This window comes from Pseudorhodoferax soli (genome assembly GCF_003337555.1).
Lineage (GTDB): Bacteria > Pseudomonadota > Gammaproteobacteria > Burkholderiales > Burkholderiaceae_C > Pseudorhodoferax > Pseudorhodoferax soli.
Map to the genome: position 1 here is coordinate 1 of NZ_QPJK01000011.1, position 56,037 is coordinate 56,037.

General features: G+C 65.7%; 53 protein-coding genes and 1 pseudogene (1 of these 54 only partly in view). 16 read left to right on the forward strand and 38 right to left on the reverse strand.

The window, feature by feature from the left end; all coding sequences use genetic code 11:
• Positions 1-95: 95 nt before the first annotated feature.
• Positions 96-961 (reverse strand): annotated as a pseudogene (locus tag DES41_RS30620) (IS3 family transposase); the annotation flags it as partial.
• Positions 962-1,137: 176 nt separating this feature from the next.
• Complete coding sequence (locus tag DES41_RS30625; protein ID WP_342769696.1) at positions 1,138-2,400, reverse strand: MFS transporter; 1,263 nt, start codon at positions 2,398-2,400, stop codon at positions 1,138-1,140.
• Between the two features lie 35 nt (positions 2,401-2,435).
• On the opposite strand from DES41_RS30625, the gene DES41_RS30630 reads away from it, so the two are divergent.
• Positions 2,436-3,104, forward strand: a complete 669-nt coding sequence (locus tag DES41_RS30630) for an ArsR/SmtB family transcription factor (RefSeq protein WP_245965959.1) — start codon at positions 2,436-2,438, stop codon at positions 3,102-3,104.
• A 435-nt stretch (positions 3,105-3,539) separates the two neighbouring features.
• On the opposite strand, the gene DES41_RS30635 is transcribed toward DES41_RS30630, so the two are convergent.
• The 6 genes from DES41_RS30635 to DES41_RS30660 form a co-directional block, all read right to left on the reverse strand.
• Complete coding sequence (locus DES41_RS30635) at positions 3,540-3,914, reverse strand: copper-binding protein (protein WP_114471639.1); 375 nt, start codon at positions 3,912-3,914, stop codon at positions 3,540-3,542.
• Between the two features lie 72 nt (positions 3,915-3,986).
• Positions 3,987-4,478: a cupredoxin domain-containing protein gene (locus DES41_RS30640; RefSeq protein ID WP_114471424.1), complete on the reverse strand. Its 492-nt coding sequence runs from the start codon at positions 4,476-4,478 to the stop codon at positions 3,987-3,989.
• Positions 4,479-4,516: 38 nt separating this feature from the next.
• Positions 4,517-5,932 (reverse strand): multicopper oxidase family protein, encoded by a 1,416-nt coding sequence (locus DES41_RS30645; protein ID WP_114471425.1) that lies wholly within the window; start codon positions 5,930-5,932, stop codon positions 4,517-4,519.
• Between the two features lie 22 nt (positions 5,933-5,954).
• Positions 5,955-7,379 (reverse strand): TolC family protein, encoded by a 1,425-nt coding sequence (locus DES41_RS30650; RefSeq protein WP_114471426.1) that lies wholly within the window; start codon positions 7,377-7,379, stop codon positions 5,955-5,957.
• The gene (locus tag DES41_RS30655) at positions 7,376-7,609 is read right to left on the reverse strand and encodes a hypothetical protein (RefSeq protein WP_245965936.1); all 234 of its coding nucleotides are present in this window, start codon (positions 7,607-7,609) and stop codon (positions 7,376-7,378) included. The genes DES41_RS30650 and DES41_RS30655 overlap by 4 nt, the downstream gene beginning before the upstream one ends.
• A gap of 236 nt (positions 7,610-7,845) precedes the next feature.
• Entirely contained in the window at positions 7,846-8,271 is a 426-nt protein-coding gene (locus tag DES41_RS30660; RefSeq protein WP_245965937.1) for a hypothetical protein, read from the reverse strand.
• A 339-nt stretch (positions 8,272-8,610) separates the two neighbouring features.
• Here DES41_RS30660 and DES41_RS30665 point away from each other — a divergent pair, with 339 nt between their 5' ends.
• The 6 genes from DES41_RS30665 to DES41_RS30690 all read left to right on the forward strand — a co-directional run bounded on the left by DES41_RS30665 (position 8,611) and on the right by DES41_RS30690 (position 16,116).
• Positions 8,611-9,054, forward strand: a complete 444-nt coding sequence (locus tag DES41_RS30665; protein WP_147282990.1) for a hypothetical protein — start codon at positions 8,611-8,613, stop codon at positions 9,052-9,054.
• 136 nt (positions 9,055-9,190) lie between these two features.
• Complete coding sequence (locus DES41_RS30670; protein WP_114471430.1) at positions 9,191-10,546, forward strand: TolC family protein; 1,356 nt, start codon at positions 9,191-9,193, stop codon at positions 10,544-10,546.
• Complete coding sequence (locus DES41_RS30675; RefSeq protein WP_114471431.1) at positions 10,543-12,222, forward strand: efflux RND transporter periplasmic adaptor subunit; 1,680 nt, start codon at positions 10,543-10,545, stop codon at positions 12,220-12,222. The genes DES41_RS30670 and DES41_RS30675 overlap by 4 nt, the downstream gene beginning before the upstream one ends.
• Positions 12,219-15,389 (forward strand): efflux RND transporter permease subunit, encoded by a 3,171-nt coding sequence (locus DES41_RS30680; protein WP_114471432.1) that lies wholly within the window; start codon positions 12,219-12,221, stop codon positions 15,387-15,389. Before DES41_RS30675 ends, DES41_RS30680 begins: the two co-directional genes overlap by 4 nt.
• The gene (locus tag DES41_RS38545; protein ID WP_170168329.1) at positions 15,376-15,759 is read left to right on the forward strand and encodes a hypothetical protein; all 384 of its coding nucleotides are present in this window, start codon (positions 15,376-15,378) and stop codon (positions 15,757-15,759) included. Before DES41_RS30680 ends, DES41_RS38545 begins: the two co-directional genes overlap by 14 nt.
• Positions 15,760-15,810: 51 nt before the next feature.
• Positions 15,811-16,116, forward strand: coding sequence for a hypothetical protein (locus DES41_RS30690; protein WP_114471434.1), 306 nt, complete (start codon positions 15,811-15,813; stop codon positions 16,114-16,116).
• A gap of 81 nt (positions 16,117-16,197) precedes the next feature.
• Here DES41_RS30690 and DES41_RS30695 read toward each other — a convergent pair whose 3' ends face one another.
• From DES41_RS30695 to DES41_RS30715, 5 genes are read right to left on the reverse strand one after another with little or no spacing between them, the layout of a single operon-like run.
• Entirely contained in the window at positions 16,198-17,460 is a 1,263-nt protein-coding gene (locus DES41_RS30695; protein WP_114471435.1) for a TolC family protein, read from the reverse strand.
• The gene (locus tag DES41_RS30700) at positions 17,461-17,760 is read right to left on the reverse strand and encodes a DUF3240 family protein (RefSeq protein ID WP_114471436.1); all 300 of its coding nucleotides are present in this window, start codon (positions 17,758-17,760) and stop codon (positions 17,461-17,463) included.
• The gene (locus DES41_RS30705; protein ID WP_114471437.1) at positions 17,753-20,857 is read right to left on the reverse strand and encodes an efflux RND transporter permease subunit; all 3,105 of its coding nucleotides are present in this window, start codon (positions 20,855-20,857) and stop codon (positions 17,753-17,755) included. Before DES41_RS30705 ends, DES41_RS30700 begins: the two co-directional genes overlap by 8 nt.
• Positions 20,857-21,972 carry an efflux RND transporter periplasmic adaptor subunit gene (locus tag DES41_RS30710; RefSeq protein ID WP_114471438.1) on the reverse strand — a complete coding sequence of 372 codons (1,116 nt, stop codon included), beginning with the start codon at positions 21,970-21,972 and terminating at the stop codon, positions 20,857-20,859. The genes DES41_RS30705 and DES41_RS30710 overlap by 1 nt, the downstream gene beginning before the upstream one ends.
• A 57-nt stretch (positions 21,973-22,029) precedes the next feature.
• Positions 22,030-22,482 carry a hypothetical protein gene (locus DES41_RS30715; RefSeq protein WP_114471439.1) on the reverse strand — a complete coding sequence of 151 codons (453 nt, stop codon included), beginning with the start codon at positions 22,480-22,482 and terminating at the stop codon, positions 22,030-22,032.
• Positions 22,483-22,826: 344 nt separating this feature from the next.
• On the opposite strand from DES41_RS30715, the gene DES41_RS30720 reads away from it, so the two are divergent.
• From DES41_RS30720 to DES41_RS30735, 5 genes are all read left to right on the forward strand, one after another.
• Positions 22,827-23,105 carry a metal-sensing transcriptional repressor gene (locus DES41_RS30720; RefSeq protein ID WP_147282991.1) on the forward strand — a complete coding sequence of 93 codons (279 nt, stop codon included), beginning with the start codon at positions 22,827-22,829 and terminating at the stop codon, positions 23,103-23,105.
• A 9-nt stretch (positions 23,106-23,114) separates the two neighbouring features.
• The gene (locus DES41_RS30725; protein WP_114471441.1) at positions 23,115-24,431 is read left to right on the forward strand and encodes an MFS transporter; all 1,317 of its coding nucleotides are present in this window, start codon (positions 23,115-23,117) and stop codon (positions 24,429-24,431) included.
• A 349-nt stretch (positions 24,432-24,780) separates the two neighbouring features.
• Positions 24,781-24,999 carry a disulfide oxidoreductase gene (locus DES41_RS39390; RefSeq protein ID WP_245965938.1) on the forward strand — a complete coding sequence of 73 codons (219 nt, stop codon included), beginning with the start codon at positions 24,781-24,783 and terminating at the stop codon, positions 24,997-24,999.
• A complete protein-coding gene (locus tag DES41_RS30730) occupies positions 24,996-25,655 on the forward strand; it encodes a DsbA family protein (protein ID WP_245965939.1) in 660 nt (219 codons plus the stop codon). The genes DES41_RS39390 and DES41_RS30730 overlap by 4 nt, the downstream gene beginning before the upstream one ends.
• 70 nt (positions 25,656-25,725) lie before the next feature.
• Positions 25,726-26,283 (forward strand): SCO family protein, encoded by a 558-nt coding sequence (locus DES41_RS30735; protein WP_114471443.1) that lies wholly within the window; start codon positions 25,726-25,728, stop codon positions 26,281-26,283.
• A 12-nt stretch (positions 26,284-26,295) separates the two neighbouring features.
• On the opposite strand, the gene cadR is transcribed toward DES41_RS30735, so the two are convergent.
• Complete coding sequence (gene cadR, locus DES41_RS30740) at positions 26,296-26,748, reverse strand: Cd(II)/Pb(II)-responsive transcriptional regulator (protein WP_114471444.1); 453 nt, start codon at positions 26,746-26,748, stop codon at positions 26,296-26,298.
• Positions 26,749-26,867: 119 nt separating this feature from the next.
• A complete protein-coding gene (locus tag DES41_RS38550; protein ID WP_170168331.1) occupies positions 26,868-27,011 on the reverse strand; it encodes a hypothetical protein in 144 nt (47 codons plus the stop codon).
• Positions 27,012-27,228: 217 nt separating this feature from the next.
• Between DES41_RS38550 and DES41_RS30745 the strand changes: the two genes are divergently transcribed.
• Entirely contained in the window at positions 27,229-29,418 is a 2,190-nt protein-coding gene (locus DES41_RS30745) for a heavy metal translocating P-type ATPase (protein WP_245965940.1), read from the forward strand.
• Positions 29,419-29,585: 167 nt separating this feature from the next.
• Here DES41_RS30745 and DES41_RS30750 read toward each other — a convergent pair whose 3' ends face one another.
• The 9 genes from DES41_RS30750 to DES41_RS30790 all read right to left on the reverse strand — a co-directional run bounded on the left by DES41_RS30750 (position 29,586) and on the right by DES41_RS30790 (position 40,784).
• Positions 29,586-30,998, reverse strand: a complete 1,413-nt coding sequence (locus DES41_RS30750) for a YncE family protein (RefSeq protein ID WP_114471445.1) — start codon at positions 30,996-30,998, stop codon at positions 29,586-29,588.
• A gap of 364 nt (positions 30,999-31,362) precedes the next feature.
• On the reverse strand, positions 31,363-31,698 hold the full coding sequence (locus tag DES41_RS30755; RefSeq protein ID WP_170168332.1) for a copper-binding protein: 336 nt from the start codon (positions 31,696-31,698) through the stop codon (positions 31,363-31,365).
• Between the two features lie 32 nt (positions 31,699-31,730).
• Positions 31,731-34,904 (reverse strand): efflux RND transporter permease subunit, encoded by a 3,174-nt coding sequence (locus DES41_RS30760; RefSeq protein ID WP_114471446.1) that lies wholly within the window; start codon positions 34,902-34,904, stop codon positions 31,731-31,733.
• On the reverse strand, positions 34,901-36,397 hold the full coding sequence (locus DES41_RS30765) for an efflux RND transporter periplasmic adaptor subunit (protein ID WP_114471447.1): 1,497 nt from the start codon (positions 36,395-36,397) through the stop codon (positions 34,901-34,903). The genes DES41_RS30760 and DES41_RS30765 overlap by 4 nt, the downstream gene beginning before the upstream one ends.
• Positions 36,394-37,626: a TolC family protein gene (locus DES41_RS30770; protein ID WP_114471448.1), complete on the reverse strand. Its 1,233-nt coding sequence runs from the start codon at positions 37,624-37,626 to the stop codon at positions 36,394-36,396. Before DES41_RS30770 ends, DES41_RS30765 begins: the two co-directional genes overlap by 4 nt.
• 77 nt (positions 37,627-37,703) lie before the next feature.
• On the reverse strand, positions 37,704-38,087 hold the full coding sequence (locus DES41_RS30775; protein ID WP_114471449.1) for a hypothetical protein: 384 nt from the start codon (positions 38,085-38,087) through the stop codon (positions 37,704-37,706).
• A 388-nt stretch (positions 38,088-38,475) separates the two neighbouring features.
• Positions 38,476-39,423: a succinylglutamate desuccinylase/aspartoacylase family protein gene (locus DES41_RS30780; RefSeq protein ID WP_114471450.1), complete on the reverse strand. Its 948-nt coding sequence runs from the start codon at positions 39,421-39,423 to the stop codon at positions 38,476-38,478.
• A 63-nt stretch (positions 39,424-39,486) separates the two neighbouring features.
• Positions 39,487-40,467, reverse strand: coding sequence for an arsenic resistance protein (locus DES41_RS30785; protein WP_114471451.1), 981 nt, complete (start codon positions 40,465-40,467; stop codon positions 39,487-39,489).
• Between the two features lie 14 nt (positions 40,468-40,481).
• Positions 40,482-40,784, reverse strand: coding sequence for a hypothetical protein (locus DES41_RS30790; protein WP_114471452.1), 303 nt, complete (start codon positions 40,782-40,784; stop codon positions 40,482-40,484).
• A gap of 64 nt (positions 40,785-40,848) precedes the next feature.
• Between DES41_RS30790 and DES41_RS30795 the strand changes: the two genes are divergently transcribed.
• Complete coding sequence (locus tag DES41_RS30795; protein ID WP_114471453.1) at positions 40,849-41,313, forward strand: MerR family transcriptional regulator; 465 nt, start codon at positions 40,849-40,851, stop codon at positions 41,311-41,313.
• Positions 41,314-41,333: 20 nt separating this feature from the next.
• Here DES41_RS30795 and DES41_RS30800 read toward each other — a convergent pair whose 3' ends face one another.
• From DES41_RS30800 to DES41_RS30835, 8 genes are all read right to left on the reverse strand, one after another.
• On the reverse strand, positions 41,334-42,506 hold the full coding sequence (locus DES41_RS30800; protein ID WP_114471454.1) for an MFS transporter: 1,173 nt from the start codon (positions 42,504-42,506) through the stop codon (positions 41,334-41,336).
• Between the two features lie 14 nt (positions 42,507-42,520).
• Entirely contained in the window at positions 42,521-43,237 is a 717-nt protein-coding gene (gene arsH / locus DES41_RS30805) for an arsenical resistance protein ArsH (protein WP_114471455.1), read from the reverse strand.
• On the reverse strand, positions 43,224-43,655 hold the full coding sequence (gene arsC, locus DES41_RS30810; RefSeq protein ID WP_114471456.1) for an arsenate reductase (glutaredoxin): 432 nt from the start codon (positions 43,653-43,655) through the stop codon (positions 43,224-43,226). Before arsC ends, arsH begins: the two co-directional genes overlap by 14 nt.
• 29 nt (positions 43,656-43,684) lie before the next feature.
• Entirely contained in the window at positions 43,685-44,971 is a 1,287-nt protein-coding gene (locus tag DES41_RS30815; RefSeq protein ID WP_114471457.1) for an arsenic transporter, read from the reverse strand.
• Positions 44,972-45,043: 72 nt separating this feature from the next.
• Complete coding sequence (locus DES41_RS30820; RefSeq protein ID WP_114471458.1) at positions 45,044-45,550, reverse strand: arsenate reductase ArsC; 507 nt, start codon at positions 45,548-45,550, stop codon at positions 45,044-45,046.
• A 29-nt stretch (positions 45,551-45,579) separates the two neighbouring features.
• Positions 45,580-46,050: an ArsI/CadI family heavy metal resistance metalloenzyme gene (locus tag DES41_RS30825; protein WP_114471459.1), complete on the reverse strand. Its 471-nt coding sequence runs from the start codon at positions 46,048-46,050 to the stop codon at positions 45,580-45,582.
• 10 nt (positions 46,051-46,060) lie between these two features.
• A complete protein-coding gene (locus DES41_RS30830; RefSeq protein WP_114471460.1) occupies positions 46,061-46,387 on the reverse strand; it encodes an ArsR/SmtB family transcription factor in 327 nt (108 codons plus the stop codon).
• Between the two features lie 185 nt (positions 46,388-46,572).
• Entirely contained in the window at positions 46,573-47,730 is a 1,158-nt protein-coding gene (locus tag DES41_RS30835; protein WP_245965941.1) for a hypothetical protein, read from the reverse strand.
• Positions 47,731-48,096: 366 nt separating this feature from the next.
• On the opposite strand from DES41_RS30835, the gene DES41_RS30840 reads away from it, so the two are divergent.
• Together DES41_RS30840 and DES41_RS30845 are read left to right on the forward strand one after the other, a co-directional pair.
• A complete protein-coding gene (locus DES41_RS30840; RefSeq protein WP_114471462.1) occupies positions 48,097-48,468 on the forward strand; it encodes an H-NS histone family protein in 372 nt (123 codons plus the stop codon).
• Positions 48,469-48,564: 96 nt separating this feature from the next.
• Positions 48,565-49,140: an RrF2 family transcriptional regulator gene (locus tag DES41_RS30845; RefSeq protein ID WP_114471463.1), complete on the forward strand. Its 576-nt coding sequence runs from the start codon at positions 48,565-48,567 to the stop codon at positions 49,138-49,140.
• A gap of 365 nt (positions 49,141-49,505) precedes the next feature.
• Here DES41_RS30845 and DES41_RS30850 read toward each other — a convergent pair whose 3' ends face one another.
• The 6 genes from DES41_RS30850 to DES41_RS30875 all read right to left on the reverse strand — a co-directional run.
• Positions 49,506-49,823 (reverse strand): hypothetical protein, encoded by a 318-nt coding sequence (locus DES41_RS30850; protein WP_114471464.1) that lies wholly within the window; start codon positions 49,821-49,823, stop codon positions 49,506-49,508.
• Between the two features lie 212 nt (positions 49,824-50,035).
• Positions 50,036-50,545 (reverse strand): RrF2 family transcriptional regulator, encoded by a 510-nt coding sequence (locus tag DES41_RS30855; protein ID WP_170168333.1) that lies wholly within the window; start codon positions 50,543-50,545, stop codon positions 50,036-50,038.
• Between the two features lie 76 nt (positions 50,546-50,621).
• Entirely contained in the window at positions 50,622-51,191 is a 570-nt protein-coding gene (locus tag DES41_RS30860; protein WP_114471466.1) for a TMEM165/GDT1 family protein, read from the reverse strand.
• A gap of 7 nt (positions 51,192-51,198) precedes the next feature.
• Positions 51,199-52,653, reverse strand: coding sequence for an ArnT family glycosyltransferase (locus tag DES41_RS30865; protein ID WP_114471467.1), 1,455 nt, complete (start codon positions 52,651-52,653; stop codon positions 51,199-51,201).
• Positions 52,637-53,668, reverse strand: coding sequence for a glycosyltransferase family 2 protein (locus DES41_RS30870; RefSeq protein WP_114471468.1), 1,032 nt, complete (start codon positions 53,666-53,668; stop codon positions 52,637-52,639). The genes DES41_RS30865 and DES41_RS30870 overlap by 17 nt, the downstream gene beginning before the upstream one ends.
• Before the next feature lie 57 nt (positions 53,669-53,725).
• Positions 53,726-56,037, reverse strand: the 3' portion of a protein-coding gene (locus tag DES41_RS30875) for an efflux RND transporter permease subunit (protein WP_114471469.1). Its footprint extends 889 nt past the window's final position; 2,312 of the gene's 3,201 nt are visible here — the last part of the coding sequence; the start codon falls outside the window, past its right edge — the gene reads right to left on this strand; it ends in the stop codon at positions 53,726-53,728.

The window sequence follows — 56,037 nt, forward strand, 5'->3', positions numbered from 1 at the left end:
CGCGCCACGCCCCGTCAACCTCTGCATCCAACCCGCCGGTCGGCCCATAGACACCTCCTTGATTGAAGGTGTTGCGTCGACCGGTTGAATCCACCCTGGCAGCCCTGGTCCGAGTGCACCGTGACGGGATCTTCAGGCCTGCGGCGCCACAACGCCATCAGCAGTGCGTCCAGGACCAAGCTGGTGTCGATGCGGCTGCCCATCGACCAGCCCACCACTTGGCGTGAGAACAGGTCGACCACGACCGCCAAATACAGCCAGCCTTCGTGTGTACGGATGTAGGTAATGTCGGTCACCCAGGATCGATTGGGCTGGGCCACCGTGAACTCGCGCTGCAGGTGGTTGGGTGCGACCACCGCAGGTTTGCCGCCGCGCACGCCAGGGCGGCGGTAACCTGTCTGCGAGCGCAGTCCTTGGAGCTTGAGCAACCGCGCCACGCGGTGCTTGCCGCAGCGCTCGCCCAGGTCGCGCATGTCCAGCGTCAGCTTGCGGTACCCATACACGCCGCCGCTCTCCAGCCAGGCTTGCTTGAGCAGGCTGGTCAGCCGTTGGTCGTCCTTGGCCCTGGCACTCTGTGGCTCGGCCTTCCAGGCGTAGTAGCCACTGGGGTGCACCTGCATGACCCGGCACATGCGCCGCACGCTGTGCTGCTCCTCGTGCGCCTTGATGAACGCGTACCTCACCCGGACTGCTTGGCAAAGTACGCCGCGGCCTTTTTTAGGATGTCGCGCTCCTCTGTCACGCGCCGCAGCTCTGCCTTCAGGCGCCGCAGTTCTTCCGTCTGCGATAGCTGCGCCTGCCGTTCGGCCGCCGGCGCTGAGTACGCCTTGATCCACTTGTACAGGCTGTGCTGGCTCACGCCGATCCTGGCGGACACATCGGCCACTCGATGGTGTCGCTCGGTGATCTGCTTGACCGCTTCGATCTTGAATTCTTCAGGGTAGGGTTGCTTGCTCGTCATGGCACCTCCTATTGGGCCTCAGGTTTGAGGCTCGAAGGTGTCTACTGAAACCGGGTCGATTCACGCCCGTTCGGCGGATCAATTCAGCGGAGCGTTTCGCGTGCTGCTGGTACCAGCTCACGCGCAACGGCCCCTTGCTTTGGTAGACGCTCTCCCAATAGTCCCGGTTGGACATGCTATGCAACCTCACCCACTGCGGCCGACCGGTTGCGAGCAGAAAGCCAGAGCAAAGCACCGGCGGCCAGCACGAGCCAGGGAATCAACGCCAGATTCAGTGTTTGCCACCCCAAAGACTCCAACAGAGCGCCGGCACTGAATGAGCAAGTCAGGCCTACGGCGAAAATCGTCATGTCGTTGATGGCCTGAGCGCGCGATTTTTCAGCAGCCGCGTACGTCGTCGTGAGCAACGTTGTCCCACCGATGTACATGAAGTTCCAGCCCACGCCCAGCAGAACCAGAGCGCTTGCGAAGGAGGAAAAACCAGTTCCGGTCAACGTCGCCAGGATGTGGCCAATGAACAGCACCACACCGGTCAGCATGATGCGCAGTACGCCGAACCGGGCGATCAGCGACCCTGTGAAAAAAGATGGCAAAAACATGCCAAGCACGTGCAACTGGATCACGGTTGCGGCCGTGCCCAGTTCGTGGTGGTGGTGCACCATGGCGATGGGTGTCGCCGTCATTGCCAGGATCATGATGCCGTAGCCGGTGGCAGCGCCGAACAGTGCCACCAGGTAGGACGGCTGCGCGACGATTTGCTGCCACGGCCGGCCTGTTGCCGAAGCGCCGGCCGGTATCGGCGTTGTGGGCACCCGCAAGTTGATCAACACGCCGGCTGCCACCATCGACACAACCGCCAAGATCAGGAAGGAGCCCAGGTATTCTGGCGACATCAACGGCCCCCCCAGGCGCGCGAGCATGGGGCCAGCGAGCGCGGCGACGACACCACCCGCCATGACCAGCGAAATCGCACGCGGCCGGAAAGCGTCATCCGCTACCTCGCTGGCAGCAAACCGATAAAACTGCGCAAAGGCCTGGTAACAGCCTACCAGATACGTGCCCCCGGCGAGCAGTGCAAGCGATGACTCGTGGACCCCGTAAGCAGCAACCAGGCCACCCGCCATGCCCAGCGCCGTGCCACTGATAAAGCCAATCCGGCGACCGACGCGGGCCATCCACATCGAGGCCGGGAACATCATCGTCGCGGTGCCCAGGAACATGGTGGCTATGGGCAACGTGGCCCACCGAGGCGAAGGAGCGATCTGGCCACCCGCAAGTCCCCCCACAGTCATCACCATCACAGACACAATCTGGAAAAGCGCCTGTGCGCTGGCAAGGACCAACACCTGTCGGTGCATATTGCTTTTGAGCATGAAACCCTTTTGATCGCCTGCTTGAAATGCGTGAGGCTTGCACGCCGATCGCCAACGCGGCATCATTCAATCAATACATTGATTGTGTAACTATGAAATCCATGCTGTCAACTGACAGCCCCAAGCAGGTTGTCTTCGAGAACTTGGCCGTGGTCGGTCAGGCACTAGGCCATGTACATCGTCTGGAGCTGTTGGAGGGAATGGCTCAAGGTGCTCGCAGCGTCGAGGAGCTGGCCCGCTGTGTCAGCTTGACGATGGCCAATGCATCGCGCCATCTCCAACTGCTGCGCCAAGCAGGCCTTGTGGAGGCGGAACGCCAGGGCAAGCGTGTGTTCTATCGGCTGGCCGGTGATGTCGAGGTGGTCGCATTGCTCAAGGCGTTGGGCCGCGTAGGTGAGCGCAACATTGCGGAGATACGTGGCGTCATGCGCGACTTCTTCGATGACCGGGATGCGTTGGAAGCGGTGTCCCGGGAAGACCTTGTCGCCCGACTGGCCTCAGGTCAGGTCACGGTGCTGGATGTTCGGCCGCAAGAAGAGTTCGCGCTCGGCCATGTGGCCGGCGCGATCAACATTCCTGCAAAGGAACTGGAACTGCGCTTGGCGGATTTGCCAAAAGGCCGCGAGATCATTGCGTACTGCCGTGGTCCGTACTGCGTCATGTCTTTCGAGGCCGTCGCCGCGTTACGCGCTAAGGGCTTCAACGTGCGGCGTCTCGAAGACGGGTTTCCAGAGTGGAAGGCCGCCGGTTTGGCGGTGGAAGCCGCGTAGCAAAACACCTATCGACCATGCAAGCCATCCAGGATCACTACTCACCTGAGTTCGCCACTCCAAGTCTTGATTCAGGACTTCACCACTTCTCCGTCCCTCCCTCAGATCCAGCCGATCAGCTGCTTTGCTGAGCAACGTAAGCCGTCAGCAAACACTTTCTTCGTGCGAACGTTCATGTACTCGGCCGCCAGGGCTGCGTGATCGAATTCCGGATTGGCACGACGCCAATCCCGTGTTTCGCCAAAGTGTCCTTGTTGCCGCCGAAGTGCCCGGCAAAACCAGCCTCGGAGACAAACTGGCGACGTCGCCAGGGCAGCAGCGTTGGCCGGGTGACTGGTCCCTCAAGGATTTGTCGAACGACTTGCGAAGCACTGGAGTGCGCCACGCTTTCCTCCATCCTCTTGGGGCCTGCTGCCTGCGAAGTTCTTGTCGGGATCAGCGGGCCGCTTCGATCTTGGTGACCACGATCTTCCCGTCGATCTTTTCTGCCAGGAAGCGGACCTTGGCTCCCGTCTCGACCTTGTCGAGCATGGCGTCGTCCTTGACGCCGAACACCATGGTCATGCCGGGCATGTCCAGGTTCCTCAGCGGACCGTGCTTGATCGTGAGTTTCTTGTTGTCCTTGTCCACCTTGCGGACCTCGCCTTCGGCTAGCTCCGAGGCCGCGGCGGCATCCGAGCCGCTGGCTGCCGGCGCCTTATCGGGCATGCCTGGCATGTCCGACATCGATTTGGAGGATTGCGCGCTGGCCGCGCCAGCAAACGAGAAAGCGGCAACGAATGCCAGTAGTGCGATGCGAATGTTCGACATGAAAATCTCCTTGGACATAATGAATGTGAAGTCCCGCCGCCCCGGTGAAGGCCTGCAGCGGGAGCAGCTCCCTTATTTCCCAGTCTTGGTCACCTTCACCGCGCCCTTCATCCCGGCGTCGTAATGGCCTGGTTGCAGGCAGCCGAAGTCAACCTTGCCGGCCTTTGTGAACTGCCAGACGATCTCGCCGGTCTTGCCGCCGGCCAAGGTCACCATGTTTGGATCGGCATGCTCCATCTCGGGGTTCTTCTTCATGACCTCGTAATGCTCCTTGAGCTCCTTCTCGGTGCCGAGCACGAGTTCGTGCTTGATCTGCCCCGAGTTCTTGATCACGAAGCGCACGGTCTCGCCCTGCTTGACTGTGATGTCGGCAGGCGTGAAGCGCATGCTGTCCGTCATGTCCACGTTGATGGTACGCGTGGCCTTGGCAGCGACGCCGGGCTTGCCGATCGCCTCGTCGGCATCGTGACCATGGCCGCCGGCATGCGTGCCCGATGCGAAAGCGCCTGCTGCAGCCAGTGCCATCAAGGCAGCGAGTGCGGTGTTGCGGAGAGTGTGTTGCATGTGTTTCCTTTGAGAGTTGGACGGGAACGGAGAAAAGATCAGTGGTTGGAGTGACCACCGGTGGGTTTGCGAATCTGGACTTCAATGTTTCTGGCGGGCATGTTCTGGGCGGGCATCGCAGCTGCGCCCGCGCCGCCGTGGCGCGAGGTCTCGGGCGCCGCGCCATCGAACTCGTAGGCCACAGTGCCAGCGGGATGCTTGAACCAGCCGGGATTGGAGTAGTCACCGGCCTTCTGGCCTTTGCGCACCTTGACGACGCTGAACATGCCGCCCATCTCGACCGAACCGAACGGACCTTCGCCGGTCATCATTCGCGCGGTGTTGTCTGGAATCGGCATTTCCATTTCGGCCATGTCAGCCATTCCACGCTCGCCCATGACCATGTAGTCGGGCACCAGTTTTTTGATCTGGTTGGCCACGTCCTTGTGGTCCAGTCCGATCATGGTGGGTACGTCGTGACCCATGGCGTTCATCGTGTGATGGCTCTTGTGGCAGTGGAAGGCCCAGTCTCCTTCCTCATCGGCGAGGAATTCAATCTGGCGCATTTGGCCAACCGCCACGTCGGCGGTCACCTCGTACTGACGCGAAGACTTGGGCGTCGGCCCACCGTCGGTCCCTGTGACGAGAAACTCGTGTCCGTGCAGGTGCATCGGATGGTTCGTCATCGTCAGGTTGCCGATGCGAATGCGCACCTTGTCGTTGAGCCCGACGTTGAGCGAATCGATGCCGGGGAAGATCCGGCTGTTCCAGGACCACAGGTTGAAGTCCAGCATCGTCATGATCTTGGGCGTGGCGCTGCCGGGCTCTACGTCGTAGGCGTTCAGCAGGAACACGAAGTCGCGGTCGACCGTCGCGATCAGCGGATGCTCGGCTTTGGGATGGGTCACCCAGAAGCCCATCATGCCCATGGCCATCTGTGTCATCTCGTCTGCATGCGGGTGGTACATGAAGGTGCCGGGCCGGCGCGCGACGAACTCGTAGACGAAGGTCTTGCCGGGCCGGATGGGCGGCTGGTTCAGGCCCACCACCCCGTCCATGCCGTTGGGCAGCCGCTGCCCATGCCAGTGGACGCTGGTGTGCTCGGGCAACTTGTTGGTCACGAAGATCCGAACCCGATCGCCTTCCACCACTTCGATGGTGGGTCCAGGCGACTGGCCGTTGTAGCCCCACAGGTTGGCCTTGAAGCCGGGCGCCATCTCACGCACCACGGGTTCGGCCACGAGATGGAATTCCTTGACGCCATCACGCATGCGCCAAGGCAAGGTCCAGCCGTTGAGCGTGACCACGGGGTTGTAGGGGCGCCCGCTCGCGGGCATCAGCGGCGGCATGGTGTTGGGCGTGGTCTGAAGCACGGGCTCGGGCAGCGCGGCCATCGCCACCTTGCTCACGCTCGCGGCCGCGAGGGCGCCCGTGATGGCACCGGCGCCACTCAGAAAATTGCGTCTGTTTGTCATGTTGATTAAATCGGTTGTGAGCTCAGTGGGCTGCGCCAGCGGAGGCGCCTGCGCCACCTGAACCGGCCATCGAGGCACCCACGGACGTGGGCTTGCCCATCACAGAAGCCGCCAACGCAGCGTCGGCCAGCCAGAACTGTTGCTGGGCATTGATGGCGTTCGTCACGCTGGAGATCTGGTCGCGCGCTTCAGCAAGCAGTTCGAAGACGCCGATCAGCATGCCGTTGTAGCGAAGCACGTTCTCGTCGGCCATGGACTGGCGTAGCGGCACGATCTCGTCGCGGTAGTGCCGCGCGATGTCATAGGCCGTGCGGTAGGCCGAGTAGCCTTCGCGCAACTGCGAAGAGGCGCCGCGCACGGTGGCGTCGTAGCGGTTAGCCGCGGCCAGAGACTGCGCATTCAACATATCGCGCTGCGCCGATCCCCAGTCGAACAGCGGCAACCGGATGTCGAGTTCAAAGCCGCGCCGCGCGCTCTTGGTGCCCTGCGCGTTGTCGAACACCGTGTCGCGACGACCACCCACTTCGACGTCGGTGAAGGTCGACAGCAGGTTGATGCCTTGTGATTTGCCAGCCACGTCCAGCTGGGCGCGCGCGATCTGGACATCGAGACGCTGCTCGGTCGCGGTGGCTGCGACTTCATTTCCTTCGCGCGGTGCCTTCGGCAGGTCGGGCAGGCGTTCAGGCAAGGTCAGCTTGGCGGCCTGGGCATCGTCCAGGCCCAGGACACGCACCAATTCCTCGCGCGCGGCCGTGGTGGCGTGCTGCGCCGAAGCCAACTGCGTCGTTGCATCGGCATAGAAGACCTGCTGGCGTGCGCGCTGGAGCTTGCTGAAGTTGCCGATCATTTGCATCCTGCGTGCGAGTTCGGCACTGGCCTGGGCCGACTTGTTGACCTGCTCCGCGTACTGCAGCGATTGCTGTGCGGCGACGGCACGCACCCAGGACTGTCGGACCTGCGTGACCTGATCGACCACGGCACCGGTGAGCTGCACCTTGGCCTGATGCGCCTGGCTTCGCGAGATGGACAGGCGCTGCGGCAGCAGGATGAGGTCCACGAGCCCGAAGGACAGCAGCCGACCAAGCTCGAGTTCGCTGTTCAGGCGCATGCGCTCGAAGGTGAAGATCGGGTTGGGCAGCCGGCTGGTCTGGTTCGACGCAGCAATGTCGCCCCAGCTTTGAGCGATCAGGGCCTGGACCGATGGGCTGTTGGTCAACGCGAGCTGCACTGCGTCGTTCTGCGACAGCGGCTTGGCCAGCAGTTCCTGCGCCAGCGCGGCGCGGCGGTCACGCTGCTCCTGGGTGCGGCTGAGTTCGAGCTTGCCGCCAGTGAACTGCTGCCCACTGGTGTTCGTGTCCTTCAAGGCGTCGTCGATACCGACCGACGCGCAGCCCACCAGGAAAGCGGCAGCAGCGGCAATGGCCGTCAAACGCAAAGCGCGCTTCATGGCTTCTCCTTCTTGGCAGGCATAGGCATCGAGTGGCCTGACTGTGCAGGCGGTGCAGCGGCTGCGCCCTTGGGCGATTCGGCTCGTGCCGCGCCCGTTCCCTCCGATGCCTCCTTGGCGTAGGCCTGCCAGCCACCGCGGCGGTGGACCGTCTCGTTGGCTTCTTTCCAGGGAATGGGCTTTTCGTCCGCAAAGGGGCGATAGCCCTCAAGCGCGGATTTGTAGATCAAGGTTGGCGGCGGTGCCGTCGCAGCTACGGGGCCCGGCGCGGGCGCAGGCTGGGCCACGGCAGCCAGCGCTGCAATGCCAGGAAAAACAGCCAGCCAACGGGCCAGCGATGAATGGAACATGGAGTCCTCGCAAGTTCATGAACGAAATGCGTCAGAGCTGCCTTCAGAGGCATGACGCAGGCGATACATGAGCGTTCGCTGCGACCCGTGACGTAGGTCACAGGCGCACGAACGCGTTACGCGCGAGGAGGTTTGTCGAGAACGCGGGGCGCGAGCGTGACCATCGTGATGGCGGGCTCCGCCAGGTCGGCGCGGGGAAGATCGCAGAAGACGGACAGTTCCAACGTACCGATCAACGCAGTAGCATGGCACGCGCCGCAAATGCCGCACTTGTGCATCGCGTCAGGTTCCGCGCTTGCACCCGTGGCGGTGCTGTCATTGACAGGTTGCTTGGCGTCCTGTTCGATCTCGTGGTGCTGGTCCGCATGCCCGTCCAGATGTGGATGTTGGACAACGTCGCGCGCCGCGGGCAGCTCGGCGGACATTTCTGCACTTGCACCAGCGTGTCCGGGTCCGCAAAAAACCATGGCTGCCGCTGCGTACCCCTGGAAGGGCACGGCAACCATCATGATCCAAAGGACGAACAGGCGAACCCGGTGCATTTCGCGAATTCTAAATGGAACGGTGCGTCAGGCGGCCTAGTCTTCGTTCAACGGTCTGCACCACACGACAGGGCGCGCGGTCGGTTCCAACCATCAGCCGTTGATGGGGTTGTGCGCAGCCCAGTAGCGCGCAATGTCAAAAGTCCCGCATATTGCCGCCATCTGCGGCCGTTCTTCAACGACTAGAACTAGAATTCGTACATTCACCCCACACGCACCGAATCCGTCAAGGCGTTTTACGCATCTTTTCATGGCCCCTACAGCCATCCATGCCAAGCACGGTCGTAGCGCCCCTCGCGCTACCGATGTGCTTTGGGCGGCATTGTCCAGGATCTGGTCATGACACGCCGCCTGGTGCACTTGATCGCCCGAGGCGTGATCGGTGTGCTGCTGTTCGCGCAATTGGCGATTGGCGCCTACGCGTGCCCGGCGCTGTCCCTGGGCGCCATCGGCTCGGGCTCTGCTTCCATGGAGATGGCCGCCAGCACGGTCCCATTTGTCGATGCAAGCGTTGACACCGCCACGCAGGCCCCCCCTTGCGGCGACATGGCCGGCATGGCAGATGCAGGGTCTGCCAACCTATGCGCCGAGCACTGCAAGTTCGGCCAGCAAAGCGACCATGCATCCACGCTGACCATCCCCGTCGCGTTGCTGGCGCCGCTTCTCCTGACCCCCTGGGCACCCGAGGCGACACAGTCCCCACGCCCTGCGGCGACTTCCTTGAGTGCACTGGTTGCGGCATCGCCCCCGCACGCCATCCTGCACTGCGTTTACCGAACTTGATCCACTGATCGACGTTGCGCTGACGGCTCCTTCGAGCCGGACGGCGCTTCGGTCGTGGCTTGCTGTTCTCACCGGTTCTCCTGGTGGCGCGCAGCGGCCCGACATCGCCCCCCGGGGTTTGTCGTCAGGAGATCTCATGTTCATCGTTTCCTTCCCGGCCAAGTCGACCGCACGACGCTGGCCCCGCCACTGGGCCGTGGCAATGGCGCTGTGCGCCAGCACCCTCAGTCTCGGCGCCCAAGCGCAACTGACCCCGCAGGCGCTCACCCTCGATGCGGCCTTGCGGCTTGCCGAAGAGCGTTCGCGCCAACTCGTCGCCCAGGATGCGGCCGCCAGCGGCGCGCGCGACATGGCCGTTGCCGCCGGGCAACTGCCCGATCCGGTGCTGAAGGCGGGCATCAGCAACCTGCCGGTCAACGGTAGCGACCGTTTCAGCTTCACACGCGATTTCATGACGATGCGCTCGATCGGCGTGATGCAGGAGTTCACCCGCGCGGACAAGCGCCAGGCGCGCTCGGCGCGCTTCAACCGGGAGGCCGAAGCGGCCGAAGCCGCCCGCGTGGTGGCCTTGGCCAATTTGCGGCGTGACACCGCCATGGCCTGGCTCGAGCGTTCCTTCCAGACGCGCATGCGCGACCTGCTGCAGTCGCAGCGCGCGGAATTGACGCTGCAGGCCGAAGGCGCGGACGCGGCCTACCGGGGTAGCCGGGGCACGCAGGCCGACGTCTTCGCGGCCCGTTCGGCCCTGGCGCAACTGGACGACCGCATCCTCCAGCAAGATCGCCAGATTGCCACGGCCCAGACGCGCCTGGCGCGCTGGATCGGCCCCGGCCCAGTCCAACTGTCGGGGAAGCTCCCCGAACTGGGCACTGTTCGGCTCGATGCCAACCAGTTGGAGGCCCAGATTGAGGCGCATCCGCAAATTGCGTTGATGGCAAGGCAGGAAGCCGTGGCACGCGCCGAAGCCGACATCGCGCAGAGCAACAAGCACTCTGATTGGACCGTCGAACTGATGTACAGCCAGCGCGGCCAGGCCTACTCGAACATGGTGTCGCTCAACGTGTCGATCCCGCTGCAGCTCGACCAGAGGAATCGCCAGGACCGGGAGCTCGCGGTCAAGCTCGCGACGGTCGAGCAGATGCGCGCCCAGCGAGAAGAGGCCACCCGCGAAAGCACCGCAGATGCGCTCTCCCTGCTGCAGCAATGGCAAAGCAACCGCAATCGCCTCGCGCAGTACGACAGCATCCTGATCCCGCTGGCGGCCGATCGCATCCGTGCGGTACTGGCCGCATATCGTGGCGGCGTGGCCAACCTGAGCGCAGCACTTGAGGCCAGACGCATGGAGATCGACACGCGCATGGACCGCCTGCGCCTCGAGATGGAAACCGCCGCGCTGTGGGCCCAGCTTGAGTTCTTGATTCCCGTCGACCGCCCGGCACTCGCTGGCAACGCGTCCACGAAGACCGTGGACGCCTCGGAGCCACAACAATGAAAGCCAAACCTTTCTTCTTTGGGCTGATCGCTGCGGCGGTCCTTGCTGCCGCCGCCTTTGGCGCATACAACTTCGGGCTGCAACGCGGCAAAAACATGGCGCCAGCATCGGCGGCGCTGCCTGCAGCAAGCGCTCCGGATGCTTCGTCAGAAACTCGCAACGAAACCGGGGAAGACGCCACCCGGCGCCACATCGCGGCGGGTCTGAAGGCCGGCGACACCGACCCCGCCAACGGCAAGAAGATCCTCTACTACCACGACCCGATGGTGCCGGGCAACCGGTTCGACAAGCCGGCCAAATCGCCCTTCATGGACATGATGATGTCCCCGGTCTATGCCGGTGGCGACAGCGGCGACCAGAACAACGTGACCGTGAGCCCGCGCGTCCAGCAGAACCTCGGCGTGCGAACTGCGCCGGTGTCCGAAGGCATCCTCGCGCCGCAGGTGGCCGCGGTCGGCAGCATCGCCTTCAACGAGCGCGACCAGGTCATCGTGCAGGCGCGGTCCACGGGCTATGTCGAGCGCCTGCATGTGCGCGCCACGCTCGACGCGGTGAAGAAAGGCCAGGCCCTGGCCGAGTTCTACGTGCCCGAGTGGATCGCGGCACAGGAGGAATTCCTGTCCGTGCAGCGCATGCGCGGCACGCAGATGGAACCGCTGGTCGACGGCGCCCGCCAGCGCATGCGTCAGGTCGGCATGAGCGACGGCCAGATCGAACTCGTGGCCCGCAGCGGGCGCACCCAGCCTCGCATCACGCTGGTTGCGCCCATCGGCGGGGTGGTCACGGAGCTGGCCGTGCGTGAAGGCATGACGGTGATGGCCGGTGCGACCTTGTTCCGCATCAACGGGCTGTCCACCGTCTGGGCCAACGCCGAAGTCCCGGAGAGCCAGGCCGCGCTCGTGCGTCCAGGCGCCAAGGTGCAGGCCCGATCGCCTGCCGCGCCCGGCGAGGTCTTCGACGGAAGGGTCCAGGCCATTCTGCCGGACGTCAACCCGGCCACCCGCACCCTGAAGGCGCGCCTGGAGCTAGCCAATCCGACCGGCCGGCTGGTGCCTGGCATGTTCGTCTCGATGCAGTTCGCCGACACGCAGGCGCCGAAGGCGCTGCTGGTTCCGACCGAGGCGGTCATCCAGACCGGCAGGCGCACGGTCGTCATGCTGGCGGAAGACAGCGGACGGTTCCGCCCGGTCGATGTTGGGACCGGCCTCGAAAGCGGCGGCCAGACCGAGATCAAGCGCGGGCTGCAAGCCGGCCAGCGCGTCGTGGTGTCCTCGCAATTCCTGATCGACTCGGAGGCGAGTCTCAAGGGCGTCGAGGCACGGCTGAACGCCGTACCAGCTGCGGGCGCCGCCGCTCCCGCGACGGCTTCGCCATCGACGTCAACGCCTCCGACCAGCGCGGCCTCGCCCAGGCATGTGGGCGAAGGCAAGGTGGAAGGCATCACCGCGGACACGATGACTTTCTCGCACGGACCGATCCCGACGATGAAGTGGGGCGCGATGACCATGGACTTCAAGCTGCCACCCGGCGGTGCACCGGGCAACGTGAGGGCTGGTGATCGCGCGAGCTTCGAATTCTTCATCGACAAGGATGACCTGCCGCAGCTCACCCGCGTGACGCCGGTCGCACCCGGCACCGCACCCGCCACACCGGCCAAGCCAGGGGGCAAGCCATGATCGCCAGGCTCATCCGCTGGTCCATTGCCAACCGCTTCCTCGTTCTGCTGGCCACGCTGATGCTCAGCGTCTGGGGCGTGCACTCGGTTCTGCGTACGCCGCTGGATGCCCTGCCCGACCTCTCGGACGTCCAGGTCATCATCCGCACCACCTACCCGGGCCAGGCGCCGCGCATCGTCGAGAACCAGATCACCTATCCGCTCACGACCACCATGCTGTCGGTGCCTGGTGCGAAGACGGTGCGCGGCTATTCGTTCTTCGGCGATTCCTTCGTCTACGTGCTGTTCGAGGACGGGACCGACCTGTACTGGGCACGCTCGCGGGTGCTGGAGTACCTGAACCAAGTCCAGTCACGCCTGCCCGCCGGGGCCAAGGCCTCGCTCGGGCCTGATGCCACCGGCGTCGGCTGGATCTACCAATACGCGCTGGTCGACCGCGGCGGCACGCAGGACGCCTCGCAGCTGCGCGCCCTGCAGGACTGGTTCCTCAAGTACGAGCTGAAGACCGTACCCAACGTCGCTGAGGTTGCGTCGATCGGTGGCATGGTGCGCCAGTACCAGGTCGTGCTCGATCCCGACAAGCTGGCCGCCTACCGGATTGCGCACACCCAGGTCGTCGACGCCATCCAGAAAGCCAACCAGGAAACCGGCGGCTCGGTGCTCGAGCTCGGCGAGGCCGAGTACATGGTGCGGGCTTCGGGCTACCTTCAGGGCCTGGAGGATTTCCGCAAGATCCCCTTGATGACGACCGATGCCGGTGTGTCCGTCCGCCTGGGCGACGTGGCCCGCATCCAGATCGGCCCGGAGATGCGCCGCGGCATCGGCGAGCTCGACGGCGAAGGCGAAGCCGTCGGTGGCGTGATCGTGATGCGCTCGGGCAAGAACGCGCTGGAGACCATCACCGCCGTCAAAGAAAAGCTCCAGACCCTGCAGGCCAGCCTGCCCAAGGGGGTGGAGATCGTGCCGACCTACGACCGGTCCAACCTGATCGAGCGGGCGGTGCGCAACCTCGGCTTCAAGCTGCTCGAGGAATTTCTCGTGGTGGCGGTCGTGTGTTTCATCTTCCTGTTCCACCTGCGCTCCGCGTTTGTCGCGATCGTCTCGCTGCCGATCGGCATCCTGGCGGCCTTCATCGTGATGCGCTACCAGGGCGTCAATGCCAACATCATGTCACTGGGCGGCATTGCGATCGCCATTGGCGCGATGGTCGATGCGGCGGTGGTGATGATCGAGAACGCCCACAAGCACATCGAGAAGTGGAACCACGACCACCCCGGCCAAAGCCTGCGCGGCGAGAGCCACTGGCGTGTCGTGGCCGACTCGGCGGCCGAAGTCGGGCCCGCCCTGTTCTTCTCGCTGCTCATCATCACGCTGTCGTTCGTTCCAGTCTTCACGCTCGAAGCCCAGGAAGGACGCATGTTCTCTCCGCTCGCCTTCACCAAGACCTATGCCATGGCGGCCGCCGCCGGGCTGGCGGTGACGCTGATCCCGGTGCTGATGGGCTACCTGATCCGCGGCAGGATTCCCGACGAGAAGACCAACCCGCTCAACCGGCTGCTGATCGCGGTCTACCGGCCGCTGCTGAACGCGGTGCTGCGCTGGCCCAAGCTCACGCTGTTGGGCGCCGTGGTCGTGCTGGTGCTGAGCCTATGGCCACTGCAGCACATCGGCGGGGAGTTCATGCCGCGCCTGGACGAGGGCGACCTGCTCTACATGCCTTCGGCGCTGCCGGGCCTGTCGGCGGGCAAGGCCGGCGAACTGCTGCAGCAGACCGACCGGCTGATCAAAGCGGTTCCCGAGGTGGCCAGCGTTTACGGCAAGGCTGGGCGCGCCGAGTCGGCGACCGATCCGGCGCCGATGGAGATGTTCGAAACGACCATCCAGTTCAAGCCGCGCGAGCAATGGCGCACCGGCATGACGCAGGACAAGCTGGTTGAGGAGCTCGACCGCATCGTCAAAGTGCCGGGCCTCACCAACATCTGGGTGCCGCCGATCCGCAACCGCATCGACATGCTGGCTACCGGCATCAAGAGCCCGGTGGGCGTGAAGGTGGCGGGCACCGACCTGGCCACCATCGACCGCATCACGGGCGAGATCGAACGCGTACTCAAGGACGTGCCGGGCGTTTCCAGCGCGTTGGCCGAACGCCTCACCGGCGGTCGCTACGTGGATGTGAACATCCAGCGCGACGCGGCGGCGCGCTTCGGCATGAACATCGCCGATGTGCAGTCGGTCATTGCCTCGGCCGTGGGCGGCGAGAACGTGGGCGAAACAGTGGAAGGCCTGCAGCGCTTTCCGATCAACGTGCGCTACCCCCGCGAGATCCGCGATTCGCTGGAGCGGTTGCGGACCCTGCCGATCGTCACCACGCGCGGGGCACGGCTGGTGCTCTCCGACGTTGCGGAGATTCGCGTCGCGGACGGGCCGCCGATGCTGCGCAGCGAGAACGCACGGCTGTCGGGCTGGGTCTACGTGGACATCCGCGGGCGCGATCTGCGCTCGGCGGTGCAGGACATGCAGCGCGCGGTCGCGAAAGATGTGAAGCTGCCGCCGGGCTACTCCGTCTCTTGGTCCGGCCAGTTCGAGTTCCTGGAGCGGGCCACCGCCAAGCTGAAGGTGGTGGTGCCATTCACGCTGCTCATCATCTTCGTTCTGTTGTACCTGACCTTCAAGCGCTTCGACGAAGCGCTGCTGATCATGGCTGCGCTGCCGTTCGCGCTGGTCGGCGGCATCTGGCTGCTTTACCTGCTCAGCTACAACCTGTCCGTCGCGGGGGCGGTCGGGTTCATCGCGTTGGCCGGCGTATCCGCGGAGTTCGGCGTGATCATGCTGCTGTACCTCAAGCACGCCTGGGACGACCGGGTCGATCAGGGCAAGAAGAGCACGGCTGATCTGTTGGACGCGATCCGCGAAGGCGCCGTGCTGCGCGTACGGCCCAAGGCGATGACGGTCGCCGTCATCCTGGCAGGCCTGTTCCCGATCATGTGGGGAACAGGCACCGGCTCTGAGGTGATGCAGCGCATCGCCGCGCCGATGGTGGGCGGGATGATCACTGCGCCCTTGCTGTCGATGTTCGTGATCCCGGCGGCATACCTGTTGATGCGCAGACCGCGGGAGCCCGCAGCCTCGCAGTGGATGTTCTGGAGGCGTCGTCGTGTCGACGCTTGAGCGTTCGAACTCTCGCCGCATCGGGTGGGCGGCCGTGCTTGGCCTGTGCCTGGCGTTGCTGCTCGGTGCGGCGGCGCGTGCGGAGGGCTCCGTTGAGATGCATCCCCAGGCCGGGTCGATGATGGTTGCGTTAAGCGCCTCGGACTCCCAGCCCGCAAGCGCCGAGGACTGCCGGACATGCGCCGCCTGTGCCATTGCGCCCGCGCCCTCGGGCGACAGCTTCACCGGCGAAGCAGAAGCCAGGGAGCAAGAACCCGAGACCTGGAGCAAGCGGGCTGTCTCGCAGCCGGCTTCAGCCTGGTACTTCGACGCGGGAGACGGACGTCTGCGATGGCCTGTACGCATCGCGTTCTGCCGATGGTTGGATTGATCAGATGGGTTTCCTCGAACGCTTAGATCCGATCAACCTCAGGAGAACATCATGAAAAAACTGCTCATTTCCCTCATCGGCGCCCTGACCTTGAGTGCGGCCTGGCCTGCACTGGCCGGTCCCGACTTCCAGGTCATCGAGAATGCGCGCGCGAACAGGCAAGCGGCCGTGGCTGCCCAAGGTACCAGCACGGTCAGAGTCGACAGCACCACAGGCCAGCCGGTGAAGTGCCCGCCCGATCCTCTGGTGCTGCCGCTCGACCACGGCCCCCGTGCGCTGACGACTCCCGGCGAAAACCAAGTCCGCAAGGCGCGCTACGAAGCGCAGTTGAAGGCCTGCGCGATCCCCGTGTTGTGAGCGCCTGAGAAGGCTTTCACCGTAGGGACTCGCCGCAGGGCGAGTCCTGCCAGGTTTGCATCGCAGACCTTCAAGTCATTGTCAGATCGGGCCTTGCGGCCACAACGCACCGGCGTCGAGCAGCAGGCGGTATCGTGCGCGCAAGGCCGATGCGCGCGCATCCTGGGCGGCGGTCGCCGCGCTCAGCGCCTGGCGCCGGACCAGAAGCAACGCCTGGACGTCCAGCTCACCGGCCGCGTACGCACGCTGGCTTAGCCGCGCGGTTTCGCGCAGCGCTGTGGCGGCTTGTTCGGCGAGCTGCCAGCGTTCGACACTGCCGGCCACGTCCTGTAGCTGGGCTGCCACTTGCAGATCCAGTTCGCGCCGCTGCACTTCCAGGCCGGCGCGGGCCACGTCCACCTGGCGCAGGGCCTCCAGGGCAGCGGCCTGCCGATAGGTACCGCCCAGCGGAATGCTGAAGCTGACGCCGACGATGCGCTCGGTGCGCCGCGCCTCGGATGCCATGAAAACACCAACCGTGGGGTCCGGCGTGCGCTCGGCGCGCAGGCGGTCGGCGCGCAGCTCCGTCATGCGCAGGTTCTGGGTCGCCGCAAGCATCAGCGGATGTTCGGCGACCATGCGCTCGCGCCACGCCGTGTCGCCGGCCTCGAACAAGGTCGGATCGGGCAGCGGTGCGGCACGCAACGGGAGCGCCGGATAGCGCAGGCGCAGGCTCTCCGCCGCCTTGGCTTCGTTGGTGCGCGCTTCGGCTGCCTGCCGCCGCGCCTCGGCCAGGTCCCCCTGTGCCACATTGACGTCCAGGCGCGACGCGTCGCCGGCCTTCTGCCGCAGTTCGACGGTGCGCTGGTTCTCTTCGGCGATGCGCAGTTGATCGTCCAGGGCTGTCCGGGCCTGCGACGCGGCCTGCCAGTCAAGCCAGCTGTCCAGCAACGTGCGCGCCGCCGACGTGCGGGCCACGGCCAGTTGCGCCCGCGCCAGGTCCAGGCTCGACTGGCCCAGCTTCCGGTCGAGTTCGGCTTTGCCGCCAATGCGGATGGGCCTTTCCATCTGGATATTCCACTCGTTCGAGCTGCCGTTGCCGTCGACCCGGCGCCGCTGCGCCGTGCCGCCGACCGTCCACTCGTAGGGTCCGGCGGACAGCATCGCCGCGCCGTGGCTTGCGGCTTCCAGGGCCGCGCGGGCCTGTGCCACGCTCGGGTCCTGTGCGATGGCGGTGGTCGCCTGTTCCGCATCGGGCAGCTCCACAGTTGCCATGGGTTGGGCCTGGGCCATGCCGCAGACCAGGGAAAGCAAGGCCGCCGCGGCGAACGCGCATGCGCTGGCTCTGAAATTCATCCGTTTCATTCAAAACTCTCCGGCTTGGGCCAACGGCGTGGCCCAGTAGCGCAATGGGGTGCCCGCGAAGGACGGGCGCAGGCCGTCCAGCAGCGCGGCCAACTGATCCGAGGAAACGAGCAATTGGACCTGCGTCCAGCTGCTGCGCCCCATCACCTGTTCGGCGTTGCTGGCACGGTGGTTCGACGCGCCGTGGGCGGCGATCGCCGTGCTGGTGAACACGCGTTGGTCCGCCACGTCCAGCAAGGCGTCGACTAGCTTCTCTTCGAGGTCCTGTGGGCAGCACAGGGTGAGGCACAACTCAGGCATGGTGGATCTCCTGGTCAGCTTCGATGGCTTTAGTAGGGGGGTGGCCGAAGCGCAGGTACAGGATGGGCAGCAGAATCAGCGTCAGCGCCGTCGCGGTGATGAGGCCGCCGATCACGACGATGGCGAGCGGACGCTGGATCTCCGAGCCGGGACCGGTGGCGAACAGCAGCGGGATCAGGCCGAAGGCCGTGATGGACGCCGTCATCAGCACGGGTCGCAGCCTGCGCTTCGCCCCTTGCACGACGCAGTCCAATGGCGACAGCCCCTCGGCGTACAGCTGGTTGAAGTAGGTCACCAGCACCACGCCGTTGAGCACCGCGATGCCGAGCAGCGCGATGAAGCCCACCGAGGCCGGCACCGAGAGGTACTCCCCGGTCAGCCACAGCGCGACGATGCCGCCCACCAGCGCGAACGGGATGTTGCTGAGCACCAGCAGCGCTTGCCGGACCGAGCCGAACGTCGTGAACAGGATCACAAAGATGAAGGCCAGCGACAGCGGCACCACCAAGCCCAGCCGCGCGGCTGCGCGCTGCTGGTTCTCGAACTGCCCGCCCCAGGCGATGCGGTAGCCGGTGGGCAGGGTGACGGCTTGCGCGACCTTGGCCCTGGCTTCATCGACAAAGCCGACCAAGTCGCGGCCGGTGACGTTGGCGATCACCACGCTGTAGCGGCTGCCCATCTCGCGGTCGATCTTGACGGGGCCGCTGGTGCGTTCCAACCGGGCCAACGTGCGGAGCGGCACGCTTTGGCCGTCGGACGCCGTGATGCTCAGGGCCTCGAAATCCGCTGGCGAGATGCGCACGCCGTCGGTGCCGCGTATAACGATCGGCACGCGCTTGTTGCCGTCGATCACGGTGCCGGCGCGCTGCCCCTCGATCTGCACACGCAGCGCGTCCTGCACGTCTTCCATCGACAGGCCATACCGGCCTGCGACCAGACGGTCCACGATGACGCGCAGGTACTGCACGCCATCGTTCTCGACCGTATAGACGTCCTGGTTGCCGGGGACTTCCTTGACCAGCTTCTCGATCTGCGCCGCCAGGTCATTCAGCGTCGACAGGTCGGGCCCGAAGATCTTGATGGCCACGTCGCCGCGCACGCCGATGATCATCTCGGACACCCGCATGTCGATGGGCTGCGTGAAGCTGTAGCCCACGCCGGGCAGCTCGTCCAGTACCTTGCGGATGTTGTCCTGCAACTCGTCCTTGCTGGCCGCTTGCCACTCGTTCCGCGGCTTCAGCACCAGGAAGGTGTCGGTCTGGTTCAGACCCATGGGATCGAGGCCGATTTCGTCGGAGCCGGCGCGGGCGACGACGCCCGTCACTTCCGGGATGCGGCTCATCAGCGCCTGGTGGATGCGCAGGTCCAGCGCGGCGGTCTGCTCCAGGCTCACGGAGGGCAGCTTCTCGATGCCGACGATGATGTCGCCTTCGTCCATCTGCGGCATGAAGGTTTTGCCGACCAGCGTGTAGACGACGGCCGCCACCGCCAGCAGCAGCCCCGCGATCACGAACATCAGGTTCTGACGCTTGAGGGCAAAGCCCAGCGACGGCTCGTACAGGCGCGAGAGCTGCCGGGGCAGCCAGGGGTCGTCGTGCGCGCCGCTTTTGAGCAGAAACGACGACAGGACCGGGATGACCGTCAGCGACAGAACGAGCGAACTCGCCAGCGCGAACACGATGGTCAGCGCCACGGGCACGAAGAACTTGCCCTCCAGGCCTTGCAACGTCAGCAAGGGCAGAAACACCACGACGATGATCAGGATGCCCGCGGAAACCGGCACCGCTACTTCACGCACTGCACGGAACACAATGTGCAGGCGCGGCAGCTTCTTGGCATTCTTGGTGTGGCCCAAGTGCTGCACCACGTTCTCGACCACGACGACCGCGGCGTCCACCAGCATGCCCAAGGCGATGGCCAGGCCGCCCAGGCTCATGAGGTTGGCGGACATGCCGGTCGCCATCATCAGGATGAAGGTCGCCAGCGCTGCCAGCGGCAGCACCAGCGCGACGGTGACGGCGGCCCGCAGGTTGCCGAGGAAGGCGCCGAGCAGCACCAGCACCAGGACTGTGGCCTCCAGCAGCGCCTTCGACACCGTGCCGACGGCCTTCTCGACCAGGCTGGCCCGGTTGTAGAACACGTTCAGTTCGATGCCCTCGGGCAGCGTTGGCTTGATCTCCTCGATCTTCTGCTGCACACCCTGCACGACCTTCTGCGCGTTCGCTCCGGCCAGGCCCAACACCAGGCCCTGCACAGCCTCTCCCTTGCCGTCCTTGGTCACGACGCCGTAGCGGGTGACGCTGCCGTCGCGCACCGTGGCGATCTCGCCCAGGCGTACCGCGCTGCCGTTGCCGGACTTCACGACGATGGCACGCAGATCGTCGGCATCGCGGATGCTGCCTTCGCTGCGCACCAGCAGCACCTCGTCACCTTCGCCCAGCCGGCCAGCGCCATCGTTGCGGTTGTTGGCCTCGATGGCAGCCTTGACTTGCATCGTCGACACGCCCACGGCAGCCAGCCGCACTGGGTCCGGCACGACCTCGAAGCTGCGCACCTTGCCACCCAGCGCGTTGACGTCGGCGACACCGACGACCGACCGCAAGGCGGGGCGGATCACCCAGTCCAGCAGATCGCGCTGCTGCTCCAGCGTGTAGCGCTCGCCCTCGATCGTGAACATGAACATCTCGCCCAGCGGCGTGGTCACCGGTGCCATGCCACCGCTGATGCCGGACGGCAGCGCGTCGGTGATGCCCCCGAGGCGTTCGGAGACCTGCTGGCGTGCCCAGTAGATGTCCGTGCCATCCTCGAAGTCGATCGTGACGTCCACGATGCCGTACTTGGACACCGAGCGCAGCATGCGCTGCTTCGGAATGCCCAGCATCTCGATCTCGATGGGCAGAGCGATGCGGCTTTCGATCTCCTCCGGCGTCATGCCGGGGGCTTTCATGATGACTTTGACCTGGGTGCTCGACACGTCGGGGAAGGCGTCGATCGGCAGATTCTTGAAGGCGTACCAACCCGCTCCCGCAAGCAGGATGCCCGCCAGCAGCACGAACAGGCGCTGGGCGAGCGAAAACTGGATCAGGCGGGACAGCATCAATTGCTCCCGCCCTTGCCGAGCCAGGCCGCCTTCAGGGCGATGACCGAGGACACCGCGACTTCCTGGCTGGGCTTGAGCGGCCCGGACACCAGCAGCGACTGGCCAGCGCTGGCCTGGATGGCCACCTGCGTTGCCATGAAGCCGTCGGCGGTGCGCACGAAGACGTAGGCCTTGTCGTCCTGGCGCACCACGGCCGGTACCGGAACCGCCCAGGCCTGCGCTGCCGAGAACGGCACGCGGACCTGCAAGGCCTCGCCCACACGCAGGCTGTCCACGCCCTGGGTGACCTCCGCGCGCAGCGTGACCGTCTGGCTTTCCGACACCGTGGGTCCGAAGCCGATGGTCTTGGCCTGAATGCCACGGTCGACGCCGGTCAGGCTGGCACCCGGTCGCGCGATGCTGGCCCGCCGATCGACGGGCACTTGTACGTCCAGCCACAGCTTGCTGGTGTCGGCCGTGCGCAGCAGGGCCTCTGCTGCCTGCACGCGTTGGCCCGGCTTGGCGTCGATGCGCGTGACCGTGCCGCTGGACCGCGCACGCAGCACCAGGGAGTCCTGCATGGCCCCGCCGTCAGCGATGCGCCGAATCAGCCCGGCGTCGGCGCCGGCCAGGCGCAGAGCACCCTCGGCCTGCGTTTGCCGGATGCGCGCTTCCGCGGCCGCTGCGCTGGATTCCTGCACCCGGCGCTCGGCGATGATGCCGTCGGCCAGCAAGGCCTGCTCGCGTGCCAGCGCCTGCTGGGCCAGCCGGGCGCGGGATGCGGCTTCGGCCAGTCGCAGCTGCAGCTCGCCCAACTCCGGGCTGACCAGCCGCACCAGCGGCTGGCCGGCCTTCACCGCCTGGTTCTCGGCGACCAGCAGCTGGTCGATGCTGCCAGCCAGCGGCGCGCTGAGAACCGACTCCTGAGCAGGAGGCAACACCACTCGTGCGGGGTAGGCCTGCCCGCCGATGTCGGACGGCTTCTCCAGCCGCGCCAATTGGATGCCTAGGGCCTGGATCTGGGCCGGGCTGATCTTGAAATCGTCAGCGGCTCGGACGCCGGGCGCGAGGGCCAGGAAGGCGAGGGTGATGGCGGCGCGCGCAAGCGGCGCCGGCAAGGGGACAGAAAACATGAATGCTCCACGAAAGACCTGCGCACGCGAGCGCACACTGAAGACGGAAAAAGTTCTTCAGGCGGTCAGTGGAGGTGCGCGTCCGTCGGGAGGAAGGCTGCGTGGCGCAGGTTTGTCAGGGCTGGCGCGTGCCTGCGTCATCCCTTGGGCGGCAGGCGGCAGAGGCGGATCGACCCAGGGATGGACCGTCGGAACAAGCCATGCAGGATCCGCCGCCGCGCGATCCTCGTCCAGGACGACTAAGCGGACTTCAGCACGCAGCGCAGCGGTGGCGTGCGCGAAGTCTTCGTGCAGCTCGCCCTCGTCGAGGTGGACTCCGTGGACATCGCTGGCATGCATCGCGCCGACCACGCGGACCACGTCGTCGATGCCCGACTCGTGGTGGTGGCGGTGCCATGGAGCGCTGACCTGGTCGACCACCAGGAGCAGCACCAGCATCCAGCGCATCCACGCCACCGCGGTGCGGCCGACGACGGATCCGAGCGGTCGGCGGCGCATCTTCAAGGCCATTCGCGCAAGGCCAAGCTCCCGCCCACCGCCTTGCCAGCGGCTCGCCGCGCTCGCACGGCACTGAGCAGGGATGAAACCATCAGGCGTATCCTACCCGGGGGGATACGTTCCGCCAATGGCGAGTCCGGCGAATGCCGCTGCGGCGCTCGACCGCAAGACCGTGTGAACGGGTCGATTCCAACGGGGACAGCATCAGTCCCGCAAGGATGAGCAGAAGCATGCACGCGCGCGCCCGCATCGCCCGCTGAAGCGGGGCGACATGAGGTGATGGAAGGAGCAACGTATGCACGGGCGTGCAGATTATCTGCTGATCATAGTATCCTGGGGGGGAGGATATGAAAATCATGACGACGAACCATACCCACCAGTCCCACGCAGCCATCGCCAAGCGGCTCAAGCGCGCGCAGGGACATCTCGGCAGCGTGATCCAGATGATCGAGCAGGGCCGGGAGTGCCTGGACATCGCGCAGCAGCTGCAAGCCGTCGAGAAGGCGGTCGCGCACGCAAAGAAGGCGCTGGTCCAGGACCACATCGACCACTGCCTGGAGCACATGGTTCAGGGATCCGGGAGTGCCCAGTCGCAGTCCCTGGAAGAGTTCAAGCAGATCACCCGCTACCTCTAGGAGGCCACCATGCTTGGCGTTCTGCGCAACCGGACATATCGGCACCTGTTCTGCGCGCAGGTGATTGCCTTGGTCGGAACCGGTCTGGCAACGGTGGCACTGGGGCTTTTGGCTTTCGACCTCGCCGGCAAGGATGCCGGCGTCGTTCTGGGCACGGCGCTTGCCATCAAGATGCTTGCCTACGTCGGTGTGGCGCCGCTGGCGTCCGCACTGGCCCACAACTTTCCGCGTCGCGCTTTGTTGGTGGCACTGGATCTCGTGCGCGCCGCGGTGGCCGTGTTGCTGCCCTTCGTCACGCAGATCTGGCAGGTCTACGTGCTGATCTTCGTCCTGCAGGCCGCTTCGGCCGCCTTCACACCGACCTTCCAGGCCACCATCCCCGATGTTCTACCTGACGAGCGCGAGTACACCCGTGCGCTGTCGTTGTCGCGCATGGCCTATGACCTCGAAAGCCTGTTGAGCCCGATGCTCGCGGCGGCGCTGTTGACGGTGATCAGTTTCCACGACCTGTTCGCAGGAACCGTCGTGGGCTTCCTGGTGTCGGCTGCCCTTGTGGTGTCGGTGACCTTGCCGTCGCCGCCCGTGCAGGAGAAGCGCGGCATCTACGACCGCACCACGCGCGGCTTGCGCATCTTCCTTGCGACGCCGCGTCTGCGCGGCTTGCTGGCCGTGAACGCCGCTGCTGCGGCAGCCGTCTCCATGGTATTCGTGAACACCGTCGTCATGGTCCAGGCCTTGTGGGGAATGCCGCAACGCGCTGTGGCTGTTGCACTGGGGGCATTCGGTGCAGGCTCCATGCTCGCGGCATTGAGCCTGCCCAAGCTGTTGGACCGTTGGCCAGACCGGCCTGTCATCCTGTTCGGCACCGGGATGCTGGCAGTGATCATGCTGGTGGCAAGCCAGTTCTCCAGCTACGAAGCGCTGCTGGTGCTCTGGTTCCTGGCCGGCGTGTGCTATTCGAGCGCACTGACACCATCGGGCCGACTGCTCCGGCGGTCATCCGCACCCGGCGATCGGCCAGCGCTGTTCGCCGCCCAGTTCGCGTTGTCGCACGCGTGCTGGCTGGCGTTCTATCCGCTCGCGGGCTGGGCCGGTGCCAACCTGGGTGTTCCCATGACTTTTGTGTTGTTAGGCGTTGCGGCCTTGGCTGCGACTGCGGTCGCATTCTTGCTGTGGCCCGCCAGCGATCCAGAGGTCGTCGAGCACGAGCACACCGATTTGCCGCTCGACCACCATCACTTGCGCGAGTATGGCCATCGTGCTGGCGCGCGGCATGCGCACGAATTCTGGATTGATGATCAGCACCTGTACTGGCCCCGCTCCTAAGTTCAGAAGAGCGCAGCGCGGTCATAGGCCCGCATTCGACCAACAGTGACGATGGGCCTCCTAAGTACCGCGGCACTACCGCGCCGCGCACCGGAATCATGGCGTCGCGGCGGTCATCGGCGCTTAAACCTGATGTCAAACGTCAGGTAAACCTGTTGAGGCAGTCATAGGCAGGCGCAGTTGCACACACCGTTCGCACTGTTCAACCGGTCGTTGGCACGGCGATCTTTGATGGGAGTGCGCGCACGAATGGACCAGCAAACCTCGCCGACGTTTCTAAGTATTTACCCTCGATGGAGGCCGCAACTTTCTGCACTGAAAACAAGATCACCCCTGCATCCGCTACGCCTTGCCGCTGGCAGCGGCCGGCTGGCTGCTGGCCGGCTACCACTGGTTGCTCTACAAGGGGTTCATCCCGAAGGGCATGCAGCCCTGTGGCAAAGGTGCGTCGTGCGCGGACGTGAAGCTGGAGCTTGCGGGCTTCATCACCATTCCGCTGCTGTCCTTCGCCGCCTTCTCCGTCATCTTGCTGCTCCTCGTGGCAGCACACCGAAAGTTCAAACCGTGACACGCAAACAGATCGCGCTGCTCCTCGTGGGCGCGCTGGCCATCGTGGCCTTCGCCCTCGGCACCATCGGCTACAACCGCAGCCAGTCCACTGCGCAGCAGCAGCTGGCAAAGCAGAACGAGGACGTCTTCAGCCGAGCCCATTCGCCGACCTACGGCGCGCCTGACGCCAAGGTTCGCATCACCGAATTCTTCGACCCGGCCTGCGAGACCTGCCGCGCGTTCTATCCGGCCGTGAAACAGATCGTGGACCAGAGCCAGGGACGCGTGCAACTGGTGGTGCGCTTTGTCCCGTTCCACGACGGCGCCGACCTGGCCGCCAAGATTCTGGTGGCAGCCCACGCGCAGCGGTTGTTCATTCCGGTGGCCGAAGTCGTCCTGGGCACGCAGGACACCTGGGCGTCGCATGCTGCACCGAATCCCGAACTGCTGTGGGGCTACCTGGCGAAGTCGGGCCTGGACCTCGACAAGGCGCGGGCCGCGGTGCAGACCAAGGAGGTCGAGGCCGTCATCGCGATGGACATGGCCGATGCGAAGACGCTCAACGTCACGCGTACACCGGGCTTCTTCGTCAATGGCAAGCCGCTCGAGCGCTTCGGCTACGAGCAGCTGGTGGCCCTGGTCCAGAGCGAGGTCGAGCGTGCCTATGCGCAGTGAGACGACGCCAGTGCCCATTGGCACAACTTCGCTCCTTCACCGGCGCCGTACCCTGGTGCTCGGCGCGTCGATGGCCGTGCTGCTGGCAGCGGCGTGCTCGAAGAAGCCGCCGGCCAACTTCGCGAGCACCGACATCACCGGTGCCGGGTACGCCCAGGGTTTCTCGCTCGCGGACCACAACGGCCAGCGCCGCACGCTCCAGGACTTCAAGGGCAAGGCCGTCGCCATCTTCTTCGGCTTCACGCAGTGCCCTGACGTGTGCCCGACCACCCTGGCCGAGATGTCCGAGGTCAAGACACTGCTCGGCGCCGATGGCGAGCGCCTGCAGGTCTTGCTGGTCACGGTCGACCCCGAGCGCGACAAGCCGCAAGTGTTGAAGGCCTACACCGAGGCTTTCGACCCTGCCTTCCTCGCGCTGCGCCCGACCGAGGATGAGCTCAAAGGACTGGCCTCCGACTTCAAGGTGTACTTCAAGAAGGTCGGCGACTCCAAGACCGCCTACACCATGGACCACTCGGCCGGCACGTACATCTTCGACCCACAGGGCCGCATCCGGCTGTACAGCCGCTACGGCAGCGGCGCGAAGGACCTGTTCACTGACATCCGGCAACTGCTCGACGGCGCGTGAGCGCCGCCGCGGCTAGTGCGCGTGCACCGAGCGCAGGTGCCGCGCGTCCGAGCCGGGCACGGAGGGCTCGGACGCGGCCTTGCTGAGCCCGGCCAGGATGCCGCATTGCTGCGAGCCTGGCGCGTCGCAGCAGCGCTGGCGCAACTCCTTGAGCTGCCGCTCCAACAGGCGCAGCTCCTTGATGCGGGTCGTGACATGCCCGATGTGCGCGTCCAGCAGCGCATTGACGTCGCCGCAGTCGGCCGAGGGGTCGTCCTTGACCTTGAGCAGCACGCGCACCTCGTCCAGCGACATGTCCAGGCCCCGACAGTGCCGGATGAACTGCAGCCGCTCCAGGTGTGCAGCCTCATAGGACCGGAAGTTGCCCTGCGTGCGCGCCGGTGCCGGCAGCAGGCCCTCGCGCTCGTAGTAGCGGATGGTCTCAATCTGGGTGGCGGTGGCAGCGGACAGTTCGCCGATCTTCATCGTGGGCTCGGGTGGATAGACGGTGTCGGAATTCTGTAGTGGCTACAGCATCTGTCGGTCGGAGCGGCGCATTGCCAATGTTGCCAAAAGGGGCTTGACTCTGTAGTGGGTACAGGTATTCAAATAACTGCAGCCACATCGAAGACCTCCATGCGCACCACTGAATCCTTGCCATCGGCCGAAGCGCCGCCCACCAGCTGCGGCGGCTGCTGTTCGCCATCCGCGCCCCAGGAACAGGAGCGCACGCTGCGCGTGCTGTCCATGTGCTGCGTCAACGAGGAGCGCCCGGTCCGCGCGGCACTGGAGGGTCTGTCCGGCGTGGCGGACCTGGCCATCGACCTTCCCGGGCGAACCGTGCGGTTTCGGGGCTCGGAGCCCACGTTCGAAGCGGCGCTTGTCGCAGTGAACAAGCTTGGGTTCGCGACCGAACCGCCTCTCCCCGCGGTAGCTGACGATTGCTGTGGCCCCGCCAGCCGCGCCGTGCCCATCTCCATCGTGGCGCGCGCATCCAAGGCCGCGCCGGCACCGTCCATTGCGGCCGCTCCGTCCGCCCCTGTAGGTGCCTTGTTGCTGCGCATCCCCGAGATGGATTGCGCGGTGGAAGAAGGCCAGATTCGGCGTGCGATGGAAGCCTTCCCGCAGGTCAAGCGCCTGCGTTTCGACCTGCCGGCACGCGCCTTGACCGTCGAGGCGCCGACCGACGCCTGGGACAGCGTCACTGCGGCCATCCGCAAGCTCGGCTTCAGCCCCGAGACCCTGTCTGCACCGCCGGCGGCGGCCGACACCGCGAAGGCGCAGCGCGCGGAACTGGTGCGGCTCATCGCCGCCCTGGTGGTGGCGGTCGGCGCCGAGGTGGTCCACCTGGCCTTCCCGGACACGCTGCCCTGGCACGTGGCCGGCATGGCCGTGGCCGCCGTGGCCATCGCGCTGTCCGGCCTGTCCGTCTTCAAGAAGGGCCTGTCGGCGCTGCGCGCCGGCCAGCTCAACATCAACGCGCTCATGAGCGTGGCCGTCATCGGCGCCTTCCTCATCGGCCAGTGGCCGGAGGCGGCCATGGTCATGGTGCTGTACTCGCTGGCCGAGCTCATCGAGGCGCGGTCGGTGGAGCGGGCCCGCAACGCCATCGCAGGGTTGCTGGCGTTGTCTCCGGCCCAGGCCGAGGTCCGCCAGGCCGATGGCAGCTGGGCGCTGACCGATGCCAAGGCCGTGACCGTCGGCGCCGTGGCGCGCGTCAAGCCCGGTGGGCGCTTCGCCCTGGACGGCCGGGTCACGACCGGCCACGGAGCGGTCGACCAGTCCCCGGTCACCGGCGAGAGCATTCCCGTGGACAAGGGCCCCGGCGACGACGTGTTCGCCGGCACCATCAACCAGAGCGGTGCGCTGGAGTTCGAGGTCACCAAGCCGGCCGGCGACACCGTGCTGGCCCGCATCATCCACGCGGTCGAGGAGGCGCAGGGCCAACGCGCGCCGACCCAGCGCATCGTGGACAAGTTCGCTGCCGTCTACACGCCAGCCGTGTTCGTGCTCGCCATCGCCATCGCGGTCGGCATGCCGCTCCTTGCCGGCTGGCCTTGGCTGGAGGCAACCTACAAGGCGCTGGTGCTGCTGGTCATCGCCTGCCCCTGTGCGCTGGTCATCTCCACGCCGGTGACGGTGGTCAGCGGCCTGGCCGCGGCCGCGCGGCGGGGCATTCTCATCAAGGGCGGGGTCTACCTGGAACAGGCGCGCAAGCTGACTGCGCTGGGCCTGGACAAGACCGGCACGCTCACCGAAGGCAAGCCGAAGCTGGTTGCCCACCGCGTGCTGAGCGAGGCGTCCAACGACGCGGTGCTGCGTGTCGCACGCAGCCTGGCGGCGCGCTCGGACCACCCGGTTTCCAAAGCCGTCGCAGCAGGCCTGGACGCACCATCGTCCGATGTCGCGGACTTCGGGGCAGAGCTCGGTAAGGGCGTCCACGGCCGCATCGACGGCCGCACCTACATCCTGGGCAACCACCGCTGGCTGCACGAGCGCGGCCAGTGCACGCCGGAACTGGAAGCGCTGATGCAGGAGCACGAGGCGCAGGGCCGCACGCTCTCGGTGCTGGCGGACGACGAGCGTGCCCTGGCGCTCTTCGCCGTAGCCGACACGACCAAGGAGACCAGCCGTCAGGCGGTCGCCGAGCTGCTTGCGCTCGGTGTGCGCCCGGTCATGCTGACCGGCGACAACCCGACCACCGCGCAGGCCATCGCCAAGCAGGTCGGCATCGAGGACGTGCGCGCCGGCTTGCTGCCCGAGGACAAGCAGAAGGTCGTGGCCGAGCTGCGGGCCCAAGGCCGGCATGTCGGCATGGTCGGCGACGGCGTCAACGACAGCCCCTCGCTCGCCGCCGCCGACATCGGCTTCTCCATGGGAGCGGCCGGCACCGACACCGCCAAGGAAGCGGCCGACGTGCTCATCATGAACGACGACCTGCGCAAGGTGCCGGAGACCATCCGGCTGTCGAAGAAGACCTATGCCGTGCTGTGGCAGAACATCGTGCTCGCGCTGGGAATCAAGGCGGTGTTCTTCGTGCTGGCGGTGTTCGGCAGCGCAAGCATGTGGATGGCGGTCTTCGCGGACATGGGCGCGAGCCTGCTGGTCGTCTTCAACGGCCTGCGCCTGCTGCGCGGCGTGCGCAAGGTGTCGTGAGGCCATGTGCGACCGATGAGTCGTGTATCCGCATTCGCGTTGCCACCGGCGCGCGGAGCATCGGTGAAACGGGCATGACAGCTGCCCAGGCGCGGCACCATGCGCTCAGTGCACAGGCGTTGAACTCGGCTGCCGCCCCATGAACGGCAGCCGATGCCCTCCAACCGTCAGCGTGGGGTGATGCGCGTGATGCGGTCGCCTTGAGGATCGTCGGCGCCCCTGGACTTGTTGATGGCATAGAAGGTGCCTTTGCCATCGCCCGCGATATGGTTCGGGAAGGTTCCGCCGGGCAGGTTGGCGATGATCTTTCCGTCCACGCTCACCACCGTGACAGTCCCCGCGCCCCTGTTCGACACGTACACCTGACCACGGGCGGAATCCACGGCGACGTTGTGCGTTCCCGCACCCACGAGCACGTTGTGCAGCGTCTTGCCGGTCGCTGGGTCCACGATCAGAAGGTTGTCGCTGCCTTGTGCAGCCACGAAGAGGCGCCGGGTTTTCGGGTCGTAGGCCACACCGATGGTCGATTGCGCACTGTCCACGACGAAGACTTTTTCGACCCGCCCGCTGGTCGTGCCGATCACGGCCACCTCCGCACTGTTCAGGCTGACGGTGTAGAGCTTGCCGGTCGGTGCATCGAAGGCCAGGCTGAACGGCGAGAACGGCTTGGCATCCGGCCCTTTCACCGTGGTTTCCAGTTTGATGTCGGGCAGCGGTTGCAGCGTCTTGGTGTCGAACACCTTGATGAACGGGGCACCGGCGGCAGACGCAAAGGCCTTGCCGCGTGCGGCATCGACCACGACGTCGCGGGAGTGCGCAACACTGCCGACCTCGAACTGCTTGACCAGCGAAAGGTCCGCCTGGCGGTACACCGCTACGGTGTCCTGGCGCGTGTTCGTCACCCACAAGGTGTCGTTCGCATCGTCCACTGCAACGCCGTAGACGGCGAACACGCCCGGTGCGCGCTGCTGGCCGGCTTGCTGGGGCACCTCCTTCGGGGTGGCCCGTGCTTCGATTGCAAGAGTCTGAGGATGGACCTTGAGCAGAGCCGACTGTGCGACCGGCGGGCGGCCCACGGCAGAGGTGACATACAAACGGTCGTTGCGTGCGCTGTAGGCGACCTGGTACAGGCCTTGGACCAGCGGCTGGGACGTCACGCTGAACTGCTCTTGGCCGGACAGCGGGACGTTGGGCGATACCTTCAGAGGATGCACGACCGCAGCCACGGGCCGCGTCGCATTGACGACCACGGGGTGCTGCCCAGGCGGCGCGTCGCTGGGTATTGCAAACTCCGTGCGGAAGTTGCCCTCAGCATCCGCCGTCGCCGGCGCGCCCAATGCGGCACCCGCATAGGTCAACTGCACCTGCTGGCCAGGCACGAAGCCGCGGCCAGCGATCTTGACCGGGGCGCCGGGGATGACCTGCGGGGTATCGACCACATTGATGCGGCCCTGGAATTTCGCCGCCGGTTCTTGAAACTGAGGGCCAACAGCACAGGCGCCCAACATCAAAGTCAGCGCGACGAGCGCGCTTGCGGACCACGCAGGGCGTGCGAGGGAAGGCCGAGTTTCAGTGTTCATGCGATTCGGAGGGATAAGACGATTAGGCAGCCGTTCCCGCTACGAGCACCGGCATACGCAAAGCCGCGGAATCCTACCGACGACTGACAAAAACGAATCGTTCTCATGACATGTTGTGAGGCCATGTCACTGCTTTGCCAGTGAAGTGCAAAGCACGCCAGCGTGCTGCACGCATCGATGGGGGCAAGCAAGCGGATTGCCTTCATCGTCGTTCCTGAGATGACTGCTGCTTGCGAGCCGAGGTGACCTTGGACAGAACGCGCTGCACTGGGCTTGCCCAGATGTGCAGCCTCATTCGCCTTGTGGCACCGAACCGGCGTAGCCTATGACCAACCACGCGCTGCCGGCGCCAAAGGCCTCCGCGCTACTTGACCGGTTTCAAGTCGGTCACTATCGCTTTGCCTTTGATCATCTCGGCTTGAAACCGGACCTTGTCTCCGACCTTCAGGCCGTTGAGCATCTTCTTGTCCTCGACCTCGAAGCCCATGGTCATGCCGGGCATCGCCAGGTTCGGGATGTCGCCGTGCTTCAGTACGACGAGGCCCGCCGCAGGGTCGAGCTTGCGGATCTCGCCGTCGACCAGAGGCATCGTGGCAGTGGAGGCGGCCGCGGGTTTCGTGGGCATCGACATGCCTTGTGCCGATGCATGGACGGCAGTGGCCGCCAGGACGGCAGCGGTCAGGATATGGCACAGGTTCATCATGTGTCTTTCGTTGGTTGGTGAATGCGTTTTCAGGGGAGCGTCGCCGCGGTGGGCGATTTCGCCGCGGAGGAGAGGTGGCGAACTTCACCGCGCTTGCGGTGCACCAGAAGCCAGACGGCCGGTACCACCAGCATGCTCAGCAGCGGTGCCGTGACCATGCCCCCGACCATCGGCGCGGCGATGCGGGTCATCAACTCCGAGCCAGTGCCGGTGCCCAGCAGGATGGGCACCAGGCCCGCCATCACGACGGCGACGGTCATCGCCTTGGGCCGCACCCGCTGCACGGCGCCTTCGCGGATAGCCGCCAGCAGCGTCTCGTCCGAATCCGGCTGTCCTTCGGCAAGGCGGCGCGCATGGGCGCTCTTCAGGTAGACCAGCATCACGACGCCGAATTCCGCCGCGAGACCGGCGAGCGCAATGAAACCCACCGCTGTTGCCACCGAGACCGAATGCCCCAGCGCCCAGACCAGCCAAAAACCTCCGACCAGCGAGAACGGCACCGCGGCCATCACGATCGCCGCGTCGCTGAATGAGCGGAACAGCAGGTAGAGCAGCACGAAGATGACCGCCAGGGTCACGGGCACGACCACCCTCAGTCGCTCGGTGGCGCGCTCCAGATACTCGAACTGGCCGGACCAGGAGACGGCGTAGCCGGCCGGCAGCGCCACTTGCTGGGCCACCGCCGCCTGCATGTCGGTCACGACCGAGCGCAGGTCCCGGCCGCGCACGTCGACGTAGACCCAGCCCGACAGACGCGCGTTCTCGCTGCGCAGCATCGGCGGCCCCTCTGCGACGGAGATGCGCGCCACGTCCTGCAGCAGCAGCGTTGCCCCTTTTTCGGTCACGAATGGCAGCTCGCGCAGGCGCTGCAGCGAGTCGCGGATCTCCCGTGGGTAGCGCACGTTGATGGGATAGCGCTCGCGGCCCTGGATCACTTCCCCCACGTTGTCGCCGCCGATGGCTGTAGAGACGATGCCCTGCACATCGGCTACCGACAAGCCGTAGCGGGCCGCAGCAGACCGGTCCACGTCCACGTCGATGTAGCGACCACCAGTCAGCCGCTCGGCGAGGGCCGAGGACACGCCGGGCACGTTCTTCACCGCAGCCTCGACCTGCGCGGTCAGACGGTCGATCGTCGCCAGGTCTGCGCCGGCGAGCTTGATGCCCACCGGGCTCTTGATCCCCGTGGCCAGCATGTCGATGCGGTTGCGGATCGGCGGCACCCAGACGTTGGACAAGCCCGGCACCTTGACCACGCGGTCCAGTTCCTCGACCAGCTTGTCCGGCGTCATGTCCGCCCGCCACTGCTCGCGCGGCTTGAACCGGATGGTGGTCTCGAACATCTCCAGCGGTGCGGGGTCGGTCGCTGTGTCCGCGCGTCCCGCCTTGCCGAACACGCGCTCGACCTCGGGCACGGTCTTGATGAGCCTGTCGGTCTGCTGCAGCAGCTCGGCCGCCTTGGCGATCGACAGGCCCGGCAGCGCCGAGGGCATGTACAACAGGTCGCCCTCGTCGAGCGCCGGCATGAACTCGCCGCCCAGGCGCATGAGCGGCACCACAGTGACCGCCAGCACCAGGGCAGCGATCGCCAGCGTGAGCTTCGGGAACCGAAGCACCAGCTCCAGCACAGGACGGTAGACCGCGATGAGCAGGCGATTGAGTGGGTTCGCCGCCTCCCTGGGAATGCGGCCGCGAATGAGGTAGCCCATCAGGACCGGCACCAATGTCACCGACAGACCGGCCGCCGCGGCCATGGCGTAGGTCTTCGTGAACGCCAGCGGAGAGAACAGCCGGCCTTCCTGCGCTTCGAGCGTGAACACCGGCAGGAACGACAGTGTGATGACCAGCAGCGAGAAGAACAGCGCCGGTCCCACCTCGACCGAAGCCTGCGCGATCAGCGCCCAGCGCTCGGGCACCGTCGGCCGCCTTCCATGTTGGTCCTCGAAATGCTCCAGGTGCTTGTGCGCCGCCTCGACCAGCACCACCGAGGCGTCGACCATCGCCCCCAGCGCGATGGCGACGCCCGACAGGCTCAGGATGTTCGCGCTGAGGCCTTGCCAATGCATCACGATGAACGCCGTCAGCACGCCCACCGGCAGCGTGACGACCGCGACCAGCGCCGAGCGCAAATGAAACAGGAACACCGCGCAGACGAGCGCCACCACGATGAACTCTTCGACCAGCTTGTCACGCAGGTTCAGCACGGCCCGGTCGATGAGCTTGGAGCGGTCGTAGGTCTCGACCACCTCCACGCCCGGCGGCAGGCTGGGCTTCAAGGCCGCCAGCCTGGCCTTGACCGCCTCGATGGTCGTCCTGGCGTTCTTGCCCGAGCGCATGACCACGACGCCGCCTGCCACTTCGCCTTCGCCATCGAGTTCGGCGATGCCGCGGCGCATCTCCGGCCCCACCTGCACGGTGGCCACATCGCGCAGCAGCACCGGCGTCGCGCCCGACACCGACAACGGGATGCTGCGGAAGTCGTCGAGCGACTGCAGGAAGCCACGCGCACGGACCATGTACTCCGCTTCGGCCAACTCGATGACGGAGCCGCCGGCGGCTTGGTTGGCCTTGGCCAGGGCCTCGACCACCGCGCCCTGCGTGACGCCCAGCGCGCGCATGCGGCTGGGGTCCAGCACCACCTGGTACTGCCGCACCATCCCGCCGATGCTGGCGACTTCGGCGACGTCCGGCACGGTCTTCAGCTCGAACTTCAGGAACCAGTCGTTGAGCGCGCGCAGCTGCCCCAGGTCATTGCGGCCCGTGCGGTCGACCAGCGCGTATTCATAGACCCAGCCCACGCCGGTGGCATCGGGGCCCAGTGCGGCGGTGGCACCGGCCGGCAACCTGGCCTGCGCCTGGTTCAGGTACTCCACGACGCGCGACCTGGCCCAGTAGGGATCGGTCTTGTCGTCGAACAGCACGTAGACGAAGGAATCGCCGAAGAACGAGTAGCCGCGCACCGTCTTCGCCCCGGGCACACTGAGCATCGTGGTGGTGAGCGGATAGGTGACCAGGTCCTCGACCACCTGGGGGGGCTTGCCGGGATAGGTCGTGCGCACGATGGCCTGGGTGTCCGACAGATCCGGCAAGGCATCGACGGGCGTGTGCCTGAGCGACCAGATTCCCGCGGCCACGAGGCAGGTCGTGGCGACGAGCACGAGAAAGCGGTTGCCGATCGACCAGCGGATCAGGGCCGCGATCACTTGGCGGCTCCGAGGCGCTGCACGGACACCAGCTCATAGCCCATGGTGCCTCCCTGCCGGAACTCGAAGCGGACCGTGTCACCCGGCCCGATGCCGGCAAAGGCCGCGCCGGCGGGCTTGCCGAAGCCCATGGTCATCGCGGGCCACTTCAACGAGGCGATGGGCCCGTGGGAGATGAGGATGCTGTCTGCTTCGATGCTCTCGACCTTGCCGTCGCCGACGTGCATGGCCGCAGGCGCCGATGCCGGCGCGGAAACCGGAGCCGCAGTGCCCGCGGCCATTGCACCCAACACGGAGCGCAGCCGCGCCTCCGAGTCGATCAGGAACTGGCCGCTGGCGACGACTTGCTCGCCCTCGGCCAGCCCGGAGAGCACCTCGATGGTGTCGCCGAGGTCGGCCCCCAACTGGATGTCCCGGGCGGCGAATTCGCCGCTGTCCTTGCGCACGATGGTGACGGCGCGTGTGCCGGTGCGGATCACCGCTTCGGCAGGTACGACCAGGCGAGAGGCCGAAGGCCCGGCCATCTGCATGCGCAGCAGCATCCCGGGGACCAGCTTGCCCCCCGCGTTGTCGACCTCGAAGCGCGCCTGCAGCGTGCGCGTGCTGGCGCTGACTTGCGGCAAGATTTCTGTGAGCTGGCCCTCGAAGGTTTGGCTGGTGTCGGCCTGTAGAGCCGCCCAAACCTTCTGGCCGCGCTCGAGGCGTGCCGCCTGGGCTTCGGGCACCTCCGCTACGGCCCACACTCTTTCCAGGCCGGCGATGCGGAACAAGGTCGTGCCCGGCGTGACCGCCACGCCCTCGCGCACCCCGAGTTCCGCGATCACACCGCTGACCGGTGCGCTGAGTGTGAAGCGCGCCTGGGCCGTGCCGGTGGCCTCGCTCTGGCGGATCAGCGCCTCGGGAATGGACAGGGCGCGCAGACGTTCGCGTGCGGCCGCGATCAGCTCTTGCGAGGCACCCGCGCGCTGGAGCGCAAGGAGTTCGTTCTGCGGTCCCAGCCAGTCTGGCGCGAAGAGGCTTGCGAGCGGCTGGCCCTTGCGGACCCGCTCCATCGGCGCGCGCACGGCCAGCTGCTCGACGTAACCGGCCACACGGGTCTGGACCGCAACGCCAAGGCGTTCATCGAACTGCACGGCGCCGATCGCATCGAAGGACGATGACACGTCTGCCCGCCCGACCACCACGGTACGGATGCCCAGGTTCTGTTGCACTGTCGGGCTGATCTTGACGCCGGCATCGCCCGCCTCGTCGGCATAGACCGGGACGAGCTGCATGTCCATGAACGGCGACTTGCCGGGCTTGTCGAAGCGCTGGCCCGGCACCATCGGGTCGTGCCAGTACAGCACCCTGCGCTCCGCTGCACCCGGCGCGGCCGGCGCCGGCATGGCTGTCATCGAGTTTTCGGCGGTGGTGTGGCGCCCTGCGTAGAAGCCACCAGCAGCCAGCACGGCGGCGCCCAGGAGCGACAGGGCCATCGCGAGTGCGCGCTTCATTGGGCATCTCCCGGCAGCAGCGGCGTGAAAGCCAGCTGGGCGCGAACTTTCGCCAGATCCCGCTGCAGCGACAGCAGCTTTCTCTGCGCGTCGACCTCGGCGTGGCGTGCCTCGAACAGCGTCGTCAGGCTCACTTGGTTCGAGCGGTAGCCGGCCAGGGCAACTGCTGTGCGCTGCTGGGCCGGCGCTACGACGGACGACTGGTAGCGTTCGGCGCGCTGGGCCAGGCGTTGAGCGTCACTGGCCAGCCGCTGGAACTCTGCGCTCGCAGTGCGCGTAGCCTCTACCAGATTGGCCTCTGCCTTCTCCACCAGCGCAAGCTTGGCCGCAGTGTCGCGGTCCTGCCGCTGGGCCGGCGCGACCGGCAGCGGAATGCTCACGCCGACCGACAACATGTCGGAGTAGCCGCTACGCTGGCCATAGGACACTTCCCAGGACCAGTTCGGCTTGCGGTTGGCGGCTGCAACGGCGGCCTCCTGCCTGGCGACCTCGGTGCCGCGCCGCGCGGCCAGGACGGCGGGATGGTTGGCGACGTAGGACGCCTCACCGCCGTTCGTCAAGCCCGATGGCGCTGCAAGTTCATCCGCAGCAACGCCGACCCAGCGCTCCAGCGCCACGCGCGCGCCGCGCTCCTGCTGCAGCACATCGGCGGTGTCGTCCTCGGCAATCCCGCGGGCGCTGGCCAGCGCCAGCACGTCCTGGCTGCTGCCGGCGGCCGACGACAGCCGGCCCTTGGCGGCCTCCAGTTCCTCGTGCAGATGGTGCTCGGTCTGGGTCGCCAGCTTGAGGGCCTCGCCTGCGAAGTACACGTCCAGGTAAGCCTGTGCGGTCTGCATGCGCACGTCGCCCGCCGCGGCCAGGAGCGACACGCTCTCCCGGATGGCGACGGCCTCGGCCGCGGCCTGACGAGCCGCGCGCTTGTCGGCCGAGACCCATTCCTGGCCGATGCCGATGCGCTTCATGGTCATCGATTCGCGCGTCGTGCTGAAGCGGTCTCCTCCAGTCATAGGCAGGTTGTCCACGCCCAAGCGCAGTGTCGGGTCGGACAGCTGGCCCGCAGCGCGCGCGGTTTCGTTGGCGCCGGCAACGCCGGCACGTGCGGCGTGGGTGGCGTCGGACCGTCGCACGGCGAGGTCGAGCGCTTGGTCGAGAGTGAGAGATGCCGCAGCGGCCAGGGCCGGCAGCATGGCGGCGACGAGGAACGCCGCACGCAAAGGGAACGTGAACATGGAAACTCCGAGGACAAACGGGGTGTTTGCCGGCGCGCGAGCAGGCCGCGCCGGCGCCTGTCAGTCGATCGGAGGCGTCAGACGCGAAGTCGGAGCGTGGAGAGGAACAGCGTGTCTGGTGGCGGACGCGCCTGCGTGTAGTCTGCCACCGGGGCTCTCCCCGCCAGCAGGTCCTGCAGCACGAGCGGCACAACCAGTACCTGGACGATCGCCGGCAGCGATGGCGCAGGGACTTTGACCGCCTCGAAGGACTGGGCCGCGCCAGCCGAATGCTGGTGGCACAGGACCGGCTGCGCCTGGTCCATGCCGCTGCACGGCTCGCCCGATGCCATCATGGCCGCCATCGCAGCGGCGTCAGCCTCTGCCGGACAAACGTAGCGCGCCAGTGCCAGCTGCGAGAACAGCAGTGACAGCACCACGCAGAACGTGGTCAGCAGGCAATGGCGGCGGCGGCGCGGCATGAATTCTTGAAGTGTAGTCGTTGGTCCGCTTGACGTGCTTCGGTCATTTCCGAGCTCGGTCCTCGCGATCTCCAGCTGCCAAGGTCTGCGGCCCATGCAAGGCGGGCACTTCGGCGAAGGCGCGCTGCCACGCTGGCTTGTCTCGTGCTGCGCTGTCTCAGGCCTATCGCAAAGAGCACCATCTGGGCGGTCCTGCTCCAGGGCGAGAGTTGTTCAGCGCTCTCCAGTCTCGGCGGCAGCCGCGGTGTGCAGGTCGCGCGCCAGCCACGTCTGTCAGATGACAGAGAAAGTGCAAACTGTGCCAAGTAAGTGCAAAACTGCTGACACAGATAGTGCAAAAAACGCATCTGCAACGGGAATTGTTCAGCTCGGAAACCGGCCGCCAAGGTCAGAGCCTGCTGCTCGTCTTGGCCAGGTAGAACCACTCCGATCCAAGCGCGGCATCGGGGTTGGGGAACACGATGCACCCGTCGAACGGTGAAACGACCTTCTCGCCGTTAGCGCGCTCGGCGATGACCTGGCCCTGCATCACGGGCTCGAAGCTTGTCCACGATCGGACGAAGCGGTCGCCGGCATCCTGCCGGTCGATGACCTCGCACAGTTGCAGGCACTCCATGTCCGCGACGGGCTGCGGCTGGTCATCATCGGTCAGCCCCAGGTGCGCCAAGGCGTTGCGGATGCCCCGGTAGGCGACGTGCTCGGCACTCGGGTCTTCGTGGAAGCCGCACTCCAGCGTCATCCCCCAACCGCCAACCGACCGCATGTATTCGGTGGACCCGATGCCATAGAACGCGTCATCGATGCCTGGCGCACCAGCCGTTGCCTGGCCGCGCCGTCGCGCGACGCCGCCCGCGTAGGTCGACAGCCATCCGTCAACGACGCGATGCACGCCCAGGCGCGCGGCCAGGCCTTCTTCTTCGGCCGCGAAGCGGAACGGCTCTATCGCCCCGTCGTTGTTGGGCGGGCCGACAAACACGAACGGCTTGTCACCGCCACGGAACGAGTGCAGATCGAGCAGCACATCGTGCCGGGCCAGCAGCGGGCACAGCCAGTTGGCAATGTGGTCCTCGTTGTCCGCCGGCGCCGCGGTGGGCCAAAGGCCACGGTTCAAGTTCCTGTCGCCGGAACGGGTGCCGCGAGCGTGCGCGAGAGCGTTGGTGATGGGGACCAGCGTCAAGCAGCCAGCCGACAGCGCTACATCGCCCCGGTCCAGCTCGCCCATCAGCTTGTGGATGGCCGCAGTGCCGCAGACCTCGTTGCCGTGCACCGCGCCGAGCACGAGTAGGCGCACGCCGTCCTTGCGGGAGGCGTACTCGACAGACTTGAAATTCACCATGGGCGCAGGCCTGCTGTCATCGATTTGGAATCACTGTAGCGCTCAGTGTCCGCCGGCCGTGTACTACGAAGCCTGCCGAACAGCCTTTGCACCCAAGCTCGGGGCCACCTTCACGTACACCAGTTCGCTGACCAGTTCCACCAGCGTCTGCGTCACGATCACGGCGGGCACCCACGGCACCGCACCGGGGATGGCCAGGCCCAGCGGCAGGACCACCAACGAATTGCGCGTGGCCGAGCTGAAAGCCACGGCTCGGCCCTGGTCTGCAGGAAGGCGGCACAAGCGCGCCACGCCCCAGCCGAGCAGCGGGGCGGCGACGGCGAATGCCACGTAGATCGCGGCAACCTGGCGCACGGCATCGAGGGCCAGGCCGAGCTGCGGCGCGACGGATGCGACCACCACGAACAACACGGCGGCCGTAGCCGGCACGGGCAGCAGGCCGAGCCATGCCACGGCGCGCTCACCAGCCGTTGAGCGCGCGGCCCAGGCCTGGCAGATGGCCGCGAGCGACAACGGCACCGCGATGAGCCAGATGAAGGCATGCAGGAACGGTCCCAACTGCACCAGGCCTGCGGCTGCATCGCCCATGAACAGATTCAAGTAGACCGGCAGCAGGACCATCTGTGCGGCCAGCAGCAGCGGCGTGGACGCAAGCAGCGGCTTGGCGTCGGCCTTACCTAGATGGGCGAAGGTCACCACGTAGTCGATGCACGGCGTCAGCAGCACCAGCAGCACGCCGATTCGCAGCAGCGGGTCTTGCGGCATCCAAGGCAACAGCACGGCCACCAGCACGGGCACCGCGACGAAGTTGGCCAGCAGCAGCGCACCGAGGAACCGCATGTTCGACAGCGCACGCCGCAGCTCGGTCAGCGGCACCTGCAGGAACGTGACGAAAAGCATGAACGCCAGCAGCGGGTCGATGGCCGGTGTCATCGCCGTCGAGGCCGGCCACTGCCAGGCCACCAGGCCGGCGAGCACCACGGCAGCGAAGTAGATCGCGACCTGGCGGGTTTCAAGAAGGGAGCGCAGGGATACAAGGGTCATGCGTGCGTTCAGTGCTATGAGGTGGCTTTGGGGCCGCAGCCGCAGCCACCAGGCGGCAGAGCGCACGCGGCCTGCGTGGAAGTGCTGGGATTCTCGCAGCCGGCTTTGGGCCGGCGCTTCAACCACACGACTGCGCCGACCATGGCGACCAACGTAGCGGCGATCAAGACGTTCAGGGCGATACCCACATCCAGACCCCATCCGGCCAGCAGCGCGGCAACGGCAGTGCCGCCCAGCAATGGCAGCAGCAGCGGGATCGAGCAGCAGGCGGCGCACGCGCCGGCCACACCCAACGCGGCAAACAAAGGCTTCTTCATCGTCAGCTTTCCAAGACGCGGGTACATTCCGCCCGATTGAATCTAGAACCTCAAGTAACTTGAGATGCAAGCCCTGACGCCCGCACAGCATTTGCCCATCGGCGCCGTGGCCCGGCGCACAGGCCTGGCCGTCTCGGCCATCAGGTACTACGAAGAGGTCGGGTTGGTGGAGCCTGGCGCGCGCAGCGACGGCGGGCACCGCGTGTACCCCGAGGCCGTGGTCGATGTGTTGACTCTGATCCGGCATTGCCGCGACCTTGGGTTCAGCATCGATGACACGCGCGCGCTGCTGTCCCTGGCCGACAACACCGACAACGACTGCCGGGATGCCCGCGACGTTGCCAAGTCGCACTTGGTCGCGGTGCGGGCCAAGATGGCCGAGCTTCGGCAGTTGGAGCGCAGCCTCGCGCGCTTCGTGCAGGACTGCGACCAAGAGTGCGCAGGCGGGCCGGCAGCACAGTGCTGCATCTTCGAGGACCTGCGCAAGGGGCCAGCGAAGCCTACGGCTGGCTGCTGCACCACCGGCTGAGACGCCGCGCCGGGAGTTGTTCAGCGCGGCAGGTTTCTTGCCAAACGCGACAGCGCAAGGCATGCGGCCAGGCCCAGGCCTGCCGAGACCCACAGCGCGCCCACGCCCAGGCGCTCCACCGCCAGGCCGAACAGGAACGGCGCGCCGGCCTGCACGATGCGCGCCGGCACCATCAGGAAGCCCTGCCGCTGGCCGTAGCCCTTCGCACCGAAGAACAGCAGCGGCAGCGTCCCGATGGCGATGGTCAGGATGCCATTGCCCAGGCCGTGCAACACCGCGAAGGCTATCGCGGCCAAGCTGCCGAACAGGCCGATGCACAGCGCGCCCAGGGGATGGCCGAGCGTGGCCAACCGCGCCGACAGCAGCGGGTGCGCGCGGCTCAAGAACGCGAACTCGATCAGCCGGCCCGCGACCTGTGCAGGCCCGACCAGCGCCGCGATGCCCACGGCCGCCGCCAGGCTCGCCCCGACGCCAAGCAACAGCTTGGGCAGGTGCGCCGCCATGGCCGTGCTGGTGAACCAGGCCACGGCGAAGACGAAGGCCAGCAGGACAGCGGCGCCGCGCTGCTTGGCCGGCGGCAAGGCCGTCTGCTGCTCGGGCTGGCCGGCGGCATCGCTCGATGCCGGCGCGGCTCGCTCGGCCGCCGGCAGCATGGCGTTGAGCGGCAACGCGATGAACAGGTGCAGCCCGGCCCACACGAGGCAGGCCCCACGCCACCCCATGGTGCTCTCGAGCCAGGCCGTAAGCGGCCAGCCCACGGTGCTGGCGAAGCCGGCGAACAGCGTGATGCCGGTGATGGTGCGCCGGGCGTTCTGCCCGTGCAGGCGCACGGCCGTGGCGAACGCGGCTTCATAGAGGCCACTGCCCATCGCCAAGCCGATGACGGCCCAGGCCGCGAAGACGTGCAGCGGCTGCTGTGCCTGGCTCAATGCGGCCAGGCCGGCCGCGAACACCACATTGCTGGCAATCAGCACCGGCCGCCCGCCTCGCCGGTCGATCAGCCGGCCGGCGAAAGGCCCGATGGCCGCCGACATGAGCAGGGCCACCGAAAAGGCGCCGAACACGGCCGAGCTGGTGGTGCCCAGATCGCGCGCGATGGCGTCTGCCAGGATGGCCGGCAGGTAGTACGACGAGGCCCATGCGAGCGTCTGCGCCACGCCCAGCAGAACGGTGGTCGTGGTTCGGCTTTGCACCTGGGCCGGGCCGGTCAGATGCTGCGCAGGTTGACCCGCTTGGACAGCGCCTCGGCGCTCTCGCGCCGCTCGCTGTAGCGGTCCACCAGGTAGCCCGCGCAGTCACGCGTCAGCAGCGTGAACTTCACCAGTTCTTCCATCACGTCCACCACGCGCTCGTAGTACGGCGAGGGCTTCATGCGGCCGTCGTCCTCGAACTCGGCGAAGGCCTTGGCCACCGACGACTGGTTGGGGATGGTCAGCATGCGCATCCAGCGGCCCAGCACGCGCAGCTGGTTCACGGCGTTGAAGGACTGCGAGCCACCCGACACCTGCATGACGGCCAGCGTCTTGCCCTGCGTGGGCCGCACCGAGCCGCTGGACAGCGGAATCCAGTCGATCTGCGACTTCATGATGCCGGTCATGGCGCCGTGGCGCTCGGGCGAGCACCACACCATGCCCTCGGACCACTGCGCCAGATCGCGCAGCGCCTGCACCTTGGGATGGTCCTCGGGCGCGCCATCGGGCTGCGGCAGGCCACGCGGATCGAAGATGCGCGGCTCGGCGCCCAGGGCCTGCAGCAACCGCGCCGCTTCCTCGGTCACGAGCCGGCTGTAGGAGCGCTCGCGCACGGACCCGTAGAGCAGCAGGATGCGCGGCGCATGGGTGGCGCGCTCGGCCGGCAGCAGCCGCGCCAGGTCGGGCCGTTGGAAGTGGTCGGCATCGATGTTCGGCAGTTCAGGGCTTGGCAATGCGCACCCCCTTCTCGTTCACGACCGCCTCGCCGTCTTCCTTGGTGAAGGCGCCTTGCTGCGGTTGCGGCAGCAGATCGAGCACCACTTCCGAAGGCCGGCACAGCCGCGTGCCCAGCGGCGTGACGACGATGGGCCGGTTGATCAGGATGGGCTCGTGCAGCATGAAGTCGATCAACTGCGCGTCGGTCCACTTGGTACTGATGAGGCCCAGCGCGTCATAAGGCGTGCCCTTTTGGCGCAGCAGCTCGCGCGGCGTGATGCCCATGGCCGCGATGAGCGCTTCCAGCGTCGCCCGGTCGGGCGGCGTCTTCAGGTATTCGATGACCTGGGGTTCCTCGCCAGAGTTGCGGATCAACGCCAGCACGTTGCGCGACGTGCCGCAGGCGGGGTTGTGGTAGATCGTGATGTTCGGCATGGTTGGTTCCTTGTGGACGGTCGGCGCGGTCAAGCCAGGCTCAAGCGCAGAGCCAGAGCCGCCAGCGTCGCCAGCAGCACGGGCAGCGTGAGCACGATGCCCACGCGGAAGTAGTAGCCCCAGGCAATGGTGGTGCCCTTCTTCTGGAGCACGTGCAGCCACAGCAGCGTGGCCAGGCTGCCAATCGGTGTGATCTTGGGGCCGAGGTCGCAGCCGATCACGTTGGCGTAAATCATGGCTTCCTTCACCACGCCGCTGGCCTGCGATGCGTCGATCGACAGTGCGCCGATGAGCACCGTGGGCATGTTGTTCATGACCGAGGACAGCGAGGCTGTGAGCACGCCCGTGCCGATGGCCGCACCCCAGACGCCGCCCTGCGCGAACACATCGAGCAGCCCGGCGATGCGGTCGGTCAGGCCGGCATTGCGCAGGCCGTAGACCACCAGGTACATGCCCAGCGAGAACACCACGATCTGCCAGGGTGCGCCGTGCAGCACCTTGCGCGTGCTGATAACGTGGCCCCGGCCCGCCACGGCCAGCAGCACCACGGTGGCCACGGCCGCGACTGCGCTGACCGGCACGCCCAGCGGCTCCAGGCCGAAGAAGCCGACCAGCAGCAGAACCAGCACCACCCAGCCGGCCCGGAAGGTGGCCGGGTCGCGGATGGCCTGGACCGGCGTCTTGAGCTGGACCAGGTCGTAGCGCGCCGGTACGCCCCGACCGAAGTACAGCAGCAGCACTGCTAGGCTGGCCAGCACGGCAGCGATGTTGACCGGCACCATCACGGCGGCGTACTGGTTGAAGCCGATGCCGAAGAAGTCGGCCGACACGATGTTGACCAGGTTGGACACGATCAACGGCAGGCTGGCCGTGTCGGCGATGAAGCCGGCGGCCATCACGAACGCCAGCGTGGCGGCCGGCGAGAAGCCCAGCGCGACCAACATCGCCATGACGATGGGCGTGAGGATCAGCGCGGCGCCGTCGTTGGCGAACAGGGCCGCCACGGCCGCGCCCAGCAGCACGATGAAAGCGAACAGCCGGCGGCCGTTGCCGCCGCCCCAGCGGGCCACATGCAGCGCGGCCCACTCGAAGAAGCCGGCTTCGTCCAACAACAGGCTGATGATGATGACGGCCACGAACGTGGCGGTGGCGTTCCAGACGATGCCCCACACCACGGCGATGTCGGCCAAGTGCACCACACCGAAGACCAGGGCCAGCACGGCGCCGAGCGATGCGCTCCAGCCGATGCCCAAGCCTCGCGGTTGCCAGATGACCAGCACGAGTGTGAACAGAAAAATCAGGATGGCCGCGAGCATGGCGGGGGCCTTGTTTGGAGGGAACGGGGGACGCGGCCCGGCAGGGCCGCAGGAGGGGTCAGCCGCGCGCGGTCAGCGCTTGGCCAGGTCGCGTGCGGACTGCTGGATCGAGAGCTTGTCGATGGCTGCGGCGGGCAGGTTGATGAACAGCTCGACGCGCTGGCGGATGGCGTGCAGCGTCTTGCGGAACGCGGCCTGCTTCTCTTCGGCATTGCCCTCCACCTCCGAGGGATCGGCGTAGCCCCAATGCGCCGTGGCGGGGTGGCCCGGCCAGATCGGGCACACCTCGCCGGCCGCGTTGTCGCACACGGTGATGATGAGGTCCATGTGCGGCGCGTCGGGCTTGGCGAACTCGTCCCAGCTCTTGCTGCGCAGGCCTGTGGTGGAGATGCCAACCCGTTGCAGCGCCTCCAGCGCGAGCGGGTTGGGCTGCTGTTTGTCGCGCGGGCTGCTGCCGGCCGAGAAGGCGCGGAAGCGGTCGCCGGCCATGCCGTTCAGCAGGGCTTCGGCCAGGATGCTGCGGGCCGAGTTGTGGGTGCACAGGAACAGGACGTTCAGCGGCTTGGTGGTCGAGGTCATGGGTCGTGGTTGGGGACAGGGGGAATCGGTCAGCAGCAGGCCTTTGCAGGCCCGCAGCAGGATGTGGATGCCGGCACGGCCACAGGGGCGCAGCAGGCCGCTGCAGCGGCCTTGGCCGGGGCAGGCTTGCCGAACACCGGCACGTTGGCCAGCGTCTGGAAGTGCTCCCACGGCACGCCCTGCGGGTCCGTGATCCAGTGCTTGTCGCTGCGGGCGTAGCAGCACGTGGTCTGGCCTTCATCCAGCAGCGCCAGATCGGCTGCTTCGGCGCGGTCCTTGAGGTCGGCCAGCTCGGCGGCCTCGTCCACCTGAAAGCCCAGGTGGTCCACGCCCGGCGCAGCGCCGCGCGTGGAGATGGCGAAGTTCAGGCGCGGGTCTTCCAGCATCCACTTTGCATAGTCGTCCTCGATGCGCGCGGGCTCGGCGGCGAACAGCTTGGAATAGAAGGCGATGCTCTGGTGCAGGTCGGTGACGTGCAGGTGGACGTGGAAGCGCTTCATGGGGAGCCTTTCAGCAACGGCAGTCGGCTGCCGCATCGGTGGTCGAGCACGCTGCACTCTCGCAGCAGTTCTCGGTGAGGTAGCCTAGCAACTCGTTCATCGTGGTGAAGGACGCGCGGTAGATGAGGTTGCGGCCCTGACGCTCCTGCGTCACCAGGCCGGCATGCGTCAGCTCCTTGAGGTGGAACGACAGCGTGTTGCCGGCCACGTCCAAGTGCTCGGCCAGGGCGCCCGGGGTCAGGCCCTCGGGGCCTGCAACGACCAGGGCGCGGAACAGGCGCAGGCGCAGGGCTTGCGCCAGGGCGGCGAGGGAGCGGACGGCATCGGCTTCTTGCATGAATGAACTATACAACGATTATTGAATTAAGGTTTGCGACTTCACTGCGGTTGCAAGCGACTGGCTGTCCGCACCTCCTTCGGTGCGACCTCTGTGGCTGCTGTACTTCCTAGAGCTGACCGTCGACGCTAGCCCCCACTTTGGCCCGCTCTCCAGCCGCAGACAGAATCGACCGGTTTGCAGAACTAGTTGACGAACGGCCCTGGGCCAGCAGCTGCGCCCGGCGCCTGCAGCGCGAACACGCAATCGAAAAGCTTCTCGGCTTCGTCCCACGAGGCACCTTCGTTCCAAAGAGCCAGGAACCCCTTGCTGGCATCGACCACCGTCGGGCTCACCTGGAGCGTGTGCACGTTCAGAGAAGCAAACGTATCCTCCCGGTCGTGCGCCGATCCCGCCTGGCCTGCGTAGCTGTAGAAGCGCTCGATGCGACCGGGCTGAGCAAACCGAGGAGAGCCTGGGCACATCGCTCCCGTCTCTGCGCCGCGCCCGCTGTGCGCTTGAGAGAAGCTGTCCTGAACCATGTGCAAGAGCGCTCCCATGGCCACATGGGACAGATCCTTGCGCACCTCGACGATGCCGGTGGCCAGAAGGTTCGTTGCCGTGATGTCCCCTGGGAAGTATTCCCCCAGCGCTGCAGGCTCCAAGTCCCGGACGAACTTACCGGTCGGTAGGGTCTTGGTCGCAATGCCCCACAAAAACTGCGCCCAGGACTTCATGCGCCGTTGCGCCACCGCCGCCAACTCGCCATCGTGCGCGGCCATGGCATGGAAGAACTGCAGATCGCCGAAGTGCGAGCGGTACAGCAAATAGTCGCCAGGCCCAAAAGCAGGGGAAGCGGGATCCTTCTTCAGGTTGATCTTCGCCGTTGCCGCTGCGTCTGAGAACAGCGTCGCCCAACACTTCGGCTGAGCGGTAGAACGCAGCGTCACTGCTGGGTTGCAGCTCGACGTGCGAGGCGGGTCGCTGCGGTTCAGCGCAAATGGGGGATCGTCGGGCCATCTCACGCCGTACAACAAAACCTGATGCTGCTTGATCGCGGCCACCGTGACGCACTCCGCTTCCGAGCCGGCCTGCACCGAGCAACCCAAAGCGTTCAAAGTGATGGCTTCGTGCAACGGGTTCTTGATCATCGGCAAAGCGTTGCCAACCAACCAGATGCCCAGGCCATCGACCCACTGGTTCGTGCCCACGCTGGTGAGCTTCCGATCGACGTCGCTGATGCGGGGAAGCACTTGGAACGCGTTGCCGATGCCGGGCAAGAGCGATGCCGCAAGCACGACCACCGCCGTGAACCCTTTGAAGCCCAATCCCCCTGCCATGCACTTCTCCTTCTTGTGAAGCATGTCGTTTCGAAAGGTGTCGAAGAGATTTTGGCATGGCTCTTCACGCTTGCTGCCTGCAGACCACTACCGCCTAGGTCGAGCTTTCTGTACAGGCCGAGCGAGATCATCGAATGACCACCGTTGCATAGAGCCAGTTGCAGTCGGGGTGTTCAGATAACCTGAGGATTACATTTTTGACGGTCTAAGAATTTCGGAACGTCCTGCAGTTTTCGGCACCTACACTGACTCACTCACGCGGCAGTGAAGGACTTGACAGTGCGCCAAGCGCCGATGATTCGAAGTTCATGAAAGCCATGGTGGGTAAGGCAGACTTCAACTTTTTACCTATGGGTGCCCCGTTGACGCGCCCACACTTTTAGACCTCTCATGACCTCGTACAAGGTGCTTGTCGCGCAACGCGATGCCCTGGATCGCCAGATTCTTGAAACTCGGGCCAGAGAGATCCGTGCGGCGATCAGCCGTATGCGCTCGTTGGTGATGGAACACGGCATCAAGCCCGATGACATCTTCGGAAAGAAGGCACAACAGGCGCAGAAGCTTGAGCTCAAGTCCACACCAAAGTATCGTGACCCCGCGAGCGGTGCAACCTGGGCAGGGCGCGGCAAGCCGCCGCAGTGGATTCAGAACAAGAACCGCGAGGACTTTCTCATCCAATTCTGGGAGACTTCGACGAGCGCTCTGCCGAAGTCGCAGGTGGTATCCGAGTATTTCGAAGACGAAACTCGAGCGGGCGTTTGAGTGGCCTTGAGCAAGGAGTCGTTCTCCGTGGCTGTTGGCAGCATAAGGCGAACTGCAATGCGCACGCACGCTGACGGCTGCGAGTTCTGAGATCCCATGCGACTGAACACCAAAAGCCGATTGGCATTGGGCGCCATGATCGACGTCGCTTTGCGCGAGCACTTCGGTCCCGTCGCGCTGACTGCACTGGCCGGCCACCACCGGACCTCGTTGTCGCAGCTTGAGCTGCTATTCGGTCATCTTCGCCGTGCGGGTCTGGTCCATGGTACCCGCGGTACCAACGGTGGATACATTCTGGCGCGCGCCACTTCGTTGATCACGGTTGCCGACGTCGTCATGGCCGTCGATAAGCGGTCTGCACAGGATGCCAGGGACGCCTGCGTGACGCCAATGCCTGCAGTGATTGGTCCCGGAGAATCGCTCGCACTGAAGCTGTGGAGCGACTGGTCATTGCATACCCTCGAGTCTTTTCAAGGCATCACGCTGAAGCAACTGGTAGAGGCTGCGCAGGTTGACAGCCCGCCGACGCGGCCGTCCATCATGCGGTCCATCGTTCCCGATCGACCTCGTCCTTGGCCGCTCATCGAACGGGGACCAAATTCTGTGTCCAGCTTGCGCAGCAGGTTCGACGTGACAGCCTCCGGGCCCAGAAAGACAAAGATTCCTGAATGAGGCGCACTTGCTTGCTCTCAGCTGCAATGAGCGGCACAGCGTTCCAATCCCCCATGAGCTTCGCGCACGACTGACTTCGACGACGAAGTTCCATGGCTTGCTGAATGGGCCGGCGCATCGCTCCGTGAATCACCACGATTGCTGCTCGGGACGCTCTGGTTGTGATTGCAGCGCTCGTCGCAATGACTATCTGCCAGCAAGCGATCCGTGGATCGTGAAGCACTTCGATCCGAGTCTCTCAAACATCGACGATGTGCACCTGCAATGGCATGCCGTGACGCGGAGCCGAACACACGCTATCGCGCGCTGGATCGATGAGGATCACCAGCTTGGCCACGCAGGTGACGACTTAACCAAGCCGCTTGCTATCCTTGGGGGTCGGAGCCTTGGTCGTTGTCGGGCACGATGCGAAGTGCAGCGCCCCACTGCGTGCTTCGATCACCGTAGCAGGTCATGAAGGCCGCTTCCATGGCATTGTCCCAGGCCTCGGCTGCGGTGAGAAGAATCGGGTCTGGCTCAAGCATCGGGGACATTCCGCTATCGACCCACGACGCGCGTGCGTCGATTCCCTGCTTCACTTCTTCGATCGAGATGCCGGACCGTTTCAGGAACAGATAGGCCGCGGCCAAGCCTCGTTCCCGATCCAAATCGGAGGCGGTCGGCGCTGTGAACGCGAGCTTCATCGGCTGGCTCCACGAGACAGCTGTTCCAAGGCGTTCAATCCAAGTGTCAGCGGGGCATCGCAAACGGAGTCAACCCACGCCGCAGAAGGCGATGGTGCTGACGCTGATGACCAGAGAACGCCTTCGTTGCGATAGGGCCAGGAGCGAAGTGCCGACCGGATCGGTAAGCGCCGGCCGCGGCCATGCGTCGTGGCTTGCATCAAATCAGGCCTTCATGTTAGTGGGTGGGGCCAAAGCCGATGCTGTCGTTTGCCAATCGTGCCGGTGCACACTCTCGGCCCCGAGATCTCAGCGCCCGGTGCGGGGCCTTCTTGGAACGCTTGAGCCGCAAGCCTTTGGTTCACGAGCGTTTCCAACGTGATGGCTTTCATGAACCTCAGCATGCGCGTGGTCAGTGAATCCCAAAGATCAGAGGAGAGTGACGCGTCCTCCCTGGTCACGCAAGCGGCCTTCAAGGCGTCCTCCGCCGCCCATTCGTCTGCGGCGAGTACGACGTCGGAAACCGTGATCGATCGCGGATGGCGAGTCAGCACGTAGCCGCCGCCCGGACCGCGCACCCCTTCGACCAAGCCACCGTGGCTCAGTCTGCCAACCAGCTTCTCAACTGTGGAGGGCGACACTCCGTTGCGTTTTCCCAGAACACGCAAGGCGACTGGACCATCCGACTCCAGCAGCGCCATGTCGGTCATGAGGTCGACGGACAGCCGGCTCTTGCTGGTCATTCGCATGTGCGCCCTTCAGGGTGGGTTCTTGCGTACCCACAAATGCTTGGCCCTTTCACAGCAGCTGTCGAGCGGATCATTGAAGGATGCTCGGCGTCATGAGGACCGCAAATCCCGTCAGGCCGAAGAGACCGGCGGCGAAGCGATGCAAGTTTCGCATCGAGACCATGGCAGCCAGTCTCTCCCCGAACATGACCGCCGGGACGGTAGCAAGGAAAACGCCCAGCGTCGAACCGAGCACTGACGACAGGGTTTTTCCTTCCGGATACGCCAACGCCGCTGCAACCACCTGGCTCTTGTCGCCGAACTCGGCAAGGAAAAATCCGAGCAGCGCGGTCGGAAGCAACACGCCTGTTGACACTTCCATGAGCGCATCGTCTGCGCAGTCGGGCCTGAGAAGCCAGCCCATGGTGCCGACGAACAGCATGCCAATGCCCCAGCGCATGGCAACCGGGCCGATCATTTGGAACAGCCATTGGCCGATCGACGCCGCAGCAAAGTGGTTGGCCAAGGTTGCGAGCAGGCACGCAACGAGGATGGACCGTTGCCGCTTGAACGCGACCGCCATCACGATGGCCAGAAGCTGGGTCTTGTCACCCAGCTCCGCGAGCAAGGACGCACCGGATGAAGTAAGGAAGGTGTCCATGACGATCTCAGAAAGCCGCGCGCGGAGCGGCGGCGACCCGGTACATGGTGTAGCGTCGGCTCGTCATCACAAGTTCCATCGGTGCGGTTCCTGCAAGGTTGTGCAGGGCCGGGGCTTCGGAATGTCGAACTGCGATGAGCACTTCGCCCTTGGTGCTTCTTAGCATCGACGGCACAGCGTCCAGCTCGACGCTGCGTGCCGTGTCCTGGCTGTAGTAGCGGGCAGAGAACGGAAGTTCTCCCACGAAATACAGAGGCCCGGATGTCATAGCGTTGTCCTTGGCTGCCTCGACCAGGAACTTCTCTGTTTTCAGGTACGAGGGCCGGAGAATGGATGCGGTGCCGAAGCCGGCGAAGAGCAGTGGAACGACGATCGCCGTGGCACCAGCTGCACGCCGCGGCCAGTGGGCAGTCGAGTTCGCCAAGGCCCGGCCGAGCAGCAACGCAACCGCACCGCAAGATGGCAAGACGTACGTCCAAAGGATGTTGCTCGATACCGTGAACAGCGCAGGGGTTGAGAGCGCCCAAAGCACCAAGAAGCGTGTGCTGCCTTCGTGCAACGATGCCTGCAACCTCTCGCGGGATGGTGCATTCACCAACGCCGCCGCGAGCCAGCCGGCCGCCAGCAGGCTCCACGGCATGCCGGCCAGGAAGCCATCCAACCAGATTGCCCCGCGCGCCCGCTCGTGGGCCGATCCGTAGAGGTCACCCGCCCAGCCAGGGTCGGTGAACCGAAGCACGTGTTCGCCCAGAAGGAAGTAATGCAAGAACCCCGGCGTCTTGATCTCTGCGAGAACGTACCAAGGCACGGAGACCAGCAACATCAGGATGGTGCCGGACAACCAAGGCATCCGGCGCAAGGCTTCGCGCGCCGGGCGATGCCACAGGCACCATGCCACGACCACGCCGACGACCAGGACCACGGCAAGAGGTCCTTTGGAGAGCAGGCCGACCGACAGGCCCAGGAAGAATCCGTAGCCCCAGCGCCGGGAGGGCTCCAGACTCAGGAAGTAGAACGCAACCAAGTTCCACGTGACGCCGAGTGCCAGGAAAGGGTCGGTCAGCACCGCTCCCGCCGACACGAAGGGCAGCAGCATGGTCGCGAACACGAGCAAAGCCCAGCGTGCAGCGGGGACACCCATCATCCGCTGGCCCATGCGGTGCATCAGCCACGCAACCGCGGCCATGGCCATCCAGCCTGGCAGGCGGGAGCTGAACTCGCCCAAGCCCAACCAACGGATGCCGAGCGCCTGGGCCCAGAAGGAAAGCGGCGGTTTGCCCCAAAAAGGAAGGCCAGGAGAGAACCAAGGTGTGATCCAGTCGCCCGACTCGGCCATCAAGCGAGCCACTTCGGCGTACCGGGGTTCGGACGTATCGGCGAAGGGAACTAAGCCCATCGCCAGCCATCGGATCGCCTGCCCCAGCAGCAGCGCGACTCCCAAGACCTTAAGCGTTGGCCCCATGCCAGGCCGCCTTTTCCACGGGTTGTCCGGAAGGCTGCAAGATGTCGCGCACCAGATACAGCGGTCGCTGTTTGGACTCGATGTAGGTCTTGCCGACGTACTCGCCCAGCAGACCGACGGTGATGAGCTGAACGCCGCCGAGGAAGGTGACCAAAGCGATCAGCGACGGGTAGCCGTGCACGTCCGAGCCGAACAAGACGGTCTTGCCAATGATGTTCAAGCCGAAGCCACCACCGGCAATAGCTGCCAGCATTCCGAACCCGGTGACCCACCGCAGAGGCGCGACGGAGAAGGACGTGATCCCTTCCATCGCGAGTCCGATCAACTTGCCGTAGCTCCACGTCGAACGACCGGCGGCACGCGGCGCGCGGTCGTACGTGATGACCGTCGTCGGCAAACCGATCCAGGCATACAGGCCCTTCATGTAGCGGCAGCGCTCCGGCAATTGCAGCAGCGCCTGGACGGCCCGTCGGCTGAGCAAGCGGAAGTCGCCCGTGTCCACAGGCATTGGCGAACGGCTCAAACGCTGCAGGATCCGGTAGTACGCGTGCGCTGAAGCGCGTTTCAGCCAGGTCTCGCCGTCACGTTGGCGATGCCGCATGGACACCACGTCGGCACCTTGGTACCACGCATGGACCATCGCGGGAATCAGCTCGGGGGGGTCCTGCAGATCGGCGTCCAGCACGACGACGGCTTCGCCCTTAGCGTGCTCGATGCCGGCCATCATGGCCGCTTCCTTGCCAAAGTTACGGCTCAAGCGGACCACGCGCACGCGGGGCTCGTCGTGATCCGGCTCGCGAAAGGCCGCGAAGCTGAGGACTTCCGAGCCCTCATCGGTGCTGCCGTCATCGACGAAGACGATTTCTGTCGGTATGCCCATGTTGAAGAGCACACCTGTGATGCGGCGCAGACAGAGCGGGAGCACTTCCCGCTCGTTGTAGAAAGGAACGACGACCGACAACTGCACGCTGCCGGCGCCGTTTGGACCAAATGGAAACCGATTGATCGCATTCATTGGCTTCACGCCACGGACCGGGATGCAGGTCCCGATCCGTGGTCACGCCTCGGTTGGTTAATGCGTCGCGTCAGGAACTGCGGGCAACGCAGCGCGATCGGAGGCTTCCCTCTCCTCGTCTTCTTCGTCGCGCCGGTAGGCCATGCGGTAGAGCACCGGCAGAACCAGGAGCGTCAGCGCGGTGGACGACAAGATGCCGCCGATCACCACGGTGGCCAGCGGGCGCTGCACTTCCGCACCCGTGCCAGTGGCGATGGCCATCGGCACGAAGCCCAGCGAGGCCACCAAGGCGGTCATCAGCACGGGCCGCAGGCGGGTCAGCGCGCCCTGGAAGATGGCATCGTCGAGCGACATGCCCTCTTCGCGCAGGTTGCGGATGAACGAGATCATCACAAGGCCGTTCAGGACAGCCACTCCCGACAGCGCGATGAAGCCGACCGCTGCGGTGATCGACAGCGGAATGTCACGCAGCCACAGCGCCAGGATGCCCCCGGTGAGCGCGAACGGAATGCCGGTGAACACGATCAGGCCATCGCGCATGTTCCCGAACATGGCGAACAGCAGCGTGAACACCAGCAAAAGCGCGACGGGCACGACGATCTGCAGGCGTTTCGTGGCGGACTGAAGGTTCTCGAACTGGCCGCCCCAGGTGGTCCAGTAACCCGGCGGCACCTTGACTTGCTGCTGCAGCGCCGCGCTGGCCTCTTCCACGTACGAGGCCATGTCCCGGCCCCGCACGTTGGTGCTCACGACGATTCGGCGCTTGCCGTCCTCGCGGCTGATCTGGTTGGGACCGGGAGCCATTTCCAAGGTGGCCAGCTCGGACAGCGGAATGAAGGAGGCGCGAGGGCCACCAGCGGCCTGAGAAGACGCAGGCAGCGACACGGGAAGGCGACGGATCGAATCGATGTCACCGCGCAAGCGCTCGGGCAGACGCACGACGATGTCGAAGCGACGGTCGCCTTCGAACAGGGTGCCTGCGTTCTGGCCACCGATCGCAGTCGCGATGGTGTCCTGGATGTCGCCGACGTTGACCCCGTAGCGAGCGGCCTTGTCGCGATCGATGTTGATCGTCAGCATGGGCAGGCCAGTGGTTTGCTCCACGTTCACTTCCGTTGCGCCGCTGATCGACTGCATGACCTTCGCCACTTCGGCGGCCGTCTTGTTCAGAACGTCCATGTCGTCGCCGAAGATCTTGACGGCCACGTCGGCACGCACGCCGGAAATCAGCTCGTTGAACCGCAGCTGGATGGGCTGCGAGAACTCGTAGTTGTTGCCAGGCATTTCTGCGACACGCTTCTGAACGGCCTCGACCAGCTCCTGGTGCGTGCGCTTGGGCGACGGCCACTCGGTCTCGGGCTTGAGCATCACGTACGCGTCGGAGATGTTCGGCGGCATGGCGTCAGAGGCGATCTCGGCGGTACCCGTTCGTGCGAACACGCGCTCGATCTCCGGGAACTCTGCTTTGAGCGTGCGTTCGATTTGCTGTTGCATCTGCACCGACTGCGTCAGGCTCGTGCCTGGGATGCGCAGTGCCTGCACGGCAAAGTCGCCTTCGTTGAGGCTGGGAATGAACTCGGCGCCCAGTCGGGTGGACAACAGGCCGGACAGGATCACGGCAACAGCGGCGATCGCGACCACCACGCCGCGCGCAGCCAGCGCACGTTCCAGCATCGGCTGGTATGCACGACGTGCCCAGCCCATCAGACGGTTTTCCTTCTCGGCCACCTTCTTGCCGATGAACAGCGCAACAGCAGCGGGGATGAAGGTGATCGACAGGATCATGGCACCGAGGAGGGCCATCACCACGGTCAGAGCCATCGGATGGAACATCTTGCCCTCAACACCAGACAGCGCAAAGATGGGCAGGTAAACGATCATGATGATCAGCTGGCCGTACAGCAGAGGGCGGCGAGCTTCTTGCGAGGCTGCGAACACCTCATGGAAACGTTCGCTACGGGTGAGCGGCCGGCCGTACTTTTCCTGCGCGTGCGCAAGCCGCCGCACGCAGTTTTCCACGATCACCACCGCGCCGTCCACGATGATCCCGAAGTCCAGCGCACCCAGGCTCATCAGGTTTGCGCTCACCTTCTGGTTGACCATGCCAGTGAAGGTGAAGAGCATCGACAGCGGGATCACGAGCGCCGTCAACAGCGCAGCGCGGATGTTCCCGAGAAAGAGGAAAAGGACCACGATCACCAGAACCGCGCCTTCCAGAAGGTTCTTCTGGACCGTTGCGATGGCTTTGTCGACCAAGTTCGTGCGGTCATACACGGTGATCGCCTTCACGCCTTCCGGCAGGTTGCGGTTCACCTCTTCCAGCTTCTTCGCGACCGCCTGAGACACCGTGCGGCTGTTCTCTCCGATCA

What these genes read in the sequence shown, in the direction of transcription:
- DES41_RS30625 (WP_342769696.1), bottom strand. Translation starts at nt 2,400, where the DNA reads ATGATGCCGCGTTGGCGATCGGCGTGCAAGCCTCACGCATTTCAAGCA.
- DES41_RS30630 (WP_245965959.1), top strand. Translation starts at nt 2,436, where the DNA reads ATGCTGTCAACTGACAGCCCCAAGCAGGTTGTCTTCGAGAACTTGGCC.
- DES41_RS30635 (WP_114471639.1), bottom strand. Translation starts at nt 3,914, where the DNA reads ATGTCGAACATTCGCATCGCACTACTGGCATTCGTTGCCGCTTTCTCG.
- DES41_RS30640 (WP_114471424.1), bottom strand. Translation starts at nt 4,478, where the DNA reads ATGCAACACACTCTCCGCAACACCGCACTCGCTGCCTTGATGGCACTG.
- DES41_RS30645 (WP_114471425.1), bottom strand. Translation starts at nt 5,932, where the DNA reads ATGACAAACAGACGCAATTTTCTGAGTGGCGCCGGTGCCATCACGGGC.
- DES41_RS30650 (WP_114471426.1), bottom strand. Translation starts at nt 7,379, where the DNA reads ATGAAGCGCGCTTTGCGTTTGACGGCCATTGCCGCTGCTGCCGCTTTC.
- DES41_RS30660 (WP_245965937.1), bottom strand. Translation starts at nt 8,271, where the DNA reads ATGCACCGGGTTCGCCTGTTCGTCCTTTGGATCATGATGGTTGCCGTG.
- DES41_RS30665 (WP_147282990.1), top strand. Translation starts at nt 8,611, where the DNA reads ATGACACGCCGCCTGGTGCACTTGATCGCCCGAGGCGTGATCGGTGTG.
- DES41_RS30670 (WP_114471430.1), top strand. Translation starts at nt 9,191, where the DNA reads ATGTTCATCGTTTCCTTCCCGGCCAAGTCGACCGCACGACGCTGGCCC.
- DES41_RS30675 (WP_114471431.1), top strand. Translation starts at nt 10,543, where the DNA reads ATGAAAGCCAAACCTTTCTTCTTTGGGCTGATCGCTGCGGCGGTCCTT.
- DES41_RS30680 (WP_114471432.1), top strand. Translation starts at nt 12,219, where the DNA reads ATGATCGCCAGGCTCATCCGCTGGTCCATTGCCAACCGCTTCCTCGTT.
- DES41_RS30690 (WP_114471434.1), top strand. Translation starts at nt 15,811, where the DNA reads ATGAAAAAACTGCTCATTTCCCTCATCGGCGCCCTGACCTTGAGTGCG.
- DES41_RS30695 (WP_114471435.1), bottom strand. Translation starts at nt 17,460, where the DNA reads ATGAAACGGATGAATTTCAGAGCCAGCGCATGCGCGTTCGCCGCGGCG.
- DES41_RS30700 (WP_114471436.1), bottom strand. Translation starts at nt 17,760, where the DNA reads ATGCCTGAGTTGTGCCTCACCCTGTGCTGCCCACAGGACCTCGAAGAG.
- DES41_RS30705 (WP_114471437.1), bottom strand. Translation starts at nt 20,857, where the DNA reads ATGCTGTCCCGCCTGATCCAGTTTTCGCTCGCCCAGCGCCTGTTCGTG.
- DES41_RS30710 (WP_114471438.1), bottom strand. Translation starts at nt 21,972, where the DNA reads ATGTTTTCTGTCCCCTTGCCGGCGCCGCTTGCGCGCGCCGCCATCACC.
- DES41_RS30715 (WP_114471439.1), bottom strand. Translation starts at nt 22,482, where the DNA reads ATGGCCTTGAAGATGCGCCGCCGACCGCTCGGATCCGTCGTCGGCCGC.
- DES41_RS30720 (WP_147282991.1), top strand. Translation starts at nt 22,827, where the DNA reads ATGACGACGAACCATACCCACCAGTCCCACGCAGCCATCGCCAAGCGG.
- DES41_RS30725 (WP_114471441.1), top strand. Translation starts at nt 23,115, where the DNA reads ATGCTTGGCGTTCTGCGCAACCGGACATATCGGCACCTGTTCTGCGCG.
- DES41_RS30735 (WP_114471443.1), top strand. Translation starts at nt 25,726, where the DNA reads ATGGCCGTGCTGCTGGCAGCGGCGTGCTCGAAGAAGCCGCCGGCCAAC.
- cadR (WP_114471444.1), bottom strand. Translation starts at nt 26,748, where the DNA reads ATGAAGATCGGCGAACTGTCCGCTGCCACCGCCACCCAGATTGAGACC.
- DES41_RS38550 (WP_170168331.1), bottom strand. Translation starts at nt 27,011, where the DNA reads ATGGACAGCACGCGCAGCGTGCGCTCCTGTTCCTGGGGCGCGGATGGC.
- DES41_RS30750 (WP_114471445.1), bottom strand. Translation starts at nt 30,998, where the DNA reads ATGAACACTGAAACTCGGCCTTCCCTCGCACGCCCTGCGTGGTCCGCA.
- DES41_RS30755 (WP_170168332.1), bottom strand. Translation starts at nt 31,698, where the DNA reads ATGAACCTGTGCCATATCCTGACCGCTGCCGTCCTGGCGGCCACTGCC.
- DES41_RS30765 (WP_114471447.1), bottom strand. Translation starts at nt 36,397, where the DNA reads ATGAAGCGCGCACTCGCGATGGCCCTGTCGCTCCTGGGCGCCGCCGTG.
- DES41_RS30770 (WP_114471448.1), bottom strand. Translation starts at nt 37,626, where the DNA reads ATGTTCACGTTCCCTTTGCGTGCGGCGTTCCTCGTCGCCGCCATGCTG.
- DES41_RS30775 (WP_114471449.1), bottom strand. Translation starts at nt 38,087, where the DNA reads ATGCCGCGCCGCCGCCGCCATTGCCTGCTGACCACGTTCTGCGTGGTG.
- DES41_RS30780 (WP_114471450.1), bottom strand. Translation starts at nt 39,423, where the DNA reads ATGGTGAATTTCAAGTCTGTCGAGTACGCCTCCCGCAAGGACGGCGTG.
- DES41_RS30785 (WP_114471451.1), bottom strand. Translation starts at nt 40,467, where the DNA reads ATGACCCTTGTATCCCTGCGCTCCCTTCTTGAAACCCGCCAGGTCGCG.
- DES41_RS30790 (WP_114471452.1), bottom strand. Translation starts at nt 40,784, where the DNA reads ATGAAGAAGCCTTTGTTTGCCGCGTTGGGTGTGGCCGGCGCGTGCGCC.
- DES41_RS30795 (WP_114471453.1), top strand. Translation starts at nt 40,849, where the DNA reads ATGCAAGCCCTGACGCCCGCACAGCATTTGCCCATCGGCGCCGTGGCC.
- arsC (WP_114471456.1), bottom strand. Translation starts at nt 43,655, where the DNA reads ATGCCGAACATCACGATCTACCACAACCCCGCCTGCGGCACGTCGCGC.
- DES41_RS30815 (WP_114471457.1), bottom strand. Translation starts at nt 44,971, where the DNA reads ATGCTCGCGGCCATCCTGATTTTTCTGTTCACACTCGTGCTGGTCATC.
- DES41_RS30820 (WP_114471458.1), bottom strand. Translation starts at nt 45,550, where the DNA reads ATGACCTCGACCACCAAGCCGCTGAACGTCCTGTTCCTGTGCACCCAC.
- DES41_RS30825 (WP_114471459.1), bottom strand. Translation starts at nt 46,050, where the DNA reads ATGAAGCGCTTCCACGTCCACCTGCACGTCACCGACCTGCACCAGAGC.
- DES41_RS30830 (WP_114471460.1), bottom strand. Translation starts at nt 46,387, where the DNA reads ATGCAAGAAGCCGATGCCGTCCGCTCCCTCGCCGCCCTGGCGCAAGCC.
- DES41_RS30835 (WP_245965941.1), bottom strand. Translation starts at nt 47,730, where the DNA reads ATGCTTCACAAGAAGGAGAAGTGCATGGCAGGGGGATTGGGCTTCAAA.
- DES41_RS30840 (WP_114471462.1), top strand. Translation starts at nt 48,097, where the DNA reads ATGACCTCGTACAAGGTGCTTGTCGCGCAACGCGATGCCCTGGATCGC.
- DES41_RS30845 (WP_114471463.1), top strand. Translation starts at nt 48,565, where the DNA reads ATGCGACTGAACACCAAAAGCCGATTGGCATTGGGCGCCATGATCGAC.
- DES41_RS30850 (WP_114471464.1), bottom strand. Translation starts at nt 49,823, where the DNA reads ATGAAGCTCGCGTTCACAGCGCCGACCGCCTCCGATTTGGATCGGGAA.
- DES41_RS30855 (WP_170168333.1), bottom strand. Translation starts at nt 50,545, where the DNA reads ATGACCAGCAAGAGCCGGCTGTCCGTCGACCTCATGACCGACATGGCG.
- DES41_RS30860 (WP_114471466.1), bottom strand. Translation starts at nt 51,191, where the DNA reads ATGGACACCTTCCTTACTTCATCCGGTGCGTCCTTGCTCGCGGAGCTG.
- DES41_RS30865 (WP_114471467.1), bottom strand. Translation starts at nt 52,653, where the DNA reads ATGGGGCCAACGCTTAAGGTCTTGGGAGTCGCGCTGCTGCTGGGGCAG.
- DES41_RS30870 (WP_114471468.1), bottom strand. Translation starts at nt 53,668, where the DNA reads ATGAATGCGATCAATCGGTTTCCATTTGGTCCAAACGGCGCCGGCAGC.